The sequence below is a fragment of the Bacillus cereus group sp. BfR-BA-01523 genome (assembly GCF_022662615.1).
Classification (GTDB): domain Bacteria; phylum Bacillota; class Bacilli; order Bacillales; family Bacillaceae_G; genus Bacillus_A; species Bacillus_A mycoides.
Genome location: NZ_JAKUDX010000002.1, coordinates 230,687 through 288,357, shown reverse-complemented (window position 1 = coordinate 288,357; position 57,671 = coordinate 230,687). Strand labels below are relative to the sequence as shown.

Here is a 57,671-nt window from a genome sequence, read left to right as displayed (position 1 = left end):
AAACAAACAAACTCATTTTTTTTCACAGTAAAAGAAATATCCTTTAACGCTGTAAATGCATCAAACTGTTTTTGGATGTGTTGAATTGATAAATATTCGCTCATTTTTCTCTCTCCCACTCACTTACTTTTTCGGTTCTGCTTTTTGGCCAAACTCTTTTTCCCATTTTTCTAAAATTTTGTCACGATTTTCTGCTGCCCATTTAAAGTCATTCTTTTTATATAACTTTTCTGTCACATCTTTAGGGAATCCATCTGGAAGTTTATAATCATTTTTAATTGTCGCAAATCCATTTTTCTCGAAGTATAACTTCATTACATCATCTGTAATTGCCCAATCTAAAAATGCTTGCGCTAATTTATCATTTTTAGCATTATCTTTTTTAATAAGTGCGTTCGCTTCTACTTCCCAGCCTAATCCTTCTTTCGGCAGTACAACTTCAACTGGTGCACCTTTTTGTTTCTCTTTCAAAGCACTATAAACCATTGATACACCAACTGGATATTCACCTGCGCCTGCTAATTTCGCTGGTTTTGAACCTGAATGAGTATAAGTTGCCATATTATCATGAAGTTTCTTCATGTAATCCCAGCCCTTATCTTCTCCCATAATTTGTAGCCATGCAGAAACTGTTAAAAATCCTGTTCCAGAAGAAGCCGGATGCGGCATAACTAGCGTTCCTTTATATTCTGGTTTCGTTAAATCTTCATATGATTCTGGCATCGGTAAATTTTTCTTCTTCAATTCTTCTTTATTTACAGCAATCCCCGTCATAAATGCAGTATTTCCTACCCATTTTTCTGGTTTCTTATCGTCTTTAAATTGCGAAAGGACACGATCTGCTCCTTTTGGAGAGTATCCTTTTAACATATCTTTTTTCTCTAAAGCTAATAGACTAGACGCTGCAGTTCCCCATACAACATCTGCTTGTGTATTTTTTCCTTCAGCTAGCAATTTCGCTGTAATAACTCCTGTTGAATCACGAACAATGTTCAACTTCACGTCTGGGTACTTCTGTTTAAAAGAATCAAGATAAATCGGTACAAGCTCTTCTTCAATCGCTGTGTAAACAGTTAATGATCCAGATAATTTATCATCTTTTACTTTTGCTCCAGCACTTTCTTCTTTCTTTGCACCACACCCCATTAATAACGAAAATACCATTCCAGTTGCTACAGCTTTAAAGATTGTTTTTTTCACTGTCTCTCTCTCCTTTTACAAATCTTATGTACAACTCTAATATAAACAACTAGTGTAAAAGCAGTATTAAACCAACATTAATCTTTTGTTTGTTGTTTGTTTTTGTGTAATACGTTGCTACTTCTATGTTTTTTCGCATTTTTCTGCTAATATCAAACGTGAAATTTACAAATAATTAAAAAAACCTTTATAATCCCACAAAAAAATGAGGCGTTTGTAAAAAACGCCTCATTTTTGTTTACCTTTTTTTGAATTACGATTTGCATACTTCGCACTATTTTCTCCTTCATACTCTAATGCAAATTCTGCATCTGGTAAGCTTTCTTTCGGAGTTTTATTATTATTAATTGCTGCATTTTGTTTTACTTTTCTTTTTACCAACATATTCACCTGCTCTCACGAAATAACTTTCTATTCTAGTTTGAAACAACTTACAGTAATTATTACTGGGAAGTGTTAACAAGTACATAAGAGCTTATAGATGGAAATACTACATACGAACACGCCATTACAAAAAGGAGCGATTACTTTGAAAGAAAAAGAAACGATACAATCGCCAATTTTAGACGAGACGCTCCCTCATCAAATGAACTTTCCTTCTTTTAAAGGCACAGGCAAAAAGATGCAACAACCTTTTATAAATCAATATGATGTTGTAATTGGAGACAGTAAATACGATTCCACTAACAGTCCTCTTAATAATTGGAGTGATGAGGTAGATCCTGCTATTATGGCTGGGGAAGAATGGATCCATCCTACAAATGATATCGGATGGATTGCAGAAGAAAATCAAGAATTACTTAAAAACGAAGTTGATAATAAAAATGATGCTTTTATGCATCCCCAATTCGGAATTAACGACTAAAAAACCATTCTACCTAACGCAGGTAGAATGGTTTCATACTATCCAATAATAATTCTCTCTTTCGGATATTTATAGCGAGGCGGTTGCTCTCTTCCGCCACTAGCTAAAATAAATGTCAAAATACCGACGCGTCCGATAAACATAAGTACAATAAGTACAAGTTTACCAACAGTTGTTAAATCAGGAGTAACACCTGTTGATAGTCCCGTCGTCCCGAAAGCAGAACAAACTTCAACGATTAAGCTCATAAGCGGTACATTTTCCGTAATAGATAAAATGAATAGCGCTGAGGCACATAATAGAATCCCCATCGTCATAACGACAGATGCTTTCAACACGTCCTCTTCATGTAGCTGACGTTTGAAAACTCGGGCTGTTCTCCCGCCTCTTGCAAATGTATATAACGATAATATACTAACTGCAAATGTTGTTGTACGTATTCCGCCCCCAACTGAACTTGGAGATGCCCCAATGAACATTAATATACTCATAAATAAAAGCGTTGGTTGTGACAATTCACGTATGTCCATTGTAGCCAGTCCTCCACTTCGCGTCGTCACAGATTGGAATAATGTATAAAATACAGTTTCATGCCATGACTTTCCTACTAAAAAATGATTTCGTTCCAATAGAAAAATCATAATTGTTCCAACAATAACGAGTACAAAAAATGTCGTTGTCGTCAATTTTGTAAATAACGAAAAGCGAAATAGTTGTTGTCGTCTTTTACTAAGGAATTGTTTTACTTCCATTAACACTGGGAAACCGATAGCTCCTAAAATAATAAGCAACATATGAATCATTTGAACAATATAATCTTTTTTGTACGGAATAAGTGATTGTCCTGTTAAATCAAATCCTCCGTTCGTTGTTGCGCTCACAGCGGCAAAGAAACCGTGAAAATAAGCTTCTTGCCAAGTCGGGAAATATAGTAAGAACCTTGTACCTAACAGTATTGCTCCAATGAGTTCTATCGAAATAATTACAATTAAAATAGAACGCATCAATTCTACAAGGCCCGATAAATTCCCTTGGTTATGGTCTGCCATAATTAATCTTCTTCTTTGCAAACCAATCTTTTTCCCCGTTATAATCCAGACGAATGTACCAAGCGCCATAATTCCTAATCCGCCTAATTGTAAAATAAGGGCTAAAACAATAATTCCTGCCGTTGTAAACGTATCTGAAATCGTAACAACAGACAGTCCCGTAACACTTACCGCACTAACAGATGTAAATAGTGCATCGATAAATGTCCATTTCACTTCAGGCTTCGTAACAAATGGTAAACTAAGCAAAATTACCGATACGAATACTGCTAGTAAATAAAATACAACGATAAGTTGTACGGGACGTAACTTTTGTAAAAACTTTTTTATATCTCTCATTCCATCACTTCGCTACCTTTTTTCTATCGATTAAATAAAGAAAAATCATCACTTTCTTCATTTGTAAATAACTGCTGAAATAGTTTCGCAAATACCATTCCGTATACAGTTCCATTTCCCCCATACGGCAGTGCGTAATATAAATTATGTATTTTTTTATCTTCTTTTAAAATAGGAAGACCGTCATGACTGCCACCAAATGCTGCTGCCCAATAGTACTCTGCCCGTATATTTTTATACTGCGGAAACATTTCTTTTACAATGTTAATAAGAAGATCACGCTTATGCAATAATTTCGTATCGCCGATTTTTTGAATTTTCAGCGCCTCATCTAATCCGCCTATAACAATGCGGTTTTGATACGTTCGACTATACAAATATGGACGTGCTGTTTCCCAAATTAACGATTGCTCATGCCAGCCTTCAAAATAATCTATCTTATTTGTCACAACGGCATAAGACGTTTCTACTGTTGTATTTTTTTCTTTCTTTCCAAAAATTGCTTCATAACCTGTCGCCATAATAATATTCTTTGCTACTATTTTATTTCCTGTATTCGTGTAACAAATTAAATCATTTTGGATTTGTTTAATATGTAATGCCTCTGTATGTTCGTATATAGTAGCGCCCATTTGTTTCGCTTTATGCAAAAGACTATGCGCTAATAAATACGGATTCACTTCTGCATCACCGCTTGTATATAACGCTGCTTGTTTTGCAAATGAATAACGTTTCTTAATATCAGACTCTGTAAAATATTCAACCGGAAATCCATAATGGCGTAACGTATTATATTCTTCTTGTAAAAATGAAACATCCTCATCTCTACTTGCATAATACAAACTATTTCGCGGAATAAAATGGGGATCAATATCGAGAGTTGGCACAACCTTCTCCATTGTTTGCAGCGCTTCATAACAAAGTCTATATGCTCGTACCCCTTTCTCTTCACCAAATGTATGAATAAGAGAGGTTAACGATTTATCATGAACAAATTGTAATAATCCTGTATTTGCAGCTGTGCTACCACATGCAATTGCTCTTTTTTCAATGAGCATAACATGCATTCCAATTTTAGCTAACGAATACGCTATATGAGCACCTGCTTCTCCACTTCCAATTACTAGTACATCACATATCATATCATTTTCTAACGTTGGATAACAAGGTACAGAAACTCCAGCATTCCAAAACAACTTACCAGTCATAAGCTTCATAATTATACTCCTACAATGTAATTTTCTCCTTTCTATGTTTCGTCATTTTCCATAAAAAAATCCAACTAACATACGCTAGTTGGATTTCTTCTCTTTAATTAGAACGCTCTTCCAGCCAATTTCCAACCGTCGGATATGTTTGCTTTACAGCCGTTCCACCATACACGATAGACATATGTCCTGTCGGTAAACATACATACTGTTTATCTGTGCTAGAAATATGATCAAGTAAAGCTTCTACTTGACATGGCAGAGCAATGTGATCACGTTTCGCAGAAATATTTAAGACATTCGCCTTAATATTTGCAAGGTCTACCTTTTGTCCGCGAATAACGAGTTCACCCTTCACTAATTTATTATTTTGATAAAAATCACGAATCCATTGTCTATACGATTCACCTGGGAACGGAATACCATCGCCTACCCACTTTTGAACTAATTTCCAACTTTCGACGAAGCGCTCATTTTCTGAACGATCGACTAAAGCAACATATGGACCGACAAAGTTTGTAATTGGTTTTAACATCTTATTTCCGAAATCAATCATTTCTGGCGGAATATTTCCGAATGTATCAACCGCTTTATCTAAATTGAAATATTTCTCATCTAATAAAGGACCGTATAATCCTGTTTCAGAGAAATCAAAAGGACTTGTCATAAAAATCAAGTTACGAATTGGCATGTCCGGGTGAAGCGCTGCATAAATAGATGTTAACGTTCCACCCATGCAATAACCAAGTAAAGAAATCTCGTCCGATTTTGCAGTTCTCATTACTTTTTTCACTGCTTTTGCAATATAATCGAACACGAAATCATCAAACTTCAAATGACTATCTTCTAAACCGAATGTGCCCCAATCAAGCATATACACATCAAAACCACGATCTACTAAATATTCCACTAAACTATTTCCTGGAGTTAAATCCATAATATACGGTTTATTAATAAGAGCGTATATTAATAAGATTGGAACTCTCTGTGTTTTTTCTTGTTTTGGAATGTAACGATACAGCTTCGTTTTATTCTTCGTCCAAATAACCTCTTTCGGTGTTAAACCAACTTGTGGTTCTGGTTCGCGTAATAAAACTTCGCTCGCTCTTTTCACACGGCGATATGCTTTACGATATTCTTCTGGGTACAACTCCAATTGCTTTTCCCATTCCGTTACGAATGTAGTCATTTTTCCTATCTCCTTTTTGGTCAATTTCTTTCTAAAAAAAGAAGTGCATTCCTGCTATGGATATGCACTTTTTTCTTACTTCATTACATGTATAATCCGCCGTTAATGTTTAATTGCTGACCTGTGATATACGCACCGTCACGGCATAGATATACTACACCTTTTGCAATTTCATCAGCTTGACCAAAACGTTTTTTCGGGATTTTCGCAACGATTTTTTGACGCACTTCTTCTGGTACTTCTGCTACCATTTCAGTATCAATAAATCCTGGGCAAATTGCGTTTACAGTTACATTTGTTCTTGCAAGTTCTAACGCTAATGATTTTGTAAATCCTAGCATACCTGCTTTTGCTGCTGAGTAGTTTGTTTGTCCAAATCCACCAGCTTGGCCAATAATAGAAGAAATACTAATGATTCTTCCTTCTTCTGCTTCCGATATGTATGGAAGTACCGCGCTTGTCGTATTAAATACACTGCTTAAGTTCACGTCAATTACGCGCTCCCAATCTTCACGATTTAACTTCTTGAATGTACGATCTCTTGTAATACCAGCATTATTAACAAGAATATCAACTTGACCAAAATGATTCACAGCTTCTTCTACAAGTCTGTTTGCATCTTCTACTTTAGAAACATCCGCTTGAACTGCATAAACGTCATGTCCTTCTTTTCCTAATTCATTTACTAAGTTTTCAGCTGCTTCTTTACTGCTGTTATAGTTAATAACTACTTTTGCTCCCTCTTGTGCTAATGCTACTGTGATTGCTTTTCCAATTCCTTTTGCCCCACCTGTTACGATTGCTACTTTGCCATTTAATTGAACCATTTCTTTTCCCCCTTAAATGAATTTGTGAACGATTGTTATGAATCATTTTGGTACTCATACTAATTGAGTCCATATATTAATTATGTTTCGTTGTTTATACATGAAAAGAGATTCTCCCTCCCTCTTTTACACGTTATAAACAAACGCCATTATCATTTTTTATTTTCTGGCTTATTTACAGGCTTTACTTCTTCTTTTACAGGTACTTGTAGTTTAGCTAGTACTGCATTTTGCTTTTCTAGCAATTCTAAAATTTGATCAACTTTCGTTTCTAACGTGCGCATATCTTGTTTTACTTTCGTAACATCACGCTTTAATGTAGGAGCTTGTCCTAATGAATCCACTTTCTCTTCTAGAATTTCCTCGATGTTATCAACTTTATTTTCTAAGTTAATAACAAGCGTAGCTACTCTAGCGATATCCTCTCTCGTCGGCACATTCACCTGTTCTAAATAATTTTTTGTCGTATCATTTAATGCTTTTTGATAAAACAAATTCAAATCTAGAACGCTGCCCATCCAAGCAGAATATTCTTCTGTTTTAATTGTTTCATTGAGCGCTTTTCCCCAAAATGTTTCGGTTTGTTCATAAGCATTTTTCCATGCTTGCAATGGATCGAATTTTTGATCAATCACTTCGACTACACTCCCTTTTTCGTTTTTGAAACAATTCAACCTATTCACTATTTTCTAATATTCCGAATAAAACTTCAAGTATATATTTTATTTTTCTTTATTTTCTAACAAATGTATTGACATTAAAAACAGATAGGTGTAAATTGCACTTATAAGCAAAAAATTCCATCTAACTGATTCATGAGGTGATGTACAATCATGCTACATAATGAACCAGAACAACCAGAAAGTTTGGAAAAAAACCAAGCGAAACAACCAAACTCCATGCCAAAAAACTTCTTAGTTCCTTTCTTACTTCTCTGTCTAAAAGACTGGAGTCTTCATGGTTACAAACTTATTCAAATGCTAATGGACATCGGCTTTTCTTCTGTTGACCAAGGTAATGTGTATAGGACACTACGCAAATTAGAAAAAGAAAATCTTATTTCTTCTACTTGGGATACAAGCGAAGGCGGGCCAGCGAAACGAATTTATTCTTTAACAGAATATGGAGAGCAATATTTAACAACATGTGCGACTTCTTTTGAACATTATCAAAATATGTTGCGGACGTTTTTCACGTTATACACCAATGCATTCTTTCCATTTTCTACTTCTCCAGAAAAGGATGAAAAGGATTCTTCATCTTCACCTGGTGGTACAGCAGAGTAATCTGCGTTCACAATATGCAAAAAAACATTTGGAGGTCAAACAATGGAAACTAAGCCATACGAATTAGTCGATGCATTTTGGAAAAACTGGTCTCAATCTCTTTCCCTCTTCTCTTCAGCTGGGAAACAATTAGAGCAACTTACTTTAGAAACGTTAAAACAACAACAAGACGCTTTGCATAAATTAACATCAGGAGTAGATGAACTAGAAAAAGAACTACACCAATTCACTGCTCAGTTCAATAACCAATATACAGACTATGTGAAGCAATTAACTGGAAACTCCTTAAATGATCAAATTAACGAGTGGCAAGAAAAGTGGAATGAGCTTTCTAATCAAATGCACCAACTTACTGTTTCGCCTACGAAAACATCTTTGTCTATTCTTACTCAAACTAGCGGCCAATTTGAAGAAACAACAAAACACTTTATCGAACAACAACAGTCGCAACGTGAAGAGGTTCAAAAACAGTTAGAAGTTTTTTTGGGAGAGTTCAAGTCCAAACAACTAGAACTCGCAAAGCAGTTCGAGGAAAACTCAAAAAATCTATTTACTTCCATCAAGTAAGAAAAATGTGGCAACTAACTGCAGCACAAACAAAACTCTTTCTTCCTCCTACTACATCAAGATGGCTTACATTTTTCGATATGGAAAAGAAGGAGGACAAAATGAATCCATTTCAAGAAGCACAAACTGTTCCGGAGCTTCGTTACGATGAGATTCAAGTCGGTGATCAAGCATCACTTACAAAAAAAATTACGGATGAGGACGTTATCAATTTTGCAAAATTGACTGGAGATGTAAATCCTATTCACATTCTAGACTCTTTTGCAAAAACGACAATGTTCAAAGAACGTATTGCCCATGGCATGCTCGTTTCAAGTTTTATTTCTACCATTCTTGGAACGAAACTTCCTGGAAAAAATACGATTTATTTATCACAAAACGTTTCATTCCGTGCTCCTGTCAAAATCGGTGATACACTTCGCGTTGTGGCAGAAGTTATTAAAAAACGGGACGATAAAAAAATTATCACATTGCAAACAAACATATATAATCAATCTGATGATATTGTCGTAGAAGGTACAGCGACAATACTGAAAAAAGAGTAGCAAATTTGCTACTCTTTTTTCTATCCAAGAACTTCTAATCACACCGTTTACTTCCGTGTATGAGTACGTCGTTTACACATAAAATAACATTACCAGATAGCACTTAGCTAAACTGGATTACTCTTTAAGGATGTGTATCAACATGGTGAAAACAAACAAATTACTAGTTCCGGGTGCAGAGCAAGCACTTGAACAATTCAAATATGAAATCGCACAAGAATTCGGTGTAAGCTTAGGATCTAATACAGCATCTCGTTCTAACGGATCAGTTGGCGGTGAAGTAACGAAACGTCTTGTTGCTTTAGCTCAACAACAATTACGCGGATAACTATATAACCTATGGCTTAGAGGCAGATATTCTCTGCCTCTTTCTTTTTTAACATACATAATAGTGCTTCTTCACATACTAGTAAGAGCAAATCGAAAGGAACGATATGTGAAATGAAACGGATTAACATTAGCATGAGTCCTCCCCGTGTTCTTACTGTATCTTTTATTATGCTATCAATTATCGGTACATGCCTATTGAAATTTCCAATTGCTACAACAACGTCTATTTCATGGCTCGATGCTTTATTTACAACGGTTTCTGCTTGTACGGTTACAGGGCTTGGTGTTATGGACACTGGTAAAGTATTTACCTTATTTGGCCAATGTGTCATTTTAACACTTATACAAGTTGGCGGGCTTGGCATTATGAGCTTTGCTGTTTTAATCGCAATTATGCTCGGTAGAAAAATCGGCCTTCAAAACCGGATTTTATTACAACAAGCATTAAATCAAACAAATGTCGGCGGAATCATTCGTCTTGCAAAAGCATTATTTTTATTTTCTTTTACTGTAGAATGTATCGCTACTTTACTTCTCTCTTTTGAATGGGTACCAAAATACGGGGTTGCCAAAGGTATATATTATAGCTTTTTTCATTCTATCTCAGCCTTTAACAATGCTGGGTTTTCTGTGTGGAGCGATAATTTAATGTCGCACTCCCATAGTATTCTCGTCAATCTCGTTATTTCTTCCCTCATTATTTTAGGTGGGATTGGCTTTACGGTTATCGTAGATATAAAAAGAAAGAAAAGCTTTAAAAACCTTACTTTGCACTCAAAGCTTATGCTCTCTTCTACTCTAATCGTCAATATTATTGCTACAGCTTTTATCTTTATATTTGAGTTCCATAATTCAATTTCCATGAGAGGTTTTACACCATTTGAAGAAGGTATGGCTGCTTATTTTCAAGCGGTTTCAACACGTACTGCCGGGTTTAATACTGTTGATATCTCTGCATTATCAAAACCTTCACTTTTATTAATGATGCTTCTTATGTTTATTGGTGCTGGCAGTGCTTCAACTGGTGGTGGGATTAAGTTAACGACTTTTTTGATTATGTTTTTCGGCGTATTTAAATTTTTGCAAGAACAAGATGATATTGTCGTGTTTAAAAAATCCATTAAAGATACGCTCATTGTCAAATCATTAACGATTACTATTATTTCAATTTCGTTTATTTTTCTTTCCATTTTAATTTTAAGTATCACTGAGAAGGTTCCTTTATTAATGAGTGCTTTTGAAGTATTTTCAGCATTTGGAACTGTCGGCCTTAGCATGAATTTGACGCCACACTTAACAATCATCGGCAAAACAATTATTATCTTTATGATGTTTTTTGGAAAGATGGGGCCTTTAACATTAGCCTTTTCATTTGCACGTAAAAAACAAAGAAAAATAAAATATCCCAACGAAGATATTTTAACAGGTTGACAACCGTATAAATTATCCATATAATGAGAGTACAATAGCATATCTCCAAAGGGGAGTAGCGTCCAAGAACTATTTCTTGGAAACAAAGTCGTCATTACGTAGAACTTAGTTCTTCCGGCTTTGTTGGCATTTTCATTACATATGTCTAGCAAGACCTTTGCCTATCAACGGCAGAGGTCTTTTTTGTTTTCAAATTCCTTCCACCGTTGATGAGCAGGAGTATGGGGAAACTAAACAGTGGGGAACTTCTTCACTTGTTTAGTCTTTATAGAAATGAGAGGAGAATGTACATGGATGTATCATTATTATTGGAGTATGGTTGGGTATTACTCATCCTAATTGCACTAGAGGGGATTTTAGCGGCTGATAACGCTCTCGTTCTCGCAATTATGGTAAAACATTTACCAGAAGAAAAACGAAAGAAAGCACTATTTTATGGATTAGCAGGAGCGTTCGTTTTCCGCTTCGGATCACTATTTATGATTTCGTTCCTAGTAGATGTATGGCAAGTGCAAGCAATTGGTGCGCTTTATCTTATGTTTATCGCGGGGAATCACTTATTTAAAACGTATGTTAAAAAGAATACACATGAAGAAACAGAAGAAAAAGAAGCAAAGAAAAAACAAGAGAACTTTTGGTGGACTGTATTTAAAGTCGAAGTTGCTGATATCGCCTTCGCAGTTGATTCAATTTTAGCTGCTGTTGCACTAGCAGTGACTTTACCGAAAACAGGATTAGGTACGATTGGTAGTCTTGATACAGGTCAATTTATCGTTATCTTTACAGGTGGACTTATCGGATTAGTTATAATGCGATTTGCAGCAACTGCTTTCGTACAAATATTAAAACGTAAACCAGGACTTGAAACTGCAGCATTTTTAATTGTAGGTTGGGTTGGTGTGAAATTAACAGTTTATACGCTAGCACACCCTGCTTTAAATGTCCTTCCGCATTCATTCCCAGAATCCACTCCGTGGAAGCTTACATTCTGGATTGTATTAGTTGGAATCGCAGTTTGCGGTTGGTTCTTCTCGAAAGAAGTAGAAGTAAAAGTAGAAAAGAATTTAGACGAAAAAGCGCTGTAATTACAGCGCTTTTTCTTTTTTCTCGTTTCAATTCCCCTCTCTATTTTTAGAAAAAATTCCATTATACTACCTTTTGTAAACGCTTCCTTTCTAGATGTATGTCCTTTTTGTGAAATATTGCACAAACTTATTGAAACTATGAACAAATCCATGTACCTTATTCATATAAGGAGTATTTATAGACGATGTATTAAAGGAGCGTATTACTCATGCTAGAACAAGGATTAGATTACGTTGTAAAACTGGCTAAGAGCAAAAAACAAATGCTAGATATAAATCCAATGCAATATTTCATTCGTGCTGCACTTGCGGGCATTTATATCGGTTTTATTATTGTACTATGTTTTAAATTAGGTAACTTTTTTCATATTGCAGATTCACCAGCAACATATTTAGCTTCCTCCATGTTTTTCGGAATTGCTCTCGTACTTATTATATATGGCGGCGCTGAATTATTTACTGGCAATACAATGTACTTCACAGTGGCAACTTTAAGAAAAGAAACAACGATTTCTGATACACTTCGTAACTGGGTTGCTTGTTATGCAGGTAACTTAGCTGGCGCTTTATTCTTTGCCTTACTATTTTACGCAACTGGAATTTTCGAAGCAATTGATCACAGTCATTTAATGAATAAAGTTGTTGAAGGAAAGATGAATACACCTACAATGCAATTATTCTTTAAAGCGATTTTATGTAACTGGCTCGTATGTCTTGCCTGCTTCTTACCTTCTCAAGTGAAAGGTGACACAGCAAAAATATTAATGATGATGATGCTCGTTTTCACTTTCTTTTTATCTGGTTATGAGCATAGCATTGCAAACTTATCACTGTTTGCTTTATCTTTAGTATCACCACATCCTGAGACAATTTCTTTTGCGGGCGCTATTCATAACTTAATTCCAGTTACAATCGGTAACATTATTGGCGGATCCGTATTTGTCGGTATGGTATATCATTACTTAACAAAGAAAGCACCTGTTGTTGAACAAGAGAAAACTCAATTAGTTGGAGCTCAAACGGAGGAAATTATTCCTTTACAAGCACATATGAAACATTAAAAACTCCAAAGCTTTACTTTGGAGTTTTTAGCTCCCTACATATTTCAAGGCAATATAAGGATTAATTTCCCCGTTTTCCTTCCCTCTCTCTATGCTCTTTTTCATCTGATGCATACCGATGACATCATTTGTATGAAGGTGAATTTCATTAACATATAAACCTTCGTTGCAGAAAGCTTCTACGAAATCTAACCCACTTTTTTGTCGCCATCCCATATTATAATCGAGGGAAATAATATTCACCTCATTATCCCTAACAATTTGCAAGGCAGATTCTACTGTAGTTGCCAAAACATATCCGTATGGGCAACTTCTTTGATCATCCATATATACATTCATTTTCTATCTCCTCTCTATTTTGCATATGTGACCAACACATAACATATTGCTCCAAGACTAATAAAAGGACCAAACGGAATTTGGCTCCTCATTTTCATACGTTTTAATACTATACCAGCTCCAAAGAAACAAAGACTAAAGCAAGATGCTAAAAATAAAATCATAAAAACCCCTTTTAGTCCCACTATAAATCCAAGCAGCGAAAGTAATTTTATATCCCCTCCACCAAGCCCTTCTGGATATATCTTTTGCATGCAATATAACAAAATGAATATAACGCCACTACCAACTATACTATCTGTCCAAGTGACTAACGGTACAAAAATACATTCTAAAATAAGCAAAAGCGCAAACCAAATTAAAATACGATTAGGTATTAGCATATATACTAAATCTGTAACTGAAATAATTAGAAGTAACGAAAAAAGCGATAAAATGATGATGAGCTCTCTTTCCATTCCAATTACATATGCAGTAAGAAAAAATAAACTGCCTGTAACAAATTCAAATACTATGTACAAACTTGAGATTTTGCTCTTACAATTCGTACAACGCCCTTTTTGTATACAAAATGAAATGATTGGAATAAGTTCTTTCGGCTGTAACGTATACTTGCAGTAATGACAGTACGAACGCGGTGTAATAATAGATTCCCCTACTGGAACTCTCATCGCAATCACCATAAAAAAAGAACCAAACACCATACCTATTAACAATGCATATAAATAAGTGAACATCCCTTCCTCTCCTTTCCAAAAGAACATAACAAAAAAAGGAGAGAACTTCTACTTCATATTATCTTTATTCTATTAAAAAAGCAGGCCGTTTTCCGGCCTGCTTTCCCCTATTTTATACGATGAAATATACTGCTTTTAACGGCCCGTGTACTCCGACAACAAGATTCATTTCAATATCCGCAGAGTTACTTGGTCCTGTAATAAAGTTAATACAAGATGCGACTGCTTCACCTTTTTCCACACGTGAGTTCATATCCTGAACTGCTTGCGTAATACGAGGTACAAGTGTTTCACGTGGAATAATAGCAAAGTATACAGTCGGTAAAAAGTGTAAAGAACGCCCTTGTCCTTTATGACTTTGTACAACAATCGTACCAGATTCAGCTAAAGTATAATCACTAAATGCAATACCGATATTCGCTTTTTCCGCTATACGCATATTCTCTTCTTTTTTCTCAGGATCCCATACATTTACCTCAACATTTTGCTTTGGAAGCTCTTCTTTAAATAAAGAAGTCAATCCATAGGAATCAAAACGTTCATCTGCTGATAATATAATAGGTCCTCCGCCATTTTCAACGATTACTTTTTGAATATCTTCACGTAAGCGGTCGTTTGTCGTTTCCACAACAGTTGTATGAATGTTTGTACATTGCTTTTTAAATACTTCTAACAATTCTTCTTGTGAATAATCTTTTAACGTTTCTACATTCACATTACTTTTCCATGCTGGACGTTCTACGCCTTCTGTTTTACGCGCGCGCCCAAGTTCTTTTGCGATATTATCTAGAAAGGACTCACGGTTTTGAATTAACCCTGTCATTATTTGTCCCCGCCTTTCTTATGATCTTTATACCAATCACGGAATCGTTCTTTACTTGGAGCTGGGAATTCACGAATATCCGTCCAGTTTTTAAGTGGTCCAACACCTTTTGATACACGGTTACCAGATGTAAATGGACTCATTGCTGCCGGTGCCATTTTCGATCCCATTTTATATAAAGCTGCTGAAGAAGCACCCATACTAAACATTTTCATTGCTAATTTTTCTGCAAGTGGGGCACGACCTTCTTGCTCAACGATGACTTGACGATGTTTTAATAATAAATCATGTAATGGAATTTTTACTGGACAAGCTTCTGTACATGCTCCGCATAAACTAGATGCATAAGGAAGCTCTTTGTAATCGTCATACCCACCTAAAAGTGGTGTTAATACCGCACCTATTGGTCCTGAATAAATAGATCCATACGAATGTCCACCAACGTGACGATATACGGGACATACGTTAACACAAGCGGCACAACGAATACATTGCAATATTGAACGGAATTCCGATCCAAGAATTTGAGAGCGGCCATTATCAACAACGACTAAATGAAACTCTTCTGGTCCATCTACCTCTGCCTCTTGAATTGGTCCTGCTACTGTTACATAACTTGTTAATTTTTGACCTACCGCACTACGACATAGTAAACCAACTAAAACATCTAATTCTTCCATTGTCGGAACCATACGTTCCATACCCATTACTGCAATTTGTGTTTTCGGAATCGACATGACAAGATCGGCATTACCTTCGTTCGTCACTAAACAAAGAGAGCCAGTATTTGCAACAGCGAAGTTACAACCTGTCACACCAATTTCTGCATCCATAAATTTCTCACGAAGTTGTTTACGAACAAACTTTGTCATTTCGTATGGATCATCAGAATTTTCATATCCAAGTTTTTCTTTAAATACATCACGAATTTGCGTTCTGTTTTTATGAAGTGCAGGCGCAATAATATGTGATGGTGGATCGTTATCTACTTGCAAGATATACTCTCCCAAGTCACTCTCTAACACTTCACAACCAATCTCTTCAAGGGCATGATTCATACTAATTTCTTCAGTTACCATTGATTTTGATTTTACAACTTTCTTCGCTTGTTTCTTTTTTGCAACGTCTTGAATATACTTTGCTGCATCCTCTTTCGTTTTCGCAAAGTAAACGTGACCGCCTCTTTTTGATACATTTTCACTTAACTGCATTAAATAATAATCAAGATTTTCTAACGTATGTTGACGAATTTGTTCACCTAGTTCACGCCACTCTTCCCAGTTTCCCAACTCGTCAGCTGCTTTTAATCGATTTGTATATAAACGCGTTTGTGCAGAAGATACCGCTCCGCGCATAAACGAATCTTGAATTCCATCGCCAACGCGATCATTAAATTTTTTCTCACTGATTTTCATAGACATAGCTTATGTTCCCCCTTCATGAGCGACTATTCAAGACCTCAGCAATATGCATTACTTTTACTTCTTTTCCTAAACGCTCAATACGTCCGCCAATGTTTAACAAACACCCACAATCTGCACCGATTAAATAATCAGCACCTGTTTCCATTACACTATCTACTTTTTCATCTACCATTTGCTCAGAAATTGGAGTCATCTTAACTGAAAACGTTCCCCCAAACCCACAACAATTTTGCACGTTCGGCAGTTCTCTCACAATTAATCCTTTTACGCTTGATAATAAAATTCCTGGTGCCTCTTTTACTCCAAGCAGGCGTGTCATATGACAAGATTTATGAATAGTAGCTATCCCTGGTAAACTTGCACCAACATCTGTAACTTTTAAAACATCTACAATAAATTGTGTAAATTCATATGTTTTATCAGCAACCTTTTGTGCACGTTTAGCCCACTTCGGATCATCTTTAAAAACATGCGGATACTCATGAAACATTGTCGCACAAGATCCAGATGGCGTAACGATATATTCTGCATCTTCGAAAGTTTCAATCATATGTTTCATCGCTTCTTTTGCTGCTTCTACATGGCCGCTATTATAAGCAGGCTGACCACAACAAACTTGTGCTTCTGGAAATTCAATTTCACAACCTAAACGCTCCAATACTTCAACTGTTGCTTTACCGACGTTTGTTTCAAACATATCGACTAAACAAGTAACAAATAAAGTAACTTTCATAACTATAATTCCCCCTCATTACAACTCCGCCAAAAATCATATGGTCATCAGATGACTAAGATTAGAAGAAGTAGGCTCAACCATAGCCTATCCTCTCCCTCTTCTAAAGAAAACGCTTACTTAATCTCTCTTATTTTATCAGAAAATTAGATTTTTAAAAGATTAAATTACGAATTTATATCGCTTTTACCTGTGACAATATGTTCTACATTTGTTAAATGATCTAGCATCGCTTGCTGCGCTAATTCCACATCTTGCTTTAACACCGCATCATATATAGATTGATGCTCTTCTAAAAGTCGTTCTGATGTTGTTTGTTCACCATATAAAATAATGCGTCTTGATTCACCAATCGTTTCAGCAATCATCTCTGAAACATGATTCATGAGCTCAAGCAAGATGTTATTATGCGAAGATTCTGCAATTCCCATATGAAAATGAAAGTCTGCTTTTTCGCCAGCCTTCTCATTTCCAATGCTCTTTGCCATTTCATCTAACCACTGCTTCATATTTTGCAAATTAGCTTCCGTACGTTTTGCCGCTGCCGCTCGAACTGCCCCCACTTCGAGCACCTTCCGTACTTCTAATAAATTCAAAATATCCTCTTTCTTCATTAATAACTTGTTATTTAGTGATTTTGTTAATGAAGAAGGATCGAAATTCCTTACATATGTACCTTCTCCTTGTTTCATTTCAATTAAGCCCATTGCTCTTAGCGCACTTAGCGCTTCACGAACAGCAGATCTGCCAACTTGAAACTGCTCAGCTAATTGATGAACAGGAAGTAGTTTGTCACCAGGTTTTAACGTACCATTTTTAATCATTGTTAAAATAGCTTCAGATACTTCTTCGTAAATTTTTTTCGGTTTAATAGATTTGTACTCCAGTTAAATCACCTCAGTATCTTCCAAACAACAATTGTAACGTTTTATAAGAACTTAGCATCCATAACTATTTTAGAACGAATTAGTAAGAAGTACAAATGTTTTGTTCATAAAATAGTCAAATTTTTGATATTTGTTTGATATTAATTAATACATTTACGCGTAACTATTTACCTTCAATATGAAGAGCATATTCCAAAAGTTAGAATATGCTCTCCTCATCTTGTGCTTTTAATTTAATACTAACTGTCGTGCCCTTACCTTTTTCACTTTCTATTCTCCACTCACCGTCATGTATATGAACAATTTGCCTTACAATTGCAAGACCTAAACCTGTTCCACCGTGTTGACGACTTCTCGCTTTATCTACTCGGTAAAAGCGTTCCCCCAGATTTTCTAAATGCTCTCTATCAATACCTATTCCTGTATCTTTTATGTGCAATTCACAATAATCATCGATTTGCTTTAATGTTATTATGATATCCCCGTTTTGATTTGTATAACGTATCGCATTATCTAATACATTATGAAGTACTTGTTGCATACGATCCTCATCAATCATTACGATAATTTCAGGATTTAAATTCGTTGAAATACGAAGGTTTTTTTCTACAAACTGTAACTCGTACGTATTTAGTACATCTTCAATAAGCTGTGAAAAAACGATAGGTTGTTTCTTTAAGGGAAAGTGTTCACCTTCTAGCTGTGCTAGATCTAATAAATCATGAACGAGGCGCTGCATGCGACCTGCTTCTTTATGAATAAGTTGCGTTACTTTTTCCTGCTGCGGCCCCTTCGCTACACCGTCTAAAATAGCTTCACTATATCCTTTAATATAACTAAGCGGTGTTCTAAGTTCATGCGAAACATTAGCTAAAAATTCCTTACGCTTTACATCTTCTGTTTCTAAGGAATTTGCCATTTTATTAAAGGCTTTTCCCAATCGTCCAATTTCATCTTCTGAAGAAATTGTAATCCGCTCTGAGAAATCTCCAGTAGCCAAATGATTTGCAACTCGTTCCATTTGCGAAAGCGGTCTCGTAATGGCGATAATAATTTTTCTACCAATCCATATTGTAATTAAAATCATTGCAAGTGCTAACGGCGCTAAAATAAGACCCATATCAAATATTAAGTCTTTTATACTTTTTAAAGGAATATAAGAGTATACAATACCAACTAATTTTTTATTATCTAAAACAGGGATGACAACACCCATAATATTACGCTCAAAATGTTCTTCATACCCTATCTTTGTCACTGTTTTCCCATCTAATAGCGCCTGTCTATCCCCTTCACTTATAAGAGAATGATGGTGAACATCAAAAGGCAAACATGCGCTTAAATCACGCGGATTGTATACGAAAAGGACATCTGAACTAGATATTTGATCATATGCCCTTACTTTCTCTTCAAAAGTGGATACTCCTTCACGTTTATCATATTGCGTGGCAAGACGTTTCCCTTCCATTACTAATGAATCTTTTAAATTATCAACGTATAACTTTTCATATGAGTATAAAGATACAAAATAAAGAAAGGAAACTGTTACACATACTGCACATACTACTGTAAGCCAAAGCTTTTGTACCATCGTAAACATACGTTACACCTCAAATTTATAACCTACACCCCAAACGGTTTGAATGTAGTTTCCACTTTCTCCTAGCTTTAGACGCATCGTTTTCACATGCGTATCCACCGTTCTTGTACTTCCTGCATAATCATATCCCCACACCTTTTCAAGCAATTGTTCCCGACTAAATACTTGTCCATTATGTTGGCAAAGAAAATATAGTAAATCGAACTCTTTTACCGTAAGAGGAATCGTCTCACCATTCGTCTCGACCCTCCTACTTTTTTCATTAATAAGAATCGGTCCAAATTGAATCTCTTCTTGCTGTTCTTGCTTTGTATATCGTCTTAAAACAGCTTCCATACGAGCAATTAGTTCCCCGGGACTAAATGGTTTTACAATATAATCATCTGCTCCCATACGTAAGCCGTTCACCCTATTCCACTCTTCACCTTTTGCTGTTAAAAATATAATAGGTACATCCGACGTTTTTCGAATCTCTTTACAAACTGAAAGCCCATCCATCTCAGGCATCATAATATCTAGTACAACGAAATCGTAATGATCCGTCTCTAATTTTCGAAGTGCCTCTTTTCCATTTTCAGCTTCTCCCCACTCGTATCCGAAGTTATCTAAGTACATTCCGACAAGTTGCCTCATATCACTTTCGTCATCTACGACTAGCACGTTATATTTACTCATTGTCCTTCCCCTTCTCTCTCTATGAGTTGAAACGGTCCTTTTCCGACTTTAATTGTTTGTTTTATTTTCATATTCTTCATATCCATTACGCATACTTCATCGCTATCATAACTAGCTACATATCCTTCTGCACCGCTTTTCAAAAATGCAAATGGATTAGATCCTACTTCTACAAATCCTACCTCTTGATACGTACTTGCATCAAACTTTCTAAGCGTATTTGAACCGTGACTTAGCGCATATACATACTTATCATCCTTTGTTATATTCACAGGCATAAACGGAGCATGTAAAGAACGCATCATCTCTCCGCTCTGTAAAGAATACACTAATACTTTCTCATTCACTTGACTTCCATCACCATGTCCACCAATCCATATTTCTTTCCCATCAGCGCTAACCGTTGCTCCTGTTGATGCTGGTGGAATCATAAAGGACTGTATCACTTCTTTTTTCTTTGTATCAATGGTCGTTAGTTTCGTATCATAAAAGTTGAGTACAGATAACTGGTTATGATGCTCTACCATCGTTATCGGCCCTTTTCCTGTTGAAACACTCCCTGTCTCTTTTCCTTTTATCGCAAAGAACCTTACCTTTTGTTCATTTTGATCGGCAGCAAATAATTGTGTTCCATCATCTGATGCGATAACATTAGCAATTCCTTTTCCAGTCTTATATTTGTCCACTTGTCTTCCTTCTGCTAGTGAATATACATACATATATTCTAATTGCTTACCATAAACAAGTATTTCCTCACCATTTGGAAGTAGCGTAACCCCCGCAATCGGCTCATTTAATTCCCATGTTGTTAATAGCTTCTTTGTTTTTTTATCAATAAAACTAATACTACCTTCCTTTATATTCGTTGTTATAATAACACTTTTATCTTTAGCAATCGGTGTATACGAACTTCCTTGACACCCTACTAATAGAAATAAAAAACAGAGAAGAAAAACATACTTTCTCAAAAGATTCCCTCCATCTTCGGATGATTTCGTTATAATTGTAAAATAACAAATAAATGTGTGGAAAATGTGAAATCTTCCTTTATTAATAAAGTGAAACTTTAATCAGTGGGGGTTTTCTTCATCCACCACTGATTATTAGTTGAACCAATCGGGCTTTTATGGGCAGTTGATCCCCCATCTAACTTCTTTGCTTTCGCTGAATTTTGAGGTGGGGGTCTTACTGCCCATTAATGCGGGATAAACTTACATATATAATGTACAACAAATAGAATTTGAGGTGTGTAAATTATGCTTTTTCCTGATTTAGCGAATAAAATTGTACGTGAAGTACGCAGATTAATTACTGAAAACATTATTATTATTAATATACAAGGCGTTATTATCGCAAGTACAGATGCGGAAAGAATCGGTCAATTTCATGAAGGTGCACTCCGCTGTGCGAAACAAAAGAAAACTGTCGTTATTACAAAAGACGATGAACGACGACTGCAAGGTGTAAAAGCCGGGATGAACCTTCCTTTACTATTCCATGACGAAGTAATCGGCGTGATTGGAATTACAGGAGAACCTGAAAATATTTCACAATACGGAGAAATATTACGTAAGATGACCGAATTATTAATTCATGAAAACTACTTTTTAGAACAACTAGAACTTGAGCACCGGTCTTATGAAGCATTTGTCTTTGATTGGCTTCAAAATACAGACTGGTCTCCAAGTTTTCTCGATCGTGCAAAAACGCTTGGCATTGATTTATATAAGAAGAAACAACTTATTTTATTATCAATCGCCCAAGATAATACGATGCTCCAGCGTAAAATTTGGCAACATATGCACAACATTTTAGCAAAAGAAAATTTATTTGTTCGCTGGGGAAATGATCGGTTTATTTTGTTTACAACAATCCAATCCAAAGAGCAAACCTTTCAATTTTTAAAACGGTTAAAACAAGACTGTGAAACTTTATTTTCTATTACTTTATATATCGGGATTGGACAAACAGTTACGCCAAGCAATATGAACTTATCGTACGAACAAGCATTACGCGCCCTTTCAGTATCACTTGAAACGAAAAAAATTGTATTTAATGAAGATTTACGTTTAGAAATGTGCTTACAAGATATTTCTACTGAAACTCGAGAACAGTTTCTAGAACGTACCATTGAAAACTTAGTATCATCTCCTGAGCTTATGCACACTTTACGTTTATTTATCGATTATAACCAATCTTATAAGCAGACAGCTGAGCAATTACATATACACATTAACACATTGCATTACAGGCTAAAAAAGATTGAAGAACATACAGGACTTGACCCGAAACAATTCAAAGATTTAAATATTTTATACTTCGCACTCCTCTTATTAGATAATCATACAAAAAATAACGATAAAACAGATTAATCTTTAGGTAATTGCACATAGAAAGAATCCTCCAACTTTTTTATCATTATAATGAAAGCACTGTTACAACGTTTTTTATTATGACGAAATACGTTAACAGTTTGAGGGGGATTTCCAATGTTAGAAAAGCAAATTATTGATTCATTCGTATCTATTGTTGGCGAAGATAATGTAGATACATCCAATATGGGGCGTTTAACTTATAGTTATGATGCCACTCCAAACTTCCAAGCGATGCCTGATGCAGTCATTGCTCCTCGTAATACAAATGAAATAGCAGACGTGTTAAAAGTGTGTAACACTCATAAAATCCCCGTATACGTTCGCGGGTCTGGAACAAATCTTTGCGCTGGAACGTGTCCACTTGAAGGTGGTATCGTCCTTATTTTCCGCCATATGAACAATATTTTAGAAATTGACGAAGAAAATTTAACAATTACTGTACAAGCTGGTGTTATTACACTTGATATTATTAAAGCAGTAGAAGAAAAAGGTTTATTTTATCCACCAGATCCAAGCTCTATGAAAATTTCTACAATCGGCGGTAACATTAATGAAAACTCCGGCGGATTACGTGGTTTAAAATATGGCGTAACACGTGATTATGTAATGGGGCTTGAACTTGTCTTACCGAACGGCGATATCATTCGTACTGGTGGTAAATTAGCAAAAGATGTCGCTGGTTATGATTTAACTCGTTTATTTATTGGTTCTGAAGGAACACTTGGTGTTGTTACGGAAGCTATATTAAAACTTGTCCCTGTGCCTGAAACGAAGAAAACGATGCTTGCGCTATATGAAGATATTAACGAAGCTGCTCGAGCTGTTTCTGCTATTATTGCAAATAAAATTATTCCGGCGACACTTGAGTTTTTAGACCAACCAACAATTGAAGTTGTAGAAGAGTTTGCACAAATCGGTTTACCAACTGACGTTAAAGCAATTTTATTAATTGAACAAGATGGTCCGCCCGAGGTTGTCAATCGAGATATCGAAAAAATGGCTAACGTTTGCCGTGCTATGAATGCGGTCGATGTTCGCGTTGCAAAAGATGAAGCGGAAGCAGATGCGCTTCGTACAGCACGCCGGAGTGCACTATCAGCACTTGCAAGACTAAAACCGACAACAATATTAGAAGATGCAACTGTACCACGTTCACAAATCGCTCCAATGGTTGAAGCAATTAATGCAATTGCAAAGAAATATAATATTCCTATTTGTACTTTTGGTCATGCTGGTGATGGTAATTTGCATCCGACTTGTATGACAGATGCCCGTAATGAAGAAGAAATGCATCGTGCTGAACAGGCTTTTGCTGAAATATTTGCGAAAGCGATTGAGCTTGGTGGTACGATTACCGGCGAACATGGTGTTGGCGCGATGAAAGCTCCGTATTTAGAAATGAAATTAGGTAAAGAAGGTATCGCTGCTATGCAAGGGATTAAACAAGCCTTCGACCCAAACAACATTATGAATCCTGGAAAGATGTTCGCGAAAGACTCTCGTAAAAGAGTGGTGGTTGAGCGATGACCACATTAAATAAAGAAAACATTCAAAAGGAATTTAAAGAACGATTAAGTGAAGATGAACTACTAAACTGTATGCGATGCGGCTTTTGTTTACCAACTTGCCCTACTTACATTCAATCTGGGTATAAAGAATCACATTCCCCACGCGGACGTATCGCCTTAATGAAAGCCGTCGTTGATGGTTTAATTGAGCCGGATGAAGATGTTGAAGATACATTAAATGTTTGCCTTGGCTGCCGCGCTTGTGAACCTGTTTGTCCATCTGGTGTGAATTATGGACATTTATTAGAAGAAGCTCGTGATATTATTAATCAAAATAAAAAGTTCTCCATGCCCGTGAGAGCTGTTCGTAAAGTTGTTTTTGAAGGACTATTCCCGCATCAAAACCGAATGCGAACATTAACAGGACTAATCGGATTTTACCAGCGTTCTGGTTTACAAACGCTAACACATAAAACAGGTATTATGAAGTTATTCCCTGAAACACTTGCAACGATGGACCTCGTTTTGCCAAAAGTCCCTAAAATGAAAGCAATGAAAGATCGTCCTGAATTTTTACCTGCTGAGGTGGCAAAGAAGAAACAAGTTGCATTCTTCACAGGCTGTTTAATGGATACGATGTTTTTAGAAACAAATAACGCAACGATGAAACTTCTTCAGTTAGCTGGTTGTGATATCGTTATTCCGAAAACACAAAGTTGCTGCGGGGCATTACATGGGCATGCTGGTGAAAAGAGTGGAGCAAAAGAATTAGCAAAACGAAATATAGAAGCATTCGAAGATTTAAACATCGACTATATTATTACGAATGCAGGTGGTTGCGGAGCTTACCTCGTAGACTATGATTATCTGTTAAAAGATGATCCAAAATGGGCTGAACGCGCAAAGCAATTTGTTTCTAAAATTAAAGATATTACTGCTATACTAGTAGAACTAGATTTCCATAAACGTAATGACTTACGACTCACGCCGCAAATCATTACGTATCAAGACTCTTGTCATTTACGTAATGTTATGCGAACATCTTCAGAACCTCGTATGTTACTAGAGGCCATTCAAGGCGCAACATACCGCGAAATGAAAGATGCGGACCGTTGCTGTGGTTCTGCTGGTATTTATAATATTGTCCATTCGGAGTTATCAATGGAATTTCTAGATTACAAAATGGACCGTGTACATGAAACAGATGCAGCGACAATTGTTACTGCAAATCCTGGATGTCTATTACAAATGAAACTAGGTATTGAACGTGAAGGTCTTTCTCATAAAATGAGAGGAATTCACATTGTTGATCTATTATTAGAAGCAATTGAAACCAACTCGTAACATACGTAATAATAGGAAAACGGCTATCTCCTTCGTCTATGTAAAGAGATAGCCGCTTTTTTGTCTGCTACAACATTAAAAATATGTTACTTTATTATAAAAAAGAACAACAGAAACATTACATTTTTGTAAAAATACATCCAGTATATTCCTCAAAAAAATGCTAAAATCATTGATACAATAGGATTCTTCATTTTTAATATAGGTACATTTATCCAAAAACCCCCTCTTAAAATCAAGTATAAAAATGCTAAAAATGCCTTTTATACTCTATGTTTCTCTTATTTCATCCCTTTCCTCCTCTTAGGATAAATTAGGAAAATTTTAAGTCTATGAATTTTTTTCCATCTTTTTTCTCGCAAATTGTATGCTACGATGAATTGGTCAGTCAGACAGGCTGTCAAAAACAAATCGTGTGAAAACAAATTAAAACTTTATATAGGGGGACACACATCATGAAAAAGCGTGTTTTATTATCTGTAGCTGCTGCAACAGCTCTTACTTTAGGAGTATCTTCTTTAGATGCACAAGCTGCAACAGTACAACCATCTAACATAAAGGTTCAAAATATTCAGCATTCAAAAATGATGATGAAGCAAATGAGCCAACAAGAATTACAAGCATTCTTACAATCTATGGGAGTTGAATCATTAGCACAATGGAACCAAGGACAATTCCAACAAGATTGCTTCATTCCTGGTCAACAGCCTACTGAAAATGTTGTTACTGAACAACCAACAGCTAAGCCAGAAGCTCAAAAGCCTGCTGAGGAAACTCAAAAACCAGCTGAACAAAAGCCTGCTGAAGAAGTTGCTAAACCAGAAGCTCAAAAACCAGCTGAAAACAACAATACTCAAAACGAAACACAAAAACCTGCTGAGCAAAAGCCTGCTGAAGAAGCAAAATCTTTAAGCGAATTCGAACAACGCGTTGTTGAATTAACAAACGCAGAGCGTACAAAACAAGGCTTATCAGCATTACAAATCGATACTGAATTAAGCAAAGTAGCACGCATTAAGTCTGAAGATATGCAAAAAAACAACTACTTTGATCATAACAGCCCTACATACGGGTCTCCGTTTGACATGATGAAGAAATTTGGTATTTCTTATAAATCTGCAGGTGAAAACATCGCCCAAGGACAACGTACTCCAGAAGAAGTTGTACAAGCTTGGATGAACAGTGCTGGACACCGTGCAAACATCTTAAATAGTGGCTTCACTCATATCGGTGTTGGCTATGTAGAAAGCGGCAACTACTGGACACAACAATTTATTACGAAGTAAATAAAAAGAGAGTCTTCTAGGAGAAGACTCTCTTTTTATGTTTCATAGCTTTCTAATATGTATGCGTATAAAATGTAGAACATAAACAAAATAGACCCGCAGCTTATTACACTAATTAACAAGTAAAATCCCCACTTCAGGCTCAAAAGCAACGAAAATAATATGCCACATGCCATCACTTGAAAGATTCGCCTACTAACTAAACGGATTTTTTGTAATTTGATCGGTTCTTTCTCTCTATCCTTCACCTTTTTAAACACTTTACTAAACATAAAAAGAAACATACTAATTCCAATCGTTAGTCCTGTCTGAAAGGATATAATACTTCCCAAATTAATAAAGAGAATTAGTATATGGACAAACATCATAAATAAAGTAATACTCTTTATAAATCCATTTATAATGAAATACTCCCCTTCATTAAACTTATATATATTATGCAAAATAACATATACTAATCCATGTAAAATAATAATAAGGACAGGGATAAATAATACGACCACTTGTTTACTCATAAACTCGTTCGCTCCACCATTCTCGTTCCAATGCACTGCCATACGAGTTGGTAAATATGGATAAACACATAGAGTAAGTAAAAGACAAGCGAAAAATATCCCTAGCATATATTTATATTTGATCAAATAATTCTCACCTCTCTTTTCTCTTAACGGCTTCGCCTCTTTCAGAGAAATCCCTGCAAAAATCTACCTTTTTCAACTTTAAACTTACACTTTACCTATTTTCTCTTTCAAATTTTTTCATTGTATCGTTTAAATTTGTAGGGAAAGGTACGTCAACAACGATCTCTTCTTTCGTAATCGGATGCAAAAAATTAATCTTCATCGCATGTAACGCTTGCCCGGACATATATGTTGTTTGCCCACCATATAATACATCCCCAACTAATGGATTTCCATTATAGCTCATATGAACGCGAATTTGATGTGTTCTACCGGTTTCTAACTGTAACGTTACGAGTGTCGCATTTTGTTTTTTAAAATATTTCTCTACTTTATAGTACGTTATAGCTTTGTCTCCCTTTGGAGAAACACGGCGCCTTGTAGCATGATGTCGATCTCTTCCGATGGCCGCGTCAATTGTCCCTTGCTTCTTTTTTACTTTTCCTTCAACAAGTGCCGCATACGTTCTTTTAATTTTCCGTTCCATTAATAAACGATCCATAATTGCACCCGCAATTCTATGTTTTGCGAATACAACACCACCTGTCGTATCTTTATCTAATCTATGGATATGCCGAACCTTCGTCTCTAAACCTTGCATTTGAAAATGAAAAGCAACAAGATTGGCAAGTGTTCCTGTCCCATTTTTTTCAGAAGGATGTGTATCCATTTGCCCCTGCTTATTTACAATGAGTACGTGATCGTCTTCAAACACTACATTTAATTCACCATATTCCGGCTCTACGCCGTACTCCTCCTCCATAAACATATGAACTTGTAACTTATCTCCTTCTTTTAAAAGTTCATTCCATCTCCTTTGTTCTCCGTTAACCGTAACACCTTTTTCCATACGAAGCTGATGTAATAACTTTTTTGGTACTTCCCATTCTACTTTTAACAACGACTCAATACTTATACCATTCCACGTCGCTGGAACCGTAATTTCGCACCATTCGCCCTTTTTCTTTGTTTCCATACTATAATCACCTTATTTCTATTGATTCTCTCATTGTAACGGAAAACATAATTTGATGCACCGTCAAAAATAGAGGACAGCCTTATAATCGACTGTCCCCTCACGCTCTAAGCCTTTTCATTTCCTGCAACACTTCTTCAGCTTTTTGTTCATACAACAAATCTTTAAAGAAATCCGCCAATCTTTTATAGTCGTTGTACGTATCTAATAAGTCGTCTATTTTCTCTCCTTTCATAACTTGTTGCTTTTGCTTCATTTTTACTGGATAGCGATACCCCGATACTTCTTGTATTTTGTAATACTCATCCTCTACTTGAATGACTTTTACAAGTTCCTCTTCTTCCGCATCCATCGTATACCCGTCAAAGTCTCTAAGCAGTTCATAAATAATATGAGTCCATTCATCTTTTGGGTAAAACCCTTTTTCCAACCGATAACCGACAATGCGATACATATGCCCATCGTTTTCAGCAAACTGTACTGTATCATTTAGCTTAAACTTAAAATAACGAAACATTGCCTTCACCTACTTGTATGTAATGTTCTTATCACATACTATGCGCAAAATATGGGCCCTGCTATTCATAAAAAAAACTCATCTATAAGATGAGTTTTTTTTATGATGATTTTCCTCTTTTCTTTCGAAATGGTAGCCACCAGTTCCAATCCCCAAACAATTTCATTAAACTTGGTACGAGCATAAGACGGATAATTGTTGCATCAAGAAATATTGCTAGTGCAACCCCAAGCCCCATCTGCTTTACTGGTAAAATATCAGTAAAGGCGAACGCACCGGTAACAACAATCATAATTAAAGCGGCGGACGTAATAATTCTACTTGTCGAAACAAGTCCTTCTAACGTTGCTTGATCGTTATCTCCTGTTTCTTCATAAAGCTCATGAATACGTGAAATAAGAAATACTTCATAATCCATGCTAAGCCCAAATACGAGACCGAAAATAAAGATTGGTAATACAAATAAAACTGAACTCTCTTCTAATCCGAAATGACCACCTTCAAATAACCAAATAACAATTCCAATTGTTGCACTTAAACTAAGTACGTTCATAATAATAGCTTTAATTGGAATGAGTATAGAGCGGAATGCGAATAATAAAATGACAAAGGTTGATCCAAATATAACAGACATACCAATTGCAACTTTATCTTTAATTTCATCTTCTAACTCTTGCTGGAACGTCGTCATACCGCCCAAATAATAAGTAACATCATTTTCTTTATAATTCTTTTTGAAATCACGAACCCATTGTTTTGCGGTTTCTGTACTTGGCTTAGTATCCAAAAAGACTTCCATTGTTGTTTTATTCCCTTTCGTATACGCTTCAAATACAGGAGCTATTTTCGCAGCTTCTGGCGACTGTAACATTCCAGCAACTTGATCTGCTTTCATTCCATTTAGCCCGTCATATACACTTTTCACCTTATATACTTGCTTATCGTCTTTTAACTTTTGAACAACAGCTTCTATCTTTTGTAAACTTTCTTTTTCTGTTATATCTTTCTTCGTCTCTACTACTAATGTAACATCAGCGTGTGTTTGGACAGTTTTATTAAAGGCTTCTTCATACTTCTCAAATGCAACTCTCGTATCACTCTTTTCAGGTAACGCTTCAACACCAGGAAACTGCAAGTTAGCTGTACGTAGCGGTAATAAACAAATAACAATAAATGTTGTAACAACAATAATCATGACGATTGGATGTTTCATTACAAACTGTGCAAATTTACGCCATACATTTGATGGCGTAGGCGCCGCCTGATTCTTTTTTAATATCCTTTTACCAATTAAAGATAATAGCGCCGGAAGAAGTGTTAGCGAAAACAAAATGCTCATAATAACGACAATCATCCCGCTAATAGCAACAGACTGAATATAATCTATCTTAAAGAAAAATAAGCCTGATAAACCGACGAATACACATAACCCTGAAAATACGATAGCACGCCCTGCCGTTTGATACGTAATCGCTATCGCTTCTTTCACTGTTCTCTTCGCAACTTCCTCTCGGAAACGATTTACAAATAACAGTGCGAAATCAATTGATAATGCGAGCCCAATCATCGGCGCAACATTTAACACGAAAATAGATAGCTCTTTATCACTACCTATAAAATATAAAATCCCCATCGTACTAATGACACTAAGCGCGCCATTTACAATCGGTAAAATAGACGCAATCAGACTACCAAATGAGAATAATAGTACGAGAAAAGCAATAGGTAATCCAATCATCTCTGCTACTTTTAAATCATTTTGCGTTCTTTCATTAATCTCTTGATTAATTTTCGGATATCCTGTCGGTGTTACTTTTAATACGCTATTACTTTCCTTCTCGATTTTTCCGGCAAATTGTAATGTCTTTTCCATTCGTTCTTTATTTGTTTTCCCGGAAAATAAAATCGTCGCATAACCGATATCATCTTGTAGCATCTCTTTATTTTGCATTGGATGATGGAAAGATTCGTATTTTTCTTTCTCTTCAATTTGATTTATTATCCCCTCTATACGCTTTTGAAAATCCTCATGCGAAGTATCCTTTTCCTTCTCAAAAACGAGTAAAAGTGTATCTTGAGACTGCTTAAAATCTTTATCTAAAATTTCTTTCGTCTTTTGATAATCCCCTTCTGTTTGGAAACCATCACCGCCCAATACTCCTGGAAGTTTTGGAGCAAAAATTCCGAGCACTATCGCAAGTAGTAGTAATGCTACAATTACTGTATAACGAAATTGATACAAAAAAGTTCCTAACTTCCCCCACTTATCAATTTTATGTACATTTGTCTTCACACAGTTTCACCTACTTTATATAATTCACTTGTCATTTATACTTTATCACATCTCCCCATAAACAAAAAACGTCTAGAAAAACTATAATACTAGTTTTTCTAGACGTTTTTTTATCTCTCGTTATTAAGTCCCAATCTCTCGGTAAGTAAACGATGACAATAAATTGCGATGATTAACAAAATGCCACCTGCGCAGTAACCAGCTAAAATATCAGTCGGGTAATGAACATTTAAAATAACTCTACTTAATCCAATCAATATAATTAATATGCCCATCGAAATCGTAATACCACATTTTCCAGCTATGCTTTTCAAATTGGCAGCAATGATATAGGCAAGAAAACCGAATGTTATAATAGATAGCATTGCATGTCCGCTTGGGAAACTATACCCAAGTGCGTCAAGTGCCTCATTTAATGATGGGCGGTCTCTTTTTGCAATTTCTTTTATTCCCTTATTAACAAGGTGTGTCGTTAATATAGCCATTGGATACACAATCATAGCAGCATAATAACGCTTTTTCCAAAAAACGAGCAAGCTTATAATTAGTGTCGTTATAACTCCAATTGCAGATCCTAGCTTTGTAAAGTATGAGAAGAATGTAAGTGAGCTTTCCGTTTGTAATCCTTTTACCATATCACGTACGTATGTATCCATCATTGTAACACCACCTACATGTACCCTCCAAGCGATGATGCTAAATAGAACAAACAATAAAATGATACACATTAACTCATACTGATGTAACTTTTTCTTCAATCGATTTCCTCCTACTATGAAAAAATGCGATTTCTACTTTAGAAACCGCATTTTCTTACTTATTTACCTTTTGTTTTCAGCTCTGTCCAGTAGCGATCGTAGTCTTTTAACTTATCGTCTACATCAACAAGCCACTCTGTACGATCTAATTCTTCTTTTGTTAAGAAGATCATGTGATTATCACGATATTCTTTACTATGAAGAGGATGAGCTTTTTCATTTGGATTACTGTAACCAATTGACTCGTAGTTTTTCACACTTACTTTTTCATCTAATAAGTAGTTCATAAACTTCTCTGCAAGTTCTTTATTTTTCGCACCTTTTGGAATTGCTAACGTATCAGCCCAAATTGTGCCACCTTCTTTTGGTACAACGTATCCTACATCTTTATTGTCTTTCGCAATGAATGCTGCGTCTCCAGACCAAACTGTCCCGATCCAAGCATCTTCTGTAATGAATTTTTGTTTAATATTATCTGTATCGAATGCTAATAAGTTTGGAAGTAGCTTCTGCAAATCAGCAGACGCTGTCTTTAACTGTGCATCCTCTTTCGTGCTATTAGAGAAACCGTTTTTCTTAAGTCCCATTCCTAATACTTCACGAGAATCGTTTAATAAAGTAACATGTCCTTTATATTTCTCGTTCCATAAATCATTCCAGCTTGTAGGTGTTTCTTTCACATACTTTTTATTGTATGCAATTCCTGTTACACCCCAAGTATATACTAGAGAATACTTATTCTCTGGATCAAACGCAGGTGTTTTAAAGTTAGAAACAAGGTTCTCGATGTTCGGGATATTCTTCTTATCTAAAGGCGCTAATAAGTCCATCTTCGCCATCGTTTTCACCATGTAATCAGATGGCTGAATTAAATCATATGTCGCGCCACCAGCTTGTAATTTCGCAAGCATTTCTTCATTACTTGCATATTTATCGTAGTTAATTTTCACGTTATATTTCTTTTCAAAATCTTTTAAAACTTGCTCATCAAAATTGTCAGCCCAGCTATAAATGTTTAATTCTTCTTTTTTCTCACCACAACCAGCAAGTACACCTGCAGCAAGACTGAAGCTAATTGCTATACCAGCTAATCTCTTCACTAATTTCATCGGTTTATTACCTCCTCGTTCTTTCTATATCATTCGTATTATAAAGGAAGGTGTCCTCCAGAGTTCTCTTCACCGTCTGCACCTTTATTACGGAAGATTTCCGATAGCACCATTAATCCTACAATTACAACAATTAATATTGTAGAAAGAGCATTAATTTCAGGCGATACTCCACGCTTAACCATACTATAAATGTATAATGGCAATGTTGTTGATCCTGGTCCTGATACGAAGAAACTAATTACAAAATCATCAATCGATAATGTGAATGTTAATAATGCGGCTGAAATAACTCCTGGTGCAATTGCTGGAAACGTTACATAACGAAACGTTTGCCACGGCGTTGCTCCTAAATCGTTTGCAGCCTCTTCTAAATCACGTCCCATACCAGAAAGACGTGCCGCTAAAATAACAACAACAAATGAAATACTGAATGTAATGTGTGCAATAATAATTGTTGTTTTTCCAAGTTCCATACCTAATTGACTAAATAGGATAAGTAAAGATAATCCCATTAAAATATCAGGAATTAAAATTGGTAAATATACAAGACCGTTAATGGCCCCTTCAAAACGATATTTGTAACGGTGTAATGCAATAGCAAAAATCACACCAAGAACTGTCGTCACAATTGTCGTTATAATAGCAATCGTCATACTATTTACAAACGCATCAATAACATCTTGTTTTTGAAATAAATCTGTATACCAATGGAGTGTAAAGCCTTCCCATTCCGCATTAATGCGAGAATCGTTGAAGGAATATACCATTAAAACCATCATTGGAAAATACAAAAACAATAAGATTAACCAAGAATAAGAAACTAAAAACTTCTTCATTTTTGCCTATTCCCCTCCGTTTCCATCATATTTATATACTTTCGTTGCACGATAATATAAGTAAATTAACAGAACAGAGAATAGAACAACAATCATAGATAACGCGGAACCAAACGGCCAGTCACGTGAACCTAAGAATTGGTTTTGAATTACGTTTCCGATTAATGCTACTTTCGATCCACCCATAACGTCTGATACAACAAACATTCCGATAGAAGAAACGAATACTAAAATAGAACCAGTTGTAATCCCTGACATCGTCATCGGTACTGTTACATTCCAAAATGCCTTTACTGGTGTTGCTCCTAAATCATAAGCCGCCTCTAGCTTACGCTTATCAAGCTGCTCAATTGCTGCATACACTGGTAAAATCATAAATGGTAATAAAGAATATACCATTCCGAGTATTACAGAAGGCGTATTATATAGCAGATTTAAAGGTTCACTAATAATACCTAGTTTCAATAGCAATGTGTTTACAAGACCTTGTGAACGTAAAATAACAATCCATGCGTATGAACGAACAAGAAAGTTAATCCAGAACGGAATCGTTGCCAATAATAGAAGGATAGAACGATATTTACGATCAACAATTGTAATTGTATAGGCGAATGGATAACCGATTAATAAACATAGTACTGTCGTAATAACAGCTATCTTCACTGTTTCCCATAACGTCCCCATATATAATGGATCAAACACACGTGCTATGTTATCTAATGTAAATTTCATTTCCACTGTCCCGTATGCTCCGCGCTGCATGAAGGCAAATGCTAATACGAACAGAAGTGGAATTAGGAAGAAGAGTAACAGCCATACGACTGTAGGTAATGCGAGTAATTTCCCTTTCTTCAATTTAAGGTCACCTCGTCCTCTTGCTCCCAGCCTACATATACATTATCTCCAATGCTCCACTGCGTTGCTTCTTCAGCAGTTTGATATGCCATTAGTAATTCTGCTGTTTTCTCCTCACGTACATATAGCTTTTCCATATTTCCAACAAATTCAATATCTTCAATATGTCCAAGATGGTATTCTTTTAAAATTGGCTCTTCAACCGAGCGAACTTTTACATTTTCAGGGCGAACTGCTACGTAGTTTTCCCCATTTTTCACGATATTATTTTCACCGATGAACGTCGCAACAAACAATGTTTTCGGCTTATTGTAAATTTCCTTAGGCGTGCCGACTTGTTCGATATGCCCTTTATTCATAACGACAATACGATCACTCATACTCATCGCTTCTTCTTGATCGTGCGTTACATATATGAACGTAATTCCTAAATTACGTTGTAAGTTTTTCAATTCACGTTGCAAATCTTTTCTTAACTTAAAGTCAAGCGCTCCAAGTGGCTCATCTAATAGTAATACACGTGGGTTGTTTACAATTGCTCTTGCAATTGCTACACGCTGCTGCTGTCCACCAGAAAGCTTCGAAGGTTTACGATTACGGAACTCAAGTAACTGCGTTAAACGCATTGCCTCTTCCGCACGTTCTTTCTGTTCTGCTGCTGATACTTTTTGCATTTTCATACCGAAACAAATATTTTTTTCAACATTCATATGTGGGAATAGTGCGTAATGTTGGAACACTAAATTCATATGACGCTTGTATGGCGGCAAATCGTTAATCTTTTCATCATCTAATAAAAGATTCCCTTTAGTTGGGGTTTCAAATCCTGCGATCATACGAAGTAAAGTCGTTTTCCCGCAACCACTCGGTCCTAAAATTGTTAAAAATTCTCCTTCTTTAATATCTAAAGAAAGAGGGGGGATAATCACTTGATTTCCAAAATGTTTTTCTACTGCTTCAACTTTAATAATCTTTTTCATTTTCCCGTCCTATCTACCTTAAATTTTAATTTTTATATTCATGAATAAATATTTATGTTCTATAGACTATTTTTTTGTTTCGATCCAAACAAAAATGGTTGTTTAGCAGCGTTCTCTTCTATTCTTTATGTAGTATGTTTGATTCATTTTCGCATGATACATATGTCGAACAGAAAAACCCCTTCAGTTGCGAAGGGGTTTTTATCATACGGCTACGCCTACTGATAAACACCATCATCATTTTAACAACTTTCGTATGAATTTTAAAGCACTTTTTGTAGAAGAGTAACGAATTTTCATGTCGAATGCTGTAGATTGGGACAAAATGCTTTTATAATGGGAAAAAGTCCGAAAACTTTGTTCACCATGATAGCTGCCTAATCCACTACTTCCAACGCCCCCAAAAGGTAAATATGGCGTTGCAAGATGATATACGACATCATTTATACATCCTCCGCCATATGAAATATTACTCGTCACTTTCTCTTGCACTTTTCTATCTTCAGAAAATACATATAGTGCTAACGGCTTTGGATGGTGCTGAATCGTTTCAATTACCTCTTCTATTTTGTCATATTCTATAATTGGTAAAATCGGCCCAAAAATTTCATCTTCCATAACAGCACTTTGCCATGTAATATTCGTTAACACTGTCGGTTCGATGTGTAATGTTTCTTTCGTATAATTCCCGCCAATCACAGGTTTACCGTCTTTTAAAAATGTACATAGACGTTCAAAATGACGCTCACTCACAATTCGCACATAATTGTCATTTTGCAAAGCATCTTTTCCATATTGCTCTGCGATTTCATGTCGTAATGCCTCGATTAACTGCTCTTTCACTGAAGAATGAACGTACATATAATCAGGCGCTACACACGTCTGCCCGGCATTCAAAAACTTGCCCCAAACGATACGTCTTGCGGTTACATCTAGCTTTGCATCTTTATGTACAATACATGGGCTTTTCCCGCCAAGCTCTAACGTAAGAGGCGTTAATTTTTTCGCAGCTGCTTCCATCACAACTTTTCCGACACCAACACTACCTGTAAAGAAAATATAGTCAAACGGTTCCTTTAAAAGTGCAGTGCTTTCCTCAGCACCGCCCTCTACTACCGATACAAGCTCTTCTGGGAATAATTCACCTAACATTCTCGTAAGCACTTTTGAAACGTTTGGCGTTAACTCTGACGGCTTTAAAACGACTGTATTGCCAGCTGCCAATGCTCCTACGAGTGGCGCAATTGCTAATTGAAACGGATAGTTCCACGGTGCGATAATAAGCGTCACACCATACGGTTCTGGCACCACTTTCCCCTTCGATCCAAAATGAGTAAGAGCTGTGCGAACACGCTTTGGTTTACTCCAAGATGAAATATGCTTCATTTGAAAAGAAATCTCTTTTAGTACATATCCAATTTCTGTTGTAAATGATTCGTGAACTGATTTATTCAAATCTAATTTCAACACTTGAAAAATCTCACCTTCAAAACGCTGAATTCCTTCATAAAGCTTCTGCAAATTCTTCTTTCTCGTCTCTAGACTTCTCGTATGTCCTTTGTGAAAATATTCCTTTTGTTTATTTACAATAGAGGAAATACTCATGCACTCACCTTCTCCCACTATTTTTATCCAATTCTTTCATTATTTATATAGACTTCATATGTAACAAATTTCTATTCTTAAAGTTACATTATATATAACTTTTCCCTTTATATAAAATTCATTGCTCACAAAAAACTACCGAAAGAAAATCTCCCGGTAGTTTTACTGTATTAACGGTATAAACGAACAGCACCTGCAGAATTATCATCAGCTTGTCCTACTACTTCAAACTTCAGACCAAGCTTCGGTAAAATACGTCCTGCATCTGGAATCTGCTCATTAATATACTTTTTAGAGTCATCGAACTTCGGTACCCCTGGTAATCCATCGTATACGAATGTTCCACGCGTTGGAGATACAACTTTCCAAGCTGGCGTTTTGTCGAATGAGAACGCCGAATCAGCAATTTGGAATCGCGTACTGCTTTTAAATGTTGGTTTACCATTTAGAGTTCCTGCAATTGCTTCTGGATGAGAGTCAACTACACCAAGGAAACCATGTCCTGGATGTATGCCAACCCAGTTATCTGTGTAAGCTGAATCCGCATACCATACAACCATACCAGTGTTATATACCGGACCGCGAGCAAATTTCAATGCGTTATCTGAACCAGCATAGTTTCTCCACTCAACATAGTAGTTATGTTTTTTCTTCTCTGTTCCGTTAGATACAACGAAACCATCTAATTTAAATTGTGATGTACCTTCTGCATCATCTGAGAATGCAACTTGACCATCTACTGTTAATGACGCATTATCAAGAGCGAATCCGTTTAACGCTAAACCACCATCCGTAATGTAATCAAATGTTAATTTCACTTTCTTACCTTTGAACTGACTTAAATCATATGATTTATCAATCCATTTTCCATTTGTCGTAGCTGCATTTCCACTATTTGCTTTCTCACCAATTCTTTCAATTAACGTTTGTTGACCGTCTTCTGTTACAGCGTGTACTTCAAGGAAATCGTACTCTGCTTCAATTTCATACAATGACTTGAAATCAAATTTCGCATTCGTTGCATTTGTTAAATCGAACAGCGGTGTTTCCATCTTTGTATGAAGATCGTCACCTTTTGTGCTGTAGTAATACTGTTTACCAAATGCAGGCTGAATTCCTTTTACATCTTTATCTGGTAAGTTAACACGAATCAGACCTGGACGATCTGACTTCGTAACACTTTGGTCTAAGTATGTTGCTAGACCGATACCTTTATTTAATTTCTCGTAGTCTACTTCTACGATATTTGCCCAGTTACCACCTATTGTTTTTTGGAAAAACTCTTTATTTTGTGGTGAGAAACTCGTTGGTGTTGTTCCAGCAATTTTACCAGCCCAGCTACCGCCACTCATAATAGACCAAGCTTCAACCGGCTCACCATCACCGCTATATTGTGTATCATACTCATCCGGAAGACCTAAATCATGGCCATATTCATGTGCGAATACACCAACTGCGCCATCTTCTGGTTCAATTGTGTAGTCGAATGCTGCCATCTTTCCTCCCCAATATGGAACTTTCGCTTGTGTACCTTCAATTGCGAATGGTTTTGGTCCAACTGTCCAGCGATGTGACCAAATTGCATCATCACCTAATTTACCACCGCCTGCTTCTTGCCCAACACCCGCATGAATAATCATTAAGTGATCGATTAAACCGTCCGGTTGATTTTGATTTCCATCACCATTTACATCGTATTGATCGAACTGATCAAACTGTGATAAATCAAGGCCGCTATCTACAGCTGCTTTTAATGCATCTTTTACTAGATCACGTGGTCCTTTTGGTCCTTTATTATCATGACCTGTACCAGCATCAGCACCGTAATCAGCTGCTTTACCAGGAACCGTTAACCATTTTGTGACTGTTCCGTCCACTGTGTAGCTACCACCAGATTGCTCTTCGTAATATTGTTTAAACGTTTCGATTTTGCTTCCATCCTCTAACGCGAATGGCTCATCACCGAATAACATTTTTTCATAGTGTTCTTTGTTAAAATCGTTAGAATACATGTAGCCAGGTTCTTTATCAATATTGTTATGCTTGAAATCAGCATACTCTACAAGTAAAACGAGTACTTTATCCTTTCGAACTTCACCGTTATATTCTTTTTGCTTTGCTGGAGAAGTTGGTACTTTACCATTTAGACCGCCTTTAACTGGGCCTGTCGCTGCAGGTGTCCCTGTTGCCGGTTTGTCTAACTTTTCTTTCGTTTCTGCTTTCGCATCTTTCACTTTCTTTAAAAAGTCAGATGCATCTTTCGTAAGTTGGTCCCCATTTGTCGCTTCTTTCCCAGGATTTTCACCCTTCTTCTTCTCTACATACTTTTCGACAGCTTTCTTTGTTTCTGTCTCTGAAGCTGACGAATCAATTACCCCACGATTTTTTAGCGCATTTGCTAATCTCTCTTCTGGGATTAAGTGATCATCAACTGGACTTGTAGCTGTCTTGTTCTCCGGCGTTTCAGCGTATACAGACTGGCTTCCAGCACCAAGCGACAAGCCTAGAACAGCTGTCAAAGCAATTGATGATAACACTTTAAATGGTTTCTTTTTCATCCCTTATTGCCTCCCCTAATATAAAATATGTATTACATACTTTATATTATTAAAAATTCAATATATTTTCAATATTTAGTTATATTATGTAATTTTTTTAATATATTTGTAAAAATTTCATAGTTAGTATACGAATATATCACAATTCAACAATGTTTTCAGAAAATATTGAAAATATTTGTCAGAAACTTTATAATCGCCATAGAGGGAATTTAATGGGGATTTTATCTTTGTTTCATCTACAAAATATATGATAATTCACTATATAAAATACAAAATCCGATTGCATTATCATATATTCTGTAGCAGCAATTATGACCACTAATTAGGGAGGAATTACATTTGTACAAAGATAAGGCTGACTCACTAGATCAAGAATGGATTGATTTAATACTTGAAGCTCTAGATGCTGGCATTGCCCTGCAAGATATTGAACACTTTTTTCAACGTATGAAGCATACGAGCCAGGCTCAATAGCCTCGTTCTTTTTAACGAAGTTTATGTTATAATAATCACATCATAAGACGACTACATATTGATAGAAAGGTGCGCAAATATGATAGGAGAACGTATAAAACGCCTTCGTTTACAAAAAGGCATTTCATTAACAGAACTCGCCGAAAAAGCTGGTGTAGCTAAATCTTACATTAGTTCTATAGAACGGAATTTACAAAAAAACCCTTCCATTCAGTTTCTCGAAAAAATTGCAGCTGTTCTACAAATTCCAGTTGATACTTTACTTCATGATGAAACAGCAACGGGAAGTCATCTAGACTCCGAATGGACACAACTCGTTAAAGATGCGATGAGCTCCGGTGTCTCAAAAGAACAGTTTCGTGAATTTCTCGAATTTACACAATGGAAGAAAAATCAACAATAATACATATGAAAGAGTGCTTAAAACGGGCACTTCTTTTTTTCTTTATAAAAAAAAGCGGGGAATCCCCCGCTTTTTTTATTTATTATTTTTCTTCTCCATCTGTTTGGTTAGCATTGAATGTCCATTCTAAGTTCAATGAATCGCCTTGGAATTTGTTTTGATCTTGACCATTCTCTTCGAATACAAATTGTACCCATAGATAGTCCTCTGTACCAGCTTCTAAGCCACCTTTTTCTCCCCACTCAGGAGCAAAGATGTCTTTAGCTAAAAGATCTGGATCCACATTTTGTAAATCTGCTAAAGTTGTTTCATATACAGGCTCACTTTGTTTATCCCAGTTCCAAAGGAATTTCACTTTAATGTGCTTACCAAAGTCTTCACCAGCATTATCGCCCTTTGCATCTTTCACAGTATACTTTGTCGCTAATTTAACATCTTTAATTGCTAAAGTACCGTCGTTCTTTAATAAGAACTCTTTCTTAACAGAATCCCCTGGTTTTAAATCTTTAATATCTACAAGCGTTTTAGGGTTTAATGTAAGATCTAACGTCCCAGCTGCAAATGTATTGTTTGATACTTCTTTATCGCTAAAGTAAGCGAATGTTCCTCCACCAATTAAAGATAACCCCAATGCTGCTGATGCAACTCCCATACCTAATTTCTTTTTCAGACTCACAATCAATTCCCCCTAGCTGTTTTTTGTATTTTTATCTCTTATTTCAAAATAAGAGGTGTAACTAAAACTATATTAGCTTAGCTAATATTTGTTCTTTTTTTAAAACCTTAAGTTCATTATAACGAACAAGACTATATAAATACAATATATATTTTGATTATTTTTATTTCTCAACATTTTTTCCTTTTTTTCAGAAAAGTATTGAGAAATAAAGTGAAACTTTAATCAGTGTTTTTCTGTCCATCCCCACTGATCATTAACCTTCACCAAGCGGTGCTGCCAACTAACTTCCTCGCATTCGTTAAATTTTTAGGTGAAGACCTTATACCCACGAATAGTGAAATAAGAAAAACAAAGCAAATAGGTGAGTCGTAGGGCTCTCTCACCTATTTGTCTTATCATTGTATTTATTCCTTCCGAAATGCTGCTGTATTTTACTTACTATTCCTTCTGTTCTTCTTGCTTCTTACTCTCTTCTAGCTTTTTCGCCTCTTCTTGTTTCTTGCTCTCTTCTAGCTTTTTCGCTTCTTCTTGCTTCTTACTCTCTTCTAGCTTTTTCGCTTCTTCTTGCTTCTTACTCTCTTCTAACTTTTTCGCTTCTTCTTGCTTCTTACTCTCTTCTAGCTTTTTCGCCTCTTCTTGTTTCTTGCTCTCTTCTAGTTTTTTCGCTTCTTCTTGCTTCTTACTCTCTTCTAATTTCTTTTGCTTCTCAGCCTCACTCACTTGCTTTGCTGTTTCATCTACTAATAATTTTTCAAAAGCTTGAATTTGTTTATCAATCACCTGTAAATTAACCTCTTTATCAACATACTCGCAGTATTCTTTAACTATATGAAAACCAGCATTCACATACGAGAATACTTGCTTATTAGATTCACTTTTATCTCCAGTTAACTCTTCTTTCACTTTGTTATAGGGATTTTCTATTGATTCATATACTTTTTGTAACAACTCTCTCTCAGCAGCTATTTTCTCACGCCCTTGCTTCCACGTAACAAGCACCTGTTCTAATTCTTGAGTGGAAGTGAAAGTTACTTTCGATTTCATCTCTTCAGACTCATGCAAAATAACTTCCTTATGTTGCTTAGCTTGTTCTGTCAACTGATCAACTGTTTTTGGAAAAATACTTGCTGTCGAAATAGTAGCCTGCACTTTCGTCTCATGAATGAAAGTTGCCTCTGTATAAGTCATCATTTGAGAGCCTAAATAAAAAGTAATAGAGCACAAACATGGCAATATAAGCATCTTTTTGAATTTGCGAGGTGTCTTCAGCATTTTAATCTCTCCTATCGAACATCTTGTTCTTTATCAAGAACTATAACCTTATTATAATAAAGCGAATTACAAAATGATATAAAAATTATGTTTCTTTTTACATTTCTCTTTTAACACAAAAAGAGACTACCACTTTTGATAGTCTCTTTTTGTTGTCATTATTATTTCGTTTCACCATCGCCTTGCTGTGCATCAAACGTCCAAGTTAATTGTAACTTATCGCCTTGGAATTCATTTTGATCTTTTTTATTATCAACGAATTCAAATTTCACTTTGAATTTATCAGATTTACCTGCAGAAATACCTTTTTCATCCCAGAACCAAGCAGCTAAATCATTATTTACTGCTGTAAGTGTATCACCCTTCAATTTATCTAATGTAGTTTCTTTCACAATCGTCTCATGCTTATCTACATTTTTTAAGAATGTTACTTTAATATGTTTACCAAAATCATCTTTATTATCTTTCTTCGTATCTTCTACACTATAGTCTGTTTTTAATAGAACCTTTTTAATATCTAAAGAGCCTTTATTTTCTAGTTTAAATTCTTTTTCAATTGTATCACCAGGTTTTAAATTCGATACATTAACAACTGTTGATGGATTTAATGATAAATCAAGCGTACCAGCCGCAAATGTATTATTTGACACTTCTTTATCGCTAAAGTATGCAAATGTTCCTCCACCAACTAATGCTGCTCCTAATACTGCTGATGCGATACCCATTCCTAATTTTTTCTTTAAAGTCATGTCCATATCCCCTTAATATATATATTTGTTAACTTCCTAAACGGAAAGTATAACCAAACGAACTAGACGGATTGTTCTACTTTTTTATCTTTCTTTTCTCCGTCAATGCTACGAATAGCACCAAAAATAGAAATTGCGGAATAGCCAAGTAAAAAGACTCCAGGAATAATGAGAAGTAATGCTGCTCCGGCTTTTGAACTCGCATAATTCAGTCCATAACCAACGTATGGAACTGTAATATCTGCATACTTTCCGATTACATTCTTTGCAAGTACTGGTGCTAAATCTGGTCCGTTGTTGTTATCTCCTTTTGTTTCATACATTACTTTTCCATTTGTATCTTTCACACCGATAATACGGTGAGTGATAATTTTGTCATCTTTCTCTTTAAACGTAATAACATCACCTTTTTTATATTTAGAACCATCTTTCGTTGGCTCTATCGCAATGATTGATCCTGTTAAAAATGTTGGTTCCATCGATCCTGAAAGAACGCTCTTAAATTGATATCCCATCACTGTTGGATCACCACCACTCGCTTTTGAAGAAATAACTACAAAAGCTAAACAAACCATTACCGCAAATAAAACAAATGAGATAACGTTGCTAATCACCTTCCAAATTAATTTCATCGTCTCTCTCCCTCTCTGTTGTTTTATATCATTTTGAAATTAATAACGCTCTAATTGTTCTTTAACAAGAACATACACAAATAATATAACGAACAAATAAGAAATGCAAGGTGAAAATTTACAATTATTAGTTAAATCTTTTTTGAAATACATACAAAAAAGACCGTGACAAAATCTCATCACGGTCTACTAGCAATTTATTTTTCTTCTGATTTCATCCCTTGGTTATTTCGGCGCAGCACTACATATAAAATCGCTCCAAATAATAAAATCGCTCCTATTCCAACACTTATCACTTTCACATTCGATTCCTTTACTTCAGGTGCAACTGTATCTTTTTTAGGCATCGCAAAAGTAACATCTTCTTTTGAAAGAACATTTATAGTCTCAATCGTTTGATTATTCTTTATAATATCTACCGCACCAACTACTTCACCGCGATGAATTCCTTTTTGATACAAAGATTCTTTATCCACTGTATTAACCCGAAAAGCCGTTTTTATATTTTTCCCTTCATCTTTCTTTAGCATAAGCTCTGCACTTCTTTCCAGCTCAGAATCAACATCTTTATTTAAATACTTTGCCTTTTGGTGCCAACTATGTTTATCTAGTACAGTTTGCTTCGTAAATTGCCCAAAAGAATATTCCGCCATCTGCTTCAAATCTTCATAAATTTCAGGTCTTTGAGAAGCCATTACTACATTTATAATACGATTACCATCCTTCTCATTTAATAAAACGAGCGTATTGCGTGCTTCATTCGTAAATCCTGTCTTACCACCCATACTATATGGATTTTCAAAATAAGTAGACTTATTAAAAATAGAAACTGATTGCGTAGATGTCGTAACCGTCGTTCTTTTCGTATTCATCGCTTGTAAAATTTCAGGATACTTTTGCACACCTCTCGTAATCATGGCCATATCATATGGCGTCGTATAATGATTTGGATCATGCAATCCATTTGGCGTTACAAAATGACTATCTTTAGCCCCTAATTGCTTCGCCCTTTCATTCATCATATTGGCGAAGTTTTCAACACTTCCTCCAATACGCTCCGCAATCGCATACGACACATCATTCGCACTCAGCACCATTAAAATCATAAGTGCAGTATTTCTATTAATAGTCTCACCAGGGTGAAACTCAATTTGATAATTACTCTTCTCTTGATCTAATGCTAATTGTGAAAACGTAAATTGATCCTCTGGCTTCGTATGCTCCATCAGTAAAATCGCCGTTAACACTTTCGTCATACTAGCAGGGAACGCACGATGATGTGCATTTTTGTCGTACAACATATCTCCTGTTTTCGCATCAATAGTAGTCGCAAACTGACTAAAAACATTCGGCCCTTCCGCAGGTGGAGGTGCCACTTGCTCCGGATTTACTCCAATATTCGTCTCAGCATATAACGTCATAGGTGTCAAAAAAAATAAACAAATAACCATAACAAAAACCGAAATTTTCTTAAAATTTACCATATGACTCTCCCTTTCCCCTTTACTTTCACATTCTATAAAATACCTCTACCAACCTATATGTAATTTGTATTAATTTGGAAGAATATTCACTTTTTTTACTATATCACACTTTTACGATTAGGAACATAAATATACAACAAAAAATAAGAAGGAATTACTCTTTCTTATCCTTCTCATCAATCAATGAGTCTATTAAATTTTGACTAGCTTCCTCAGGTGTAATCTCATCTGTCATCCCCATAAACGACCAACCTTTAGAATCGACCCACTCAACAAACTCTTGTAAAAACTCATCATGTGTAACATCCACATCAAGAATTGAGCCATTAATCGAAATCGTCCTATTTCTAGATACGCGCATCTTGAACGTTTTTCTTACCATTACAATAATTCTCCCTCTACTTCTGAATATTTATAAATATCTTGTACTTCTTTTATACATGATTTCTTGAAAATTGTAAAAAGGATATATTGGCCAATTTGCATATTAAAAATGAAAATCTCTTATTATATAACCCTCACACTACATTCATTTAGTCATAAATTACGGAATACATCCATATAAAAAAACAAACCAACTTATATTCTATCACACTAAATACACTTGACTTTAGTACAATCAAATAGAATATATTAGAAAACACCTTAAAATGAGGAGGAACTCCATGGCGCGTTGTACATATTGTAAAACGAAGTGGAAAGTAAAAGATGTATGGTCGATACTCGTGACATTTGAAAAAGATTGTCCGTATTGTTTCGGAAGACAATATCTATCAAAGAAAACATTGAACGCTATGCCAGAACTTATAAGCTTACCTTTACATTTCTTATTCCCTTTTCTTGTTGATTTAAGTGATGAAGGTCCTTTGGATTGGTATCGGAAATCATAATATACCCGGTGTATTCAAAATCCACTTTCAATTAAATGCTCTTCTTATATATTCCTTAATACGCTACTAGCGTGATTCCAAATACTTTACCTTTAAAAAATTACCACGAAAATATTGTAAAATTTCAGTTAATTATATATAATTGCTTTAGCATAATGATTAAAGATGCTGTTACATAAGCATTTTTTAAGATCCCGTAGCTCAGCAGGGAGAGCGCCACCTTGACAGGGTGGAGGTCGTGAGTTCGAGCCTCTCCGGGGTCATATCCTTTTGTATCAACTGTTGATAATTTCATATTTTGACCAAAACTAACGGTGAGTACCGCTCAAGTTTTGATTGAAACTCCTCCTTTAATTCTAAATGAGAATGAAGGAGTTTTTTTTATATCTTTAACATACTTCACTGAAAAAGAAATCGTAAAAAAACGACAACCCCACAAACGAAAAACTAGTAAAATTTCAAAAGAAGATTCTGTTGAGCGTGTATTTGAAAGAGTTGTTGACAGCAAAGTAAAACAGAATTTACGCCCCAAATCATTGAATCAATTCCTTCTTATGTTTAATAGTATAAAAGCATTTCATGAAACATAAAATGCTCAAATATTCTATATGACCGATATTACAACAAATTTTATTTATGACTGGGTTTATTGGTTAAAAAATGAATATGTACGCTTTGATGGCCATATTTACGTTCCTGAAAGTGCTCAAACTGTTGGATTAGCGGATGAAACTATCGCTAGTAGAATCAAGCGTTTGAAAACATTCATCAATTGGTGTTTGCGACAAGAAATCATCACCAAAATCCATTTAATAAATTCGAGGGATTTCGTAAAGATAATACGCAAATTGATTTTTTACCAATATACGGTAATTGCGAGATGAAACGAATGAAAAGGCAAAATGTTCATTCAGCAATGGGCGTTTTTCTACGTGAAGAATGGTTAAAGGATATGGAATGAAGGTACAAATCTATAATTAAAGATGTTAAAAAATCGTATCATCAAAAAATTAAAGAAAATGTTAATGAGACTTTATCGGGCTTAGCATGGTGAAAAACGAACTATAGTATTGGTTCGTTTTTTATTATGCACTTTTGCATACAGGATTATTCTCTCTTGTAACTAGGTAATAATAGTATATAATAAAAATAATGTTTTACCAATAAAAGGTAACGAGGAAGGTGGGATAAGTAAATAACCAAAACGTATTAATAGATTTATTCTATGTAAATCATGATACATATATGGAATCAAAACTATGAAATTTTATGTAGAGATTAGATCACTACAAGATTAATAGCGAATACACTCGAGGAAAAACAGCGTTCGATTAGATTAATGTTATAAAACTACTTAATGTGACATCTATCGAACGAATTGAGAATATACTTAGGGGGAATTTTAAGTGAAAACATTTGGTAAAGTATTATTAACAGGAGCTTTAGCATTGGGCGGTTTCACGGCTATGAACATTAACACACCTGAGGCACATGCTGACGGAGCAAGTGAAGGTTGTCATTATATCTGTGGTCCTGGCGAAACAGTGAACGGTGTTACAATTCAAGTACATTCTACAGAAGTTACTTTTGGTAACAGCACAATTGCAAGAATTACAAATGACCGAGCTGAAGACATTCATTACAATGTCACTCTTGAAAAGAAACGTGGAGACAGCTGGGGAGAGTTTGAAACTAATTTCCATTGGCAAAATCAATGGGTTCCAGCTGGAGCAAATGATGAAATTTCAACTTTCACAGGATATGGAGAAAACATTTACGACAATGGAACATATCGCTATAAAGTTGAAGTTGTAAGTGCTGACGGTTCTGTAGATACAATTTACACAGCAGGAATGACAGTTACAGGAAGAGGAGAATAATCATGAAAAAATAAGCTTTTCGGAGCTTATTTTTTTATATATAAAATTGAATATTAATATTCAGAAATAGATAGGTAGGGAACGAAACAGTCCCTACCTATTTTATAAATTCCACGTATTTACCTAATGGTGCATATGTGTTTATGATCCTACTTCTTCCCTAACTTGATTGCCTTTTTTATATTACTGAATGCACCTTTACCATATAATAATACACCACCGCGGTAAACACGGCTCGTTAAACCAATCATCATACATATTGTTACTAATAGAATCGCTAATGTGAGCGCAATCTCCCATACTGGGATATTGAGGAATCCAATTCGTACGAGCATAACAATAGGAGTAAAGAAAGGTATATAGCTAGTAATGGTAACAACCGTGCTGCTTGGATTTGACATTCCATAAAGCGCGATATACAAAGCAGCAATTAACATAAACATCAGTGGCATAACAGCTTGAGAAGATTCCTCTATACGACTAATAACAGAGCCGAGTAGACAAGATAATGAGCCATATAATAAGAATCCTAATGTGAAGAATAGAATCCCATACACTACTAGAGTAGGAGCAACAGAATTTAAATCAATACTATTTAAAATATCATTTTTCGATTCATTAATTGCTGTTTTATACCCTACAGTTGCGACCAAGCCCCAAATTATTATTTGTGTAATACCTGCCAATAATGTTGAGAAGAGCTTCGCATATAAATGTTTTGTAGGCGAAATACTTGAAACAACTAACTCCATTACACGAGAAGATTTTTCTGTTGCAACATCTGTAGCTAATTGTGCAGCATACATTAATATCATTACATAATTTAGCATGATAAAGGTATTAATTAAAATTCCTACACCCTCTGTATGTTCTCCATCTTTAACCTTATCTGAAACAGTTTTGGTTTGTATTTCTACTGGCATTGTTAACACCTTTAATTCATCTTGCGATAGATTCAATTGCTGAGCGAAATTAGAAGATTGTATTTGAGATAAAATAGTTTGAACCTTGCTAACATCTTGCTGATTTACATCTGTCTCAGTTATATACGTAGCCTTTAGTTGTTTATTATCCAATTCCTCTACAACGATTGCATATGTATAATCACCATTTTTAACACCTGATTCTGCTTTTGGTTTATCCGTACTACGCTTAACATGTATCTTACTATCGACATTTTTAAACACTTGATTAATAGTTGTATATAATTCTTCTTTTTCTGTAACAACAACAACTTGATCGTCCTCGTTACCTGCAAAATAGTTATAAATCTTGTCAAAATTCATCAATCCTATAATTAACATAGAAATTATTATTGTAATAGCAATATATGATTTAGCTTTTACCTTAGATTTATAGTTTTGTAAAAAAATCGTCCAGAAACTATTCATGCTGTGTACCTACTTTCTCAATAAAGATGTCATTTAGTGTAGGCTCTTCTACTGCGAACTTTTTAACATACCCTAATTTCGTTATCTCTTTAAATAAAACATGCGAAACTTCTTCATATGAGATTTTAAGAGTAACTGCATTCTTACGTTTCTTCATACTTTCTACACCTTTTATTTCTTTCAAATGGTCAAAGTCATGATCGCCAACGATTACAACATTCTTTTTACCAAAGTCACTTTTAATTTTGGCAATGTCTCCTTGAACAACAGGTACTCCTTTGTGCATGATACAAATGTGTTGGCATAATTCTTCCACATGTTCCATTCGATGTGAACTAAAAAGAATCGACGCCCCTTGTTTTTGCATATCAAGAACAGCTTCTTTTAACATTTCAACATTTACTGGATCTAAACCACTAAATGGTTCATCTAAAATTAAGAGTTCAGGCTTATGTATAATCGCTGTTATCAGCTGAATTTTTTGCTGATTCCCTTTTGAAAGTTCTCCTACCTTTTTGTTCAGATACTCAGTTATATTAAAACGCTCCAGCCAATAGTGAAGTTCTTTTTCTGCATCTTTACTTTTCATGTTCTTTAATTTTGCAAAAAAGTTAACTTGTTCTTTGACAGTCATTTTCGCATAAAGCCCACGTTCTTCTGGTAAATACCCAATCTTATCCGTAACATCATAATTTATAGGTTTACCATTCCATGAAATGGTTCCGCTTGATTTCGATAAAAGTCCAAGTATCATTCGAAATGTAGTCGTTTTACCTGCTCCATTCCCGCCCAAGAATCCAAATATTTCACCTTTTGGTATCTCGATATTCAAATTATTAACTGCAACATGTTCATCAAATTTCTTTATTAAATCTTTAATTAGTAAACTCATTATCCACATCCTTAATTCCCAAGATGATTTATTTATACAATTGTATATCCATAGTCAACAACAATATTTTGACCTCTAATGGCATCGCTTTTATCAGACATTGAAAATAAGATGACGTTTGTAACATCTGGACTTCTAACAATTTCCTTATATGTTATTTTTTCAAACAACTTATTTCCTTCAAAAATCATTCATTACCAACAAATGTTATATTTTTCATTATAAGGTTAGCATAAGATTTAGAATAACCAATATGCAATTTTGCATATTTTAATATTTTTATAAGGTATTTCTTTGAAAAAATTTTCGTTATGTACTTTAAAACAGCTTATTATTGCGCCACCATTTAAGTTTTGTTCCTTAAACGTGTTTATAAGCTGCTCAACAGATGAGTCATTCGCTTCTATTTTTTCAAAAGTTCCTGCTTTCCATCTCATAACGCTCACTACTCTCTATTAAAAATTTGTTTCTTCATTATTATAGTACTTACTTTAACATCGGCCTTACTACTCCACATTCTTCACTATGAGGCTCTTTTACGGGTATGGGCAGCCTTTCATCCTCTTCTTCTAAAATCATTTCAAATACTTCTGTTTTTTCTTCTAATATGCTGGATTCACTATCTTTAGTAGGCTTTTTGCCCAACTTCTTCTGCTTTGGCAGGTTCATTCGTAACGTAGTATTCTTGGTTCTCCCATACTAACATAGGTGGCACTTGTTCTCGTTTGTTACATATTATATAAGTAATACTAGCTACAAGTAGTAGACATGTTAATAAAAAGAAGATAGCTTTTTTGTTCATATACTATTCTCCTTATCTATCAGTTTATTGGATTATACAATAGGAAATATAGTCAATAAATAGTTTTTATGGTATTTTTTAGTATTAATTTCAAATAGAAAAACCTTACTATAAAGTAAGGTTCCGTTTTTAAGTTCTATAATGACTGATTTATTAAAACGATCATTACGATAATCGCTATAAACATAACAACTAAGCAGCCGATCATTTTATAAAATCCTCGTTTCGTTAACGTTCCGCCCTGAACGTCTTTACGAATAAATAAGAATACGGCTAAAAATAATACAAGCCCCATGCCAAAAGCATACATCATTTGCATATGTTAATCTTCCTTTCTCTTTTACATCTTAATATCTTTTCGATAAAACAACAAACGATATAAAAACTGTACTCATCGTGAGTGCCATAAGTATGTTCAATAGTTCAGTAGCAGATAGTGTAAGTATTTTTAAGTTTAAGCCGATAGAGAAAAGAAGATAATATGCGGTTAGTGCAAAAAAGGTCACGAACATCCCTTTATAACGAATAAGCTTCATTCGCTCGTCTTTTTCTTTAAATTGTGGGTGCAAGTAACTTAGGCAGAAACTCATAATCATCATCCCAAGCAATGGATAAGTTATAGCCGGTGGTGCAGAATGCGTCATTATACCTGTTAATATCATAAATCCACTCATAAATAGAAAAATAATCCCCATAATTACAAAGTACTTTTGTGAATAATTCATCCTTTCTCCCCCTCTTCCTTTCCTTCATAAATAAATACATGTTCTATCGTTGTCCGAAATGTTTTTGCTATTTCAAATGCTAACGGAAGTGATGGATCATATTTTCCCTTTTCAATTGAAATGATGGTTTGTCTGGAAACTCCAAGTTTCTCAGCCAATTTTTCTTGAGATAGTCCAAATTTTTTTCGGTATTCAACCATTTTATTTTCCAAGGAAATTTCTCCCTCCTTCCTTATACCGAGTATATATGTAAAGGGAGCTTTACGTCAAGTTTCCTTTACATTCATTTCGTCTATTTTTCATTCTATTTATATAGAAGAAACTTTTTCAAATTCAGCACGTCTATTTTGAAATGAAACATGGAACAATGTATATAGCCGTTACTATATCTCCTCTCCGTTTTTATGAAAATTTAATATCTCCATATTTGTTTTATCCTTTTAAAATGTTTCATTCTGCTCTTTATCGGGTGAAATGCGCTATTGTTTTTACGTTGTTTTTCGCCATATTTATAGAAACTAACGATTTATGAAGCATTTTTTATGTATAGCCACTTTTTTTGTAGAAATCCTTCATTTTCCTTTCGATATTTAACACTATCGAGATAAAGTTTATGGTAAATTCATAATTTTTTATTTTTTATACTATATTCCGTTATATTGTTGTATAATATCAATGAAAGCGCTTATTATTCCAATATACATAATTCGAACTAAACTTTATCGAAACATTCCGATAGTTATACTTATATTTAAATGCAACAATTATAGGTATTAATGTAGGTATACCAAATATATCCACCCCGTTTTCCCGTGAAATTACTTTATAACATGAAAGATTAACTTGGGTGATAAGTTATTGTGAATGTTTTTTTACAAAACAGATAAGTAATAGTGTTTGGTATTATGTAAATTATTGTAATAACATAAGAGTAAAGAAAAACATTTACATTGATTATTGATTCATCAATTATTGAAAAGAGCAAAATGCACCTTTTTGTATGGAAAAAGGATTATATGCATTGGGAGGTTTAAACAAATGACGAGGAAGAATACAACGACAAACCCTTGGGCCAAGTTCCATGGTCCGAACCTTGGTTATGTTATTGAACAGTATGATCTTTACGTAACTGGAGCAGGTTCTGTTGATCCGGAATTACAAGAGCTTTTTGAAATTTTTGGAGCTCCTTCGTTTCAAGATGATGTCGTAACAGGGGACAACACAGCAACACATTTTTCTCCTCAAAACACAGGGAACATTGAAAAGATTCTTAAGGTCGTTCAACTTGTTGAACAGATCCGTTCTTTCGGGCATACATTGGCTCACATTAATCCGATGGAAGATGCTGCAAACGGACAATCTCTTATCGAGAAAACAATGAACGAACTGAGCGATGCTGACTTGAAAGCGATTCCAGCAAAAACAGTATGGCAAGATGCACCAGAGGGTATTCACACTGCACTTGATGTAATTCATAGATTAAAAGACGTTTATACAAAATCTTTAGCTTATGAATTCTCACATATACAAGATAGTGAAGAACGCGCGTGGTTGCATCAAATGGTGGAATCAAATTCATTGCGTCAACCATTATCAAATAAAAAACGAACTGCTCTTTTAAAACGTTTAACTGCTGTTGAAGGTTTCGAGCAATTCTTGCATAAAACATTCGTTGGTCAAAAACGTTTCTCAATAGAGGGCGTTGATATGCTTGTACCTGTACTAGATGAAATTGTTTCAGAAGGTGCTAAAGGCGGCGTTGAAGATGTCATGATTGGTATGGCTCACCGTGGTCGTCTAAGCGTACTCGCTCACGTATTAGAAAAGCCATATAATCACATGTTTGCAGAATTCAAACATGCAAAAATAGAAGGTGCAGTGGCAAATGCTGGCTGGACTGGCGACGTGAAATACCATTTAGGTAGAGAACAAGTCGTTGGTAATGAAGAAGTTAGCACTCGTGTTACATTAGCAAATAATCCGAGTCATCTTGAGTTCGTTAACCCTGTTGTTGAAGGTTTCGCACGCGCAGCTCAAGAGAATCGTAAACAATCTGGTCTTCCAGAACAAGATACTACAAAATCATTCGTAATTTTAGTTCATGGTGATGCTGCATTCCCTGGTCAAGGTGTTGTGTCTGAGACACTCAACTTAAGTAGATTGAATGCGTACCAAACTGGCGGAACTATTCATGTTATCGCAAATAATGCAGTCGGCTTTACGACTGATAGCTATGATTCTCGTTCTACTAAATATTCAAGCGACCTTGCAAAAGGTTTCGATATTCCGATTGTTCACGTAAATGCTGATGATCCGGAAGCTTGTCTTGCTGCTGCAAACCTTGCGATCCAATATCGTACGCTGTTCAAAAAGGACTTCTTAATCGATTTAATCGGTTACCGCCGATATGGTCATAACGAAATGGATGATCCAGCAGTTACGCAACCACAAGTGTACAAAAAAATTAAAAATCATCCAACTGTAAGAGCAATTTATGCAGATCAATTACAATCTGCTGGCGTTCTGAATGCAGATGAGGTTGAAACAATTACTCAGTTTATACAAGAGGAATTAAAGGCTGAATACGCACAAGTGCCACCAGCTGATACGAGTGCTGCAACAATTCACGTTAAAGTTCCAGAGGTTGTTGCAAAAGGAATCCAGCCGATTGACACTGGTGTTTCAATTGAATCACTTCGTGCAATTAATGAAGGACTATTATCTTGGCCTGAAGGCTTTAACGTATATCCAAAAGTGAAGAAGATTCTTGAGCGCCGTAAAGATGCTCTTGAAGAGAACGGTAAAATTGAATGGGCACTTGCTGAATCGTTAGCATTCGCTTCTATTTTGCAAGAAGGTACGCCAATTCGTTTAACTGGTCAAGATTCACAGCGTGGTACATTCGCGCACCGTCATATCGTATTACACGATACTGATACAAACGAAACATATTCACCATTACACCGTTTACCGAACATTAACGCATCATTCTCTGTTCATAACAGTCCGTTATCAGAAGCTGCTGTTGTTGGTTACGAATATGGTTACAACGTATTTGCTCCAGAAACTCTTGTTATGTGGGAAGCTCAATACGGTGACTTCTCAAATACTGCGCAAGCATTATTTGATCAATATGTTTCAGCAGGAAGAGCAAAATGGGGTCAAAAATCTGGTTTAGTTCTTCTATTACCACACGGTTATGAAGGTCAAGGGCCAGAACACTCTAGTGCACGTCCAGAGCGTTTCTTACAATTAGCTGCTGAGAACAACTGGACAGTTGCAAACTTAACGAGCGCGGCACAATACTTCCATATTTTACGTCGTCAAGCATCTATCTTAGGAACAGAAGCTGTTCGACCGTTAGTGCTTATGACACCAAAGAGTTTATTACGTCATCCACTTACGCTTTCAACTGCTAGTCAGTTAAGCGAAGGACGTTTCCAACCTGCTTTAGAACAAGAAAACCTTGGTACAAAGCCAAATAAAGTAAAACGTCTTGTTTTAAGTACAGGTAAAATGGCAATTGACTTAGCAGCAGAAATCGAAAGTGGTAAGCATGAGTACAGCCTAGATGAAGTTCATATGGTTCGTATCGAGCAGTTGTACCCATTCCCTGCTGAAAAAGTTCAATCTATTATTAAACGCTTTAAAAACTTAGAAGAAATCATTTGGGTTCAAGAAGAACCTCGTAATATGGGCGCATGGCATTACATGGCTCCAATTCTGTTCGAACTAGCTGGGGATAAAGTGAAAACAGGTTACATTGGGCGCCCGGATCGTTCTAGCCCATCTGGTGGCGATCCATTCGCTCACAAAGCTGAGCAAGAATTAATCGTTGCACACGCTTTAGATGTGAAGTACAACTTCCGTCAAGATAAACAAGAAATTGAAGTTTTCAGCAACTGAAAGTAACAATGAGTTTTTCAGGCTTGGCTGTGGCAGATAGTCTGCCACAGCCAGGCTAACAAATGGAGATTACCGAAGATTAAAGAAGACAAAACACACCGTTAGGCAAATAAGGGGAGGACATTTAAAATGATCGAAATTAAAGTACCTGAGCTTGCAGAATCTATTTCAGAAGGAACTATTTCACAATGGCTTATCAACGTAGGCGACAAAGTTGAGAAAGGTGGCAGCGTTGTTGAGCTTGAGACTGACAAAGTCAATGTAGAAATCATTGCAGAGGATTCAGGTATTGTATCGAAGTTACTAGGCGAACCTGGGGATACAGTTGAAGTTGGCGCTACTATCGCAATTTTAGATGCAAACGGCGCAGCAGTTGAAGTAAGCACACCAGCACCACCTGCTGAGCAACCAAAACAAGAAACTACTGAAGCACCGAAAGCAGCAGCTCCAAGTGCTGAACAAAATAAAGCGTTGCAAGGTTTACCAAATACAAATCGTCCTATCGCATCACCAGCTGCTCGCAAAATGGCTCGTGAATTAGGAATCGATTTAAACGAAGTACGTAGCACAGATCCACTTGGACGTGTGAGACCACATGACGTACAAGCTCACGCTGCAGCGCCAAAAGAAGCACCAGCTGCTCCAAAACAAAGTCCGGCTCCAGTTGCAAAAACTGAATTTGAAAAACCAGTTGAGCGTGTGAAAATGTCCCGCCGCCGTCAAACAATTGCAAAACGCCTTGTAGAAGTTCAACAAACATCTGCAATGTTAACTACATTTAACGAAGTTGATATGAGTGCAATCATGGAATTACGTAAAGAACGCAAAGATGCTTTCGAGAAAAAACATGATGTACGTCTTGGCTTTATGTCATTCTTCACAAAAGCAGTTGTTGCAGCATTAAAACAGTTCCCATTATTAAATGCTGAAATTCAAGGCGATGAGCTTATCATTAAAAAATTCTATGATATCGGTATTGCAGTAGCAGCTCCAGATGGATTAGTTGTTCCAGTTGTACGCGATGCTAACCAATTGAACTTCGCTGAAATTGAAAGCGAGATTCGTAATTTAGGTCTGAAAGCACGCGATAATAAACTTTCATTAAAAGAGCTACAAGGTGGTACATTTACGATTACAAATGGTGGCGTGTTCGGTTCTCTAATGTCAACACCAATCCTAAATAGTCCACAAGTAGGTATTCTAGGGATGCATAAAATCCAAGTACGTCCAGTTGCAATTGATGCAGAGCGTATGGAAAACCGTCCAATGATGTACCTTGCACTATCTTACGATCACCGTATTGTTGATGGTAAAGAAGCAGTTAGCTTCCTTGTTGCTGTTAAAGATATGCTTGAAGATCCAAAATCATTATTATTAGAAGGTTGATAGATTATTAATCTATTAAAGGCTGTAGAATGAATCATTCTACAGCCTTTTTTCATTATGTTCATACGGGACAAATCACACTACATAGACTAACAATGTATGCCTAAAACGTAAGGGGGATAAACATGAATAACCTTCCAGTTCATGCAAAACTTAAAGCAAATAAGGATACTTTCTTCCTCCCCGATTCAAACGGGGGTGTTTACTTTCGAAATAACTC

Annotated in this window: 61 protein-coding genes, 1 tRNA gene, 1 pseudogene and 1 riboswitch (2 of these 64 running past the window's edge); of the genes and pseudogenes, 21 read left to right on the top strand and 42 right to left on the bottom strand. The window is 35.7% G+C overall.

Translation table 11 applies throughout. The features are described 5' to 3' along the window. From MR066_RS05860 to MR066_RS05850, 3 genes are all read right to left on the bottom strand, one after another. On the bottom strand, positions 1-104 hold the beginning of the coding sequence (locus MR066_RS05860) for a putative 2-aminoethylphosphonate ABC transporter ATP-binding protein (RefSeq protein WP_002086828.1). It extends 898 nt beyond the left edge of the window; 104 of the gene's 1,002 nt are visible here — the first part of the coding sequence; its start codon is at positions 102-104; the stop codon falls past the left edge of the window. Between the two features lie 19 nt (positions 105-123). Continuing rightward, entirely contained in the window at positions 124-1,200 is a 1,077-nt protein-coding gene (locus MR066_RS05855) for a putative 2-aminoethylphosphonate ABC transporter substrate-binding protein (RefSeq protein WP_002030507.1), read from the bottom strand. A 228-nt stretch (positions 1,201-1,428) separates the two neighbouring features. Continuing rightward, on the bottom strand, positions 1,429-1,584 hold the full coding sequence (locus tag MR066_RS05850) for a hypothetical protein (RefSeq protein WP_002011566.1): 156 nt from the start codon (positions 1,582-1,584) through the stop codon (positions 1,429-1,431). Positions 1,585-1,681: 97 nt separating this feature from the next. On the opposite strand from MR066_RS05850, the gene MR066_RS05845 reads away from it, so the two are divergent. Beyond that, on the top strand, positions 1,682-2,065 hold the full coding sequence (locus MR066_RS05845; protein ID WP_242246218.1) for a DUF3905 domain-containing protein: 384 nt from the start codon (positions 1,682-1,684) through the stop codon (positions 2,063-2,065). 38 nt (positions 2,066-2,103) lie between these two features. Here MR066_RS05845 and MR066_RS05840 read toward each other — a convergent pair whose 3' ends face one another. The 5 genes from MR066_RS05840 to phaR all read right to left on the bottom strand — a co-directional run bounded on the left by MR066_RS05840 (position 2,104) and on the right by phaR (position 7,312). Continuing rightward, on the bottom strand, positions 2,104-3,453 hold the full coding sequence (locus MR066_RS05840; protein ID WP_242246217.1) for a TrkH family potassium uptake protein: 1,350 nt from the start codon (positions 3,451-3,453) through the stop codon (positions 2,104-2,106). Between the two features lie 23 nt (positions 3,454-3,476). Beyond that, positions 3,477-4,670, bottom strand: a complete 1,194-nt coding sequence (locus MR066_RS05835; protein ID WP_242246216.1) for an NAD(P)/FAD-dependent oxidoreductase — start codon at positions 4,668-4,670, stop codon at positions 3,477-3,479. A gap of 94 nt (positions 4,671-4,764) precedes the next feature. Beyond that, on the bottom strand, positions 4,765-5,850 hold the full coding sequence (gene phaC, locus MR066_RS05830; RefSeq protein ID WP_000206840.1) for a class III poly(R)-hydroxyalkanoic acid synthase subunit PhaC: 1,086 nt from the start codon (positions 5,848-5,850) through the stop codon (positions 4,765-4,767). An 83-nt stretch (positions 5,851-5,933) separates the two neighbouring features. Continuing rightward, the gene (locus MR066_RS05825) at positions 5,934-6,677 is read right to left on the bottom strand and encodes an acetoacetyl-CoA reductase (protein ID WP_002030515.1); all 744 of its coding nucleotides are present in this window, start codon (positions 6,675-6,677) and stop codon (positions 5,934-5,936) included. Positions 6,678-6,829: 152 nt separating this feature from the next. Then, positions 6,830-7,312, bottom strand: a complete 483-nt coding sequence (phaR, locus tag MR066_RS05820; protein WP_000566956.1) for a polyhydroxyalkanoic acid synthase subunit PhaR — start codon at positions 7,310-7,312, stop codon at positions 6,830-6,832. Between the two features lie 198 nt (positions 7,313-7,510). On the opposite strand from phaR, the gene phaQ reads away from it, so the two are divergent. From phaQ to MR066_RS05785, 7 genes are all read left to right on the top strand, one after another. Beyond that, on the top strand, positions 7,511-7,963 hold the full coding sequence (gene phaQ / locus MR066_RS05815) for a poly-beta-hydroxybutyrate-responsive repressor (RefSeq protein WP_098111688.1): 453 nt from the start codon (positions 7,511-7,513) through the stop codon (positions 7,961-7,963). A 42-nt stretch (positions 7,964-8,005) separates the two neighbouring features. Then, positions 8,006-8,530 carry a polyhydroxyalkanoic acid inclusion protein PhaP gene (phaP, locus tag MR066_RS05810; RefSeq protein ID WP_002011575.1) on the top strand — a complete coding sequence of 175 codons (525 nt, stop codon included), beginning with the start codon at positions 8,006-8,008 and terminating at the stop codon, positions 8,528-8,530. A gap of 101 nt (positions 8,531-8,631) precedes the next feature. Beyond that, entirely contained in the window at positions 8,632-9,075 is a 444-nt protein-coding gene (locus MR066_RS05805; protein ID WP_001067911.1) for a MaoC family dehydratase, read from the top strand. 142 nt (positions 9,076-9,217) lie between these two features. After that, positions 9,218-9,403: an alpha/beta-type small acid-soluble spore protein gene (locus MR066_RS05800; protein WP_000241212.1), complete on the top strand. Its 186-nt coding sequence runs from the start codon at positions 9,218-9,220 to the stop codon at positions 9,401-9,403. Positions 9,404-9,516: 113 nt separating this feature from the next. Beyond that, complete coding sequence (locus tag MR066_RS05795) at positions 9,517-10,836, top strand: TrkH family potassium uptake protein (RefSeq protein WP_242246215.1); 1,320 nt, start codon at positions 9,517-9,519, stop codon at positions 10,834-10,836. A gap of 38 nt (positions 10,837-10,874) precedes the next feature. Next, positions 10,875-11,047, top strand: a riboswitch (yybP-ykoY riboswitch). Between the two features lie 79 nt (positions 11,048-11,126). Then, the gene (locus MR066_RS05790; RefSeq protein WP_002086840.1) at positions 11,127-11,921 is read left to right on the top strand and encodes a TerC family protein; all 795 of its coding nucleotides are present in this window, start codon (positions 11,127-11,129) and stop codon (positions 11,919-11,921) included. Positions 11,922-12,130: 209 nt separating this feature from the next. Then, entirely contained in the window at positions 12,131-12,982 is an 852-nt protein-coding gene (locus tag MR066_RS05785) for a formate/nitrite transporter family protein (RefSeq protein ID WP_002011581.1), read from the top strand. 27 nt (positions 12,983-13,009) lie between these two features. Here the strand turns inward: MR066_RS05785 and MR066_RS05780 are convergent, their stop codons facing one another. The 9 genes from MR066_RS05780 to MR066_RS05740 form a co-directional block, all read right to left on the bottom strand. Further along, positions 13,010-13,321: a cyclic-phosphate processing receiver domain-containing protein gene (locus MR066_RS05780; protein ID WP_002064363.1), complete on the bottom strand. Its 312-nt coding sequence runs from the start codon at positions 13,319-13,321 to the stop codon at positions 13,010-13,012. Positions 13,322-13,335: 14 nt separating this feature from the next. After that, on the bottom strand, positions 13,336-14,058 hold the full coding sequence (locus MR066_RS05775) for a prepilin peptidase (protein WP_242246214.1): 723 nt from the start codon (positions 14,056-14,058) through the stop codon (positions 13,336-13,338). A gap of 112 nt (positions 14,059-14,170) precedes the next feature. Continuing rightward, positions 14,171-14,881 carry a LutC/YkgG family protein gene (locus MR066_RS05770; protein ID WP_002030525.1) on the bottom strand — a complete coding sequence of 237 codons (711 nt, stop codon included), beginning with the start codon at positions 14,879-14,881 and terminating at the stop codon, positions 14,171-14,173. Further along, positions 14,881-16,302 carry a LutB/LldF family L-lactate oxidation iron-sulfur protein gene (locus MR066_RS05765; protein WP_242246213.1) on the bottom strand — a complete coding sequence of 474 codons (1,422 nt, stop codon included), beginning with the start codon at positions 16,300-16,302 and terminating at the stop codon, positions 14,881-14,883. Before MR066_RS05765 ends, MR066_RS05770 begins: the two co-directional genes overlap by 1 nt. Positions 16,303-16,318: 16 nt before the next feature. Further along, entirely contained in the window at positions 16,319-17,038 is a 720-nt protein-coding gene (locus tag MR066_RS05760; protein WP_002011587.1) for a (Fe-S)-binding protein, read from the bottom strand. A gap of 167 nt (positions 17,039-17,205) precedes the next feature. Then, positions 17,206-17,895 (bottom strand): FadR/GntR family transcriptional regulator, encoded by a 690-nt coding sequence (locus tag MR066_RS05755; protein ID WP_257475416.1) that lies wholly within the window; start codon positions 17,893-17,895, stop codon positions 17,206-17,208. Positions 17,896-18,124: 229 nt separating this feature from the next. Next, complete coding sequence (locus MR066_RS05750) at positions 18,125-19,525, bottom strand: sensor histidine kinase (protein WP_002086847.1); 1,401 nt, start codon at positions 19,523-19,525, stop codon at positions 18,125-18,127. Between the two features lie 3 nt (positions 19,526-19,528). Beyond that, positions 19,529-20,200 (bottom strand): response regulator transcription factor, encoded by a 672-nt coding sequence (locus tag MR066_RS05745; protein WP_002126137.1) that lies wholly within the window; start codon positions 20,198-20,200, stop codon positions 19,529-19,531. Beyond that, positions 20,197-21,168, bottom strand: coding sequence for a YncE family protein (locus MR066_RS05740; protein ID WP_002030528.1), 972 nt, complete (start codon positions 21,166-21,168; stop codon positions 20,197-20,199). Before MR066_RS05740 ends, MR066_RS05745 begins: the two co-directional genes overlap by 4 nt. 288 nt (positions 21,169-21,456) lie before the next feature. Here MR066_RS05740 and MR066_RS05735 point away from each other — a divergent pair, with 288 nt between their 5' ends. The 4 genes from MR066_RS05735 to MR066_RS05720 all read left to right on the top strand — a co-directional run bounded on the left by MR066_RS05735 (position 21,457) and on the right by MR066_RS05720 (position 26,713). Further along, positions 21,457-22,572 (top strand): CdaR family transcriptional regulator, encoded by a 1,116-nt coding sequence (locus tag MR066_RS05735; RefSeq protein ID WP_242246211.1) that lies wholly within the window; start codon positions 21,457-21,459, stop codon positions 22,570-22,572. Between the two features lie 117 nt (positions 22,573-22,689). Then, entirely contained in the window at positions 22,690-24,102 is a 1,413-nt protein-coding gene (gene glcD / locus MR066_RS05730) for a glycolate oxidase subunit GlcD (protein ID WP_242246210.1), read from the top strand. Beyond that, on the top strand, positions 24,099-25,427 hold the full coding sequence (locus MR066_RS05725; RefSeq protein WP_002086860.1) for a (Fe-S)-binding protein: 1,329 nt from the start codon (positions 24,099-24,101) through the stop codon (positions 25,425-25,427). Before glcD ends, MR066_RS05725 begins: the two co-directional genes overlap by 4 nt. Before the next feature lie 455 nt (positions 25,428-25,882). Beyond that, positions 25,883-26,713 carry a CAP domain-containing protein gene (locus tag MR066_RS05720; RefSeq protein WP_002030537.1) on the top strand — a complete coding sequence of 277 codons (831 nt, stop codon included), beginning with the start codon at positions 25,883-25,885 and terminating at the stop codon, positions 26,711-26,713. A 35-nt stretch (positions 26,714-26,748) separates the two neighbouring features. On the opposite strand, the gene MR066_RS05715 is transcribed toward MR066_RS05720, so the two are convergent. The 11 genes from MR066_RS05715 to inhA1 form a co-directional block, all read right to left on the bottom strand. After that, the gene (locus tag MR066_RS05715; protein WP_016101511.1) at positions 26,749-27,354 is read right to left on the bottom strand and encodes a DUF1648 domain-containing protein; all 606 of its coding nucleotides are present in this window, start codon (positions 27,352-27,354) and stop codon (positions 26,749-26,751) included. Between the two features lie 91 nt (positions 27,355-27,445). Further along, positions 27,446-28,369, bottom strand: coding sequence for an RluA family pseudouridine synthase (locus MR066_RS05710; RefSeq protein WP_088035023.1), 924 nt, complete (start codon positions 28,367-28,369; stop codon positions 27,446-27,448). Positions 28,370-28,469: 100 nt separating this feature from the next. Further along, entirely contained in the window at positions 28,470-28,886 is a 417-nt protein-coding gene (locus tag MR066_RS05705; RefSeq protein WP_002126125.1) for a hypothetical protein, read from the bottom strand. A gap of 100 nt (positions 28,887-28,986) precedes the next feature. Further along, the gene (locus MR066_RS05700) at positions 28,987-31,179 is read right to left on the bottom strand and encodes an MMPL family transporter (protein ID WP_002140908.1); all 2,193 of its coding nucleotides are present in this window, start codon (positions 31,177-31,179) and stop codon (positions 28,987-28,989) included. A gap of 110 nt (positions 31,180-31,289) precedes the next feature. Further along, on the bottom strand, positions 31,290-31,937 hold the full coding sequence (locus tag MR066_RS05695; protein ID WP_242246209.1) for a phosphatase PAP2 family protein: 648 nt from the start codon (positions 31,935-31,937) through the stop codon (positions 31,290-31,292). Between the two features lie 59 nt (positions 31,938-31,996). Continuing rightward, on the bottom strand, positions 31,997-33,046 hold the full coding sequence (gene potD / locus MR066_RS05690) for a spermidine/putrescine ABC transporter substrate-binding protein PotD (protein ID WP_002011485.1): 1,050 nt from the start codon (positions 33,044-33,046) through the stop codon (positions 31,997-31,999). 38 nt (positions 33,047-33,084) lie between these two features. Continuing rightward, complete coding sequence (potC, locus tag MR066_RS05685; RefSeq protein ID WP_088038172.1) at positions 33,085-33,885, bottom strand: spermidine/putrescine ABC transporter permease PotC; 801 nt, start codon at positions 33,883-33,885, stop codon at positions 33,085-33,087. Positions 33,886-33,891: 6 nt separating this feature from the next. Further along, entirely contained in the window at positions 33,892-34,740 is an 849-nt protein-coding gene (potB, locus tag MR066_RS05680) for a spermidine/putrescine ABC transporter permease PotB (protein ID WP_002126118.1), read from the bottom strand. Continuing rightward, entirely contained in the window at positions 34,737-35,720 is a 984-nt protein-coding gene (gene potA / locus MR066_RS05675) for a spermidine/putrescine ABC transporter ATP-binding protein PotA (RefSeq protein WP_002030425.1), read from the bottom strand. The genes potB and potA overlap by 4 nt, the downstream gene beginning before the upstream one ends. Before the next feature lie 237 nt (positions 35,721-35,957). Beyond that, a complete protein-coding gene (locus tag MR066_RS05670) occupies positions 35,958-37,325 on the bottom strand; it encodes an aldehyde dehydrogenase (protein ID WP_242246208.1) in 1,368 nt (455 codons plus the stop codon). A 170-nt stretch (positions 37,326-37,495) separates the two neighbouring features. Beyond that, a complete protein-coding gene (inhA1, locus tag MR066_RS05665) occupies positions 37,496-39,883 on the bottom strand; it encodes a M6 family metalloprotease immune inhibitor InhA1 (RefSeq protein WP_242246207.1) in 2,388 nt (795 codons plus the stop codon). 342 nt (positions 39,884-40,225) lie between these two features. Between inhA1 and MR066_RS05660 the strand changes: the two genes are divergently transcribed. Beyond that, positions 40,226-40,360 (top strand): anti-repressor SinI family protein, encoded by a 135-nt coding sequence (locus tag MR066_RS05660; RefSeq protein WP_002011474.1) that lies wholly within the window; start codon positions 40,226-40,228, stop codon positions 40,358-40,360. Between the two features lie 79 nt (positions 40,361-40,439). Continuing rightward, entirely contained in the window at positions 40,440-40,763 is a 324-nt protein-coding gene (locus tag MR066_RS05655) for a helix-turn-helix domain-containing protein (protein WP_214931367.1), read from the top strand. An 82-nt stretch (positions 40,764-40,845) separates the two neighbouring features. Here the strand turns inward: MR066_RS05655 and calY are convergent, their stop codons facing one another. The 6 genes from calY to MR066_RS05625 all read right to left on the bottom strand — a co-directional run bounded on the left by calY (position 40,846) and on the right by MR066_RS05625 (position 45,961). After that, on the bottom strand, positions 40,846-41,439 hold the full coding sequence (calY, locus tag MR066_RS05650; protein WP_098167302.1) for a biofilm matrix protein CalY: 594 nt from the start codon (positions 41,437-41,439) through the stop codon (positions 40,846-40,848). 441 nt (positions 41,440-41,880) lie between these two features. Continuing rightward, on the bottom strand, positions 41,881-42,714 hold the full coding sequence (locus MR066_RS05645; protein ID WP_242246206.1) for a DUF4047 domain-containing protein: 834 nt from the start codon (positions 42,712-42,714) through the stop codon (positions 41,881-41,883). Positions 42,715-42,875: 161 nt separating this feature from the next. Continuing rightward, positions 42,876-43,463: a CalY family protein gene (locus tag MR066_RS05640; RefSeq protein ID WP_242246205.1), complete on the bottom strand. Its 588-nt coding sequence runs from the start codon at positions 43,461-43,463 to the stop codon at positions 42,876-42,878. 62 nt (positions 43,464-43,525) lie between these two features. Continuing rightward, a complete protein-coding gene (sipW, locus tag MR066_RS05635; RefSeq protein ID WP_242246204.1) occupies positions 43,526-44,095 on the bottom strand; it encodes a signal peptidase I SipW in 570 nt (189 codons plus the stop codon). Between the two features lie 197 nt (positions 44,096-44,292). Further along, positions 44,293-45,579 (bottom strand): D-alanyl-D-alanine carboxypeptidase family protein, encoded by a 1,287-nt coding sequence (locus tag MR066_RS05630; protein ID WP_242246203.1) that lies wholly within the window; start codon positions 45,577-45,579, stop codon positions 44,293-44,295. A 154-nt stretch (positions 45,580-45,733) separates the two neighbouring features. Then, positions 45,734-45,961 (bottom strand): hypothetical protein, encoded by a 228-nt coding sequence (locus MR066_RS05625; protein WP_000251865.1) that lies wholly within the window; start codon positions 45,959-45,961, stop codon positions 45,734-45,736. Between the two features lie 283 nt (positions 45,962-46,244). Between MR066_RS05625 and MR066_RS05620 the strand changes: the two genes are divergently transcribed. From MR066_RS05620 to MR066_RS05605, 4 genes are all read left to right on the top strand, one after another. Continuing rightward, positions 46,245-46,469, top strand: a complete 225-nt coding sequence (locus MR066_RS05620) for a hypothetical protein (protein ID WP_002188839.1) — start codon at positions 46,245-46,247, stop codon at positions 46,467-46,469. 190 nt (positions 46,470-46,659) lie between these two features. Next, positions 46,660-46,732: transfer RNA gene (locus MR066_RS05615), tRNA-Val, on the top strand. 345 nt (positions 46,733-47,077) lie between these two features. Beyond that, positions 47,078-47,353: a phage integrase SAM-like domain-containing protein gene (locus tag MR066_RS05610; RefSeq protein ID WP_242246202.1), complete on the top strand. Its 276-nt coding sequence runs from the start codon at positions 47,078-47,080 to the stop codon at positions 47,351-47,353. Positions 47,354-47,875: 522 nt separating this feature from the next. Next, positions 47,876-48,349 (top strand): DUF5065 family protein, encoded by a 474-nt coding sequence (locus tag MR066_RS05605; RefSeq protein ID WP_242246201.1) that lies wholly within the window; start codon positions 47,876-47,878, stop codon positions 48,347-48,349. A gap of 149 nt (positions 48,350-48,498) precedes the next feature. Here the strand turns inward: MR066_RS05605 and MR066_RS05600 are convergent, their stop codons facing one another. The 8 genes and pseudogenes from MR066_RS05600 to MR066_RS05565 form a co-directional block, all read right to left on the bottom strand. Further along, complete coding sequence (locus MR066_RS05600) at positions 48,499-49,740, bottom strand: ABC transporter permease (RefSeq protein ID WP_088038942.1); 1,242 nt, start codon at positions 49,738-49,740, stop codon at positions 48,499-48,501. Beyond that, entirely contained in the window at positions 49,733-50,632 is a 900-nt protein-coding gene (locus MR066_RS05595) for an ABC transporter ATP-binding protein (protein ID WP_098635429.1), read from the bottom strand. Before MR066_RS05595 ends, MR066_RS05600 begins: the two co-directional genes overlap by 8 nt. Positions 50,633-50,664: 32 nt before the next feature. Next, positions 50,665-50,823: an SDR family oxidoreductase gene (locus MR066_RS05590; protein ID WP_242246200.1), complete on the bottom strand. Its 159-nt coding sequence runs from the start codon at positions 50,821-50,823 to the stop codon at positions 50,665-50,667. Positions 50,824-50,871: 48 nt separating this feature from the next. Continuing rightward, complete coding sequence (locus MR066_RS05585; RefSeq protein ID WP_133116648.1) at positions 50,872-51,069, bottom strand: hypothetical protein; 198 nt, start codon at positions 51,067-51,069, stop codon at positions 50,872-50,874. A gap of 49 nt (positions 51,070-51,118) precedes the next feature. Next, positions 51,119-51,434: pseudogene (locus MR066_RS05580) on the bottom strand (hypothetical protein). Between the two features lie 136 nt (positions 51,435-51,570). Next, positions 51,571-51,753 (bottom strand): DUF3976 domain-containing protein, encoded by a 183-nt coding sequence (locus MR066_RS05575; RefSeq protein WP_002086895.1) that lies wholly within the window; start codon positions 51,751-51,753, stop codon positions 51,571-51,573. A 28-nt stretch (positions 51,754-51,781) separates the two neighbouring features. Then, positions 51,782-52,159 carry a hypothetical protein gene (locus tag MR066_RS05570; RefSeq protein ID WP_001109902.1) on the bottom strand — a complete coding sequence of 126 codons (378 nt, stop codon included), beginning with the start codon at positions 52,157-52,159 and terminating at the stop codon, positions 51,782-51,784. Then, positions 52,156-52,371, bottom strand: coding sequence for a helix-turn-helix transcriptional regulator (locus MR066_RS05565; protein ID WP_242246199.1), 216 nt, complete (start codon positions 52,369-52,371; stop codon positions 52,156-52,158). Before MR066_RS05565 ends, MR066_RS05570 begins: the two co-directional genes overlap by 4 nt. A gap of 826 nt (positions 52,372-53,197) precedes the next feature. Between MR066_RS05565 and odhA the strand changes: the two genes are divergently transcribed. The 3 genes from odhA to MR066_RS05550 all read left to right on the top strand — a co-directional run. After that, positions 53,198-56,065, top strand: coding sequence for a 2-oxoglutarate dehydrogenase E1 component (gene odhA, locus MR066_RS05560; protein WP_242246198.1), 2,868 nt, complete (start codon positions 53,198-53,200; stop codon positions 56,063-56,065). 129 nt (positions 56,066-56,194) lie between these two features. Continuing rightward, positions 56,195-57,451: a 2-oxoglutarate dehydrogenase complex dihydrolipoyllysine-residue succinyltransferase gene (gene odhB / locus MR066_RS05555; RefSeq protein WP_061675887.1), complete on the top strand. Its 1,257-nt coding sequence runs from the start codon at positions 56,195-56,197 to the stop codon at positions 57,449-57,451. A gap of 125 nt (positions 57,452-57,576) precedes the next feature. After that, positions 57,577-57,671: the start of a putative thiazole-containing bacteriocin maturation protein gene (locus MR066_RS05550; protein WP_242246197.1), read on the top strand. Its footprint extends 1,825 nt past the window's final position; 95 of the gene's 1,920 nt are visible here — the first part of the coding sequence; it begins with the start codon at positions 57,577-57,579; its stop codon lies beyond the right edge, outside the window.

What these genes read in the sequence shown, in the direction of transcription:
- MR066_RS05735 (WP_242246211.1), top strand. Translation starts at nt 21,457, where the DNA reads ATGCTTTTTCCTGATTTAGCGAATAAAATTGTACGTGAAGTACGCAGA.
- glcD (WP_242246210.1), top strand. Translation starts at nt 22,690, where the DNA reads ATGTTAGAAAAGCAAATTATTGATTCATTCGTATCTATTGTTGGCGAA.
- MR066_RS05640 (WP_242246205.1), bottom strand. Translation starts at nt 43,463, where the DNA reads ATGACTTTAAAGAAAAAATTAGGAATGGGTATCGCATCAGCAGTATTA.
- MR066_RS05785 (WP_002011581.1), top strand. Translation starts at nt 12,131, where the DNA reads ATGCTAGAACAAGGATTAGATTACGTTGTAAAACTGGCTAAGAGCAAA.
- phaP (WP_002011575.1), top strand. Translation starts at nt 8,006, where the DNA reads ATGGAAACTAAGCCATACGAATTAGTCGATGCATTTTGGAAAAACTGG.
- MR066_RS05770 (WP_002030525.1), bottom strand. Translation starts at nt 14,881, where the DNA reads ATGACAGGGTTAATTCAAAACCGTGAGTCCTTTCTAGATAATATCGCA.
- MR066_RS05620 (WP_002188839.1), top strand. Translation starts at nt 46,245, where the DNA reads ATGGCGCGTTGTACATATTGTAAAACGAAGTGGAAAGTAAAAGATGTA.
- MR066_RS05800 (WP_000241212.1), top strand. Translation starts at nt 9,218, where the DNA reads ATGGTGAAAACAAACAAATTACTAGTTCCGGGTGCAGAGCAAGCACTT.
- MR066_RS05840 (WP_242246217.1), bottom strand. Translation starts at nt 3,453, where the DNA reads ATGAGAGATATAAAAAAGTTTTTACAAAAGTTACGTCCCGTACAACTT.
- MR066_RS05825 (WP_002030515.1), bottom strand. Translation starts at nt 6,677, where the DNA reads ATGGTTCAATTAAATGGCAAAGTAGCAATCGTAACAGGTGGGGCAAAA.
- MR066_RS05745 (WP_002126137.1), bottom strand. Translation starts at nt 20,200, where the DNA reads ATGAGTAAATATAACGTGCTAGTCGTAGATGACGAAAGTGATATGAGG.
- MR066_RS05625 (WP_000251865.1), bottom strand. Translation starts at nt 45,961, where the DNA reads ATGGTAAGAAAAACGTTCAAGATGCGCGTATCTAGAAATAGGACGATT.
- MR066_RS05760 (WP_002011587.1), bottom strand. Translation starts at nt 17,038, where the DNA reads ATGAAAGTTACTTTATTTGTTACTTGTTTAGTCGATATGTTTGAAACA.
- MR066_RS05630 (WP_242246203.1), bottom strand. Translation starts at nt 45,579, where the DNA reads ATGGTAAATTTTAAGAAAATTTCGGTTTTTGTTATGGTTATTTGTTTA.
- MR066_RS05725 (WP_002086860.1), top strand. Translation starts at nt 24,099, where the DNA reads ATGACCACATTAAATAAAGAAAACATTCAAAAGGAATTTAAAGAACGA.
- MR066_RS05590 (WP_242246200.1), bottom strand. Translation starts at nt 50,823, where the DNA reads ATGATTTTTGAAGGAAATAAGTTGTTTGAAAAAATAACATATAAGGAA.
- MR066_RS05775 (WP_242246214.1), bottom strand. Translation starts at nt 14,058, where the DNA reads ATGTTCACTTATTTATATGCATTGTTAATAGGTATGGTGTTTGGTTCT.
- phaQ (WP_098111688.1), top strand. Translation starts at nt 7,511, where the DNA reads ATGCTACATAATGAACCAGAACAACCAGAAAGTTTGGAAAAAAACCAA.
- MR066_RS05595 (WP_098635429.1), bottom strand. Translation starts at nt 50,632, where the DNA reads ATGAGTTTACTAATTAAAGATTTAATAAAGAAATTTGATGAACATGTT.
- MR066_RS05850 (WP_002011566.1), bottom strand. Translation starts at nt 1,584, where the DNA reads ATGTTGGTAAAAAGAAAAGTAAAACAAAATGCAGCAATTAATAATAAT.
- MR066_RS05585 (WP_133116648.1), bottom strand. Translation starts at nt 51,069, where the DNA reads ATGAGATGGAAAGCAGGAACTTTTGAAAAAATAGAAGCGAATGACTCA.
- MR066_RS05845 (WP_242246218.1), top strand. Translation starts at nt 1,682, where the DNA reads ATGGAAATACTACATACGAACACGCCATTACAAAAAGGAGCGATTACT.
- MR066_RS05570 (WP_001109902.1), bottom strand. Translation starts at nt 52,159, where the DNA reads ATGAATTATTCACAAAAGTACTTTGTAATTATGGGGATTATTTTTCTA.
- MR066_RS05720 (WP_002030537.1), top strand. Translation starts at nt 25,883, where the DNA reads ATGAAAAAGCGTGTTTTATTATCTGTAGCTGCTGCAACAGCTCTTACT.
- MR066_RS05705 (WP_002126125.1), bottom strand. Translation starts at nt 28,886, where the DNA reads ATGTTTCGTTATTTTAAGTTTAAGCTAAATGATACAGTACAGTTTGCT.
- MR066_RS05600 (WP_088038942.1), bottom strand. Translation starts at nt 49,740, where the DNA reads ATGAATAGTTTCTGGACGATTTTTTTACAAAACTATAAATCTAAGGTA.
- MR066_RS05710 (WP_088035023.1), bottom strand. Translation starts at nt 28,369, where the DNA reads ATGGAAACAAAGAAAAAGGGCGAATGGTGCGAAATTACGGTTCCAGCG.
- MR066_RS05790 (WP_002086840.1), top strand. Translation starts at nt 11,127, where the DNA reads ATGGATGTATCATTATTATTGGAGTATGGTTGGGTATTACTCATCCTA.
- MR066_RS05780 (WP_002064363.1), bottom strand. Translation starts at nt 13,321, where the DNA reads ATGAATGTATATATGGATGATCAAAGAAGTTGCCCATACGGATATGTT.
- potD (WP_002011485.1), bottom strand. Translation starts at nt 33,046, where the DNA reads ATGAAATTAGTGAAGAGATTAGCTGGTATAGCAATTAGCTTCAGTCTT.
- MR066_RS05610 (WP_242246202.1), top strand. Translation starts at nt 47,078, where the DNA reads ATGACCGATATTACAACAAATTTTATTTATGACTGGGTTTATTGGTTA.
- MR066_RS05805 (WP_001067911.1), top strand. Translation starts at nt 8,632, where the DNA reads ATGAATCCATTTCAAGAAGCACAAACTGTTCCGGAGCTTCGTTACGAT.
- MR066_RS05645 (WP_242246206.1), bottom strand. Translation starts at nt 42,714, where the DNA reads ATGCTGAAGACACCTCGCAAATTCAAAAAGATGCTTATATTGCCATGT.
- MR066_RS05750 (WP_002086847.1), bottom strand. Translation starts at nt 19,525, where the DNA reads ATGTTTACGATGGTACAAAAGCTTTGGCTTACAGTAGTATGTGCAGTA.
- MR066_RS05670 (WP_242246208.1), bottom strand. Translation starts at nt 37,325, where the DNA reads ATGAGTATTTCCTCTATTGTAAATAAACAAAAGGAATATTTTCACAAA.
- phaC (WP_000206840.1), bottom strand. Translation starts at nt 5,850, where the DNA reads ATGACTACATTCGTAACGGAATGGGAAAAGCAATTGGAGTTGTACCCA.
- potA (WP_002030425.1), bottom strand. Translation starts at nt 35,720, where the DNA reads ATGAAAAAGATTATTAAAGTTGAAGCAGTAGAAAAACATTTTGGAAAT.
- odhB (WP_061675887.1), top strand. Translation starts at nt 56,195, where the DNA reads ATGATCGAAATTAAAGTACCTGAGCTTGCAGAATCTATTTCAGAAGGA.
- MR066_RS05765 (WP_242246213.1), bottom strand. Translation starts at nt 16,302, where the DNA reads ATGTCTATGAAAATCAGTGAGAAAAAATTTAATGATCGCGTTGGCGAT.
- MR066_RS05795 (WP_242246215.1), top strand. Translation starts at nt 9,517, where the DNA reads ATGAAACGGATTAACATTAGCATGAGTCCTCCCCGTGTTCTTACTGTA.
- potC (WP_088038172.1), bottom strand. Translation starts at nt 33,885, where the DNA reads ATGAAGAAGTTTTTAGTTTCTTATTCTTGGTTAATCTTATTGTTTTTG.
- MR066_RS05835 (WP_242246216.1), bottom strand. Translation starts at nt 4,670, where the DNA reads ATGAAGCTTATGACTGGTAAGTTGTTTTGGAATGCTGGAGTTTCTGTA.
- odhA (WP_242246198.1), top strand. Translation starts at nt 53,198, where the DNA reads ATGACGAGGAAGAATACAACGACAAACCCTTGGGCCAAGTTCCATGGT.
- inhA1 (WP_242246207.1), bottom strand. Translation starts at nt 39,883, where the DNA reads ATGAAAAAGAAACCATTTAAAGTGTTATCATCAATTGCTTTGACAGCT.
- sipW (WP_242246204.1), bottom strand. Translation starts at nt 44,095, where the DNA reads ATGAAATTAATTTGGAAGGTGATTAGCAACGTTATCTCATTTGTTTTA.
- MR066_RS05655 (WP_214931367.1), top strand. Translation starts at nt 40,440, where the DNA reads ATGATAGGAGAACGTATAAAACGCCTTCGTTTACAAAAAGGCATTTCA.
- MR066_RS05575 (WP_002086895.1), bottom strand. Translation starts at nt 51,753, where the DNA reads ATGCAAATGATGTATGCTTTTGGCATGGGGCTTGTATTATTTTTAGCC.